Raw genomic sequence first — 57,671 nt, forward strand, 5'->3', positions numbered from 1 at the left:
GTGCCGGCATGATCCTGAAGGCCGCCGGCGACAAGATCACCAACCTGACCACGGCCGCGTCCGTGTGGTTCGCAGCCGCGGTCGGCATGTCCATCGGCATGGGCTGGTACATCGTCGCCGCGATCGCCACCATCTACGCCGTCCTGGTACCGCGTATCCCGCACGTCAAGACGTGGGTGAAGGAGACGCCGGACGAATGATCGCGGGGCCTGAAACCGCGCCCGCCATGTGCCGTCCGGCGTGGCGCGGAGCCGGGAAACGACAGGTCCGCATGGACATGCCTCTAGACCTGTCCTTGGGTCATGAGGCGTTCAGTCGCCGTAGATGCTCCAGCCCTCGTCGCAGATCTCGATCTCGATGATGTTGAAGGTGCGCAAGCACTCGAAGCGAGCGACCAGGTCGGTCATCGCGGTGCAGGCGGCGAGCTCGGCGTCGTCTGGCGCCTCGCCGTGGACGGCGTCGGTGACGATGTAGTCGAGGTCCATCTCGCCCCAATTGCGACGGATGAGGGTACCGTCGTCGCGGATGACGATGTAGCCCTGCTCGTCGTACTGTGAACTATTGAATTTGTAGGACCAGCGGATCACGCCCGGCTTCTTGGTCGTGAGAGCGTCGAAGGCGCAGGTGAGGGCGTCGGGATTCTTGACCTCGGTGCCCTGGTTGCCCGCGATGTCGTCGACGAGGATCGTCGGGCACAGGTCGTCGCCGCAGGTGGCGGTCGGCGAGGGCGAGGTCATGTCGCCGCCGACGTCGTCGGGGATGCAGGAGCACCTCTCGGGACCGGGCGTGGACTCGGTGTCGGACTTGGACTCGGGGCTGCAGGCGAGGAGCGAGGGCATCACGAGGGCCGACAGGAGGGCATAAACCAAACGCATGGCGGCATACTAACCGATTCGCGGGCGCGGAGGTCGCCGCGGCGAGCTGGCGGCGCCGCACGGCCCCAGCGACGAGGGCGGACCCGCAGGCCACCGCGAGCGTCCTGCCGCGAGTCGCGGGGTCGGCGTCGATGTCGGCTGCCCTCGGGGACAGATCGCAAGCGCAGGCCGCCGCGCGCTGCAGACCTCGCCGCGCGCGCACCTCTGTGAGCAACAGGGCGGCAGACGGCAGCGGAAGCGCGGGCCTGCTTCACCGGCGTCGCCGTCGCCGCGCCAACACCAGCAGCAGCACCGTCGAGACCAGCAGTGGCCCGCTCGGCCCGGAATCGTGCGCGACGCAGCCGCAGCCTTCGTCGCAGATCGACTCGCCCCACACCGACGACTCCTTCTCGAGCTCCGCGGCGCACTTCTCGATGTCCGGCGCGAGCATGCCGCGGATCGCGGCCTCCTTCGAGAGCGCCGGCACCTCCGAGCTGCAGCTGACCTGGAATTCCTGATTCGAGTCGAGCACCAGGCCGGTGTGGTAGTCGCCGGTCTGCCTGACGAGCACGGAGTCGCCGGCCGAGAGCGTCCCGCCGCCATAGATGCTGTCGGCAGTGATCGTGTCCCCCACCTTCGATTCCGTCATGCCATGGACGGCGTCGACCCGGATCTCGAGCGCGGAGCCCGTCGTCCCCTGGACGACGACGCCCTCCAACACGGCTTGATCACCAAAGTTGTTGAGCTCGTTGCAGAAGCAGTCCTCGGCCCGCGTGACGAAGCAGTAGGACGGCTGGATCCGCCCGGCCTCCGCGGCCGTGAGCCCGAACGCGTCGAGCCACGCCAGCAGCGCCGCGTCGCTCGCGAGCTCGCGGATCCGCGCGAAGTTGCGGCGTGCCGCCACCTCGGCCACCAGCGCCGCGTGCCCGGTCGACTCGATCAGCCGCGCCATCGCGCAGCGCGTGCCGTGCGGATCGATGAAGATCGGGATACGCTCGCGCGACACCTCGTTGCGCGGGAACCTGCCCGCGCGGGCATAGCGCGCGAGCTCCTCGATCAGCCGCTCACGCGCCGCTCGCTGCGAGGCGCCGAGGTGCGTGACGTCGCGGCTGCGCAGCTCGAGCAGGACCTCGCGGAAGTGGGCTTGCAGGCGCACCTGCTCGCGCGCGAGGCGATCGACGAATCGCAGGGCACCGCCGACGCCATGATGACGAGCGCGCGGAGTACGACGCGGACGTCGTGAGCGCGAGCGAGGGCCGTGGGACTGGATGGAGTTTTCAAGGTAAGCGCTGAGCATGGATCGATTCTACGACCTTTTGCGCGCCGCACCGGCCCGCGCTCGCACCGCTCGCTGCATCGGCGAATCCTCGCCCGGCTCGATTGGACGCGTTCGCCGGGCTCGAGGTCCCGAAGCCACGACGGCCCATTGCCGATATCGACGTCCTGAACCCCACCCGCGAGGTGACTTGCGACCAGCTACGGACCGGCGCGCACGAGGGCGAGTTGGTCGGTGGCGTTGCCGGCGAGGAGCTCGACCTTGCCGTCGCCGTCGAGGTCGCCGGCGGCGAGCGCCCGCGGCGAGAGCTGCGAGTCGACGAAGTAGCTCTGTGTGCACTCGAGCCAGCACATCGTCGAGTCGGTGAACTGAACCGAGAAGCCGGAGGAGGTCGGCTCGAACGAGACCAGGTCCTTGCAGCCGTCGCCGTCGACGTCGCCGGCCGCGGCCGGGCGCGCGCCGGCCTCGACGATTCGCTCGACGCGCCCGCCGGACATCCAGGCGGTGACGATCTCGACGTTCTGGGAGATCCGGTGGCCGATGAACTCGTCCGTCAGGTCGCCCTCGAAGTCGGCGGACATCAATGCAGCCTGCTCGGTGGTGCCGGCGGCGTCGAGGGTGAGGAGCTCGTTGTAGACGCCGCCTTCGAATCGGTGGACGACGACGTCGGAGCCGAAGCCGGTGCTCGCGGCGAGATCGAGGGCGCCGTCCTTGTCCGTGTCGCCGAGCGCGGCGGCGAAGAACGGGCCGAAGAGGCCGACCTGCTCGGGGCCGAAGCCGCCGAGGCCGTCGCCGAAGCGGACGACGAGCTTGCCGCCGTCGCCGCTGTGCGCGGCGAGATCGACGGCGCCGTCGCCGTCGACGTCGCCGGCCCACAGGGCGAGCGGCTGGAGACCGAGCTGGCCGGGGACGGGGGCCGCGAACACGGCGTCCTGTCCGAACAGCAAGGCGAGCTCGCCGACCACGAAGAGGCGCAGGACGGCGAGGTCGAGCTCGCCGTCGCCGTCGAAGTCGGCGGCCGCGAGCTGCACGGGCTCGTCGCCGGCGAGGCCGGTCGGGAAGACGCCACCGGGGGCCAGGCCGCCTTGACCGTCGCCCAGCAAGATCTCGACCTCGCCGGGGCGGGCGACGGCGACGTCGAGGTCGTCGTCGCCGTCGAGGTCGGCGACGACGAGGGCGTCCACCGGGCCGGCGAGGTCGACGAAGCTGAGCTCGAGGGGCTGACGGTCGCAGGTCGGGATGACGTCGACCTCCTGGCAGACGAGGTCGAAGTCCTCCTCACAGACCGAGCCGTAGGCGCAGTCCTCGTCCGAGCTGCACTCGTTCTCGTGGTAGCAGCTGCCGTCGGGGAAACAGTAGCCGCCGTCGCCGCAGTAATAGCAGGGGCCGCAGTCGCCGGGGCTGCACCCCGGCGGATCGGGCGGATCGGTCGGGTCGATCGGGCCGGTCGTGTCGGTCGTCGGCTCACCCGTGGGGTCGCCCGGCTCGCCGGTCGTGGGGTCCCCCGGCGAGAGCGAGTCGCCCGTGGAGGGCGAGCCGTCCGTCGCGGGCGAGTCACTGGTCGAAGTCGAAGAAGAGCCGCCGGTCGTGTCGCTCGGGGTACCCGGCCCGCAAGCGACCCCGGCGGTAAGGATGACGGCCAGAGGGCCGCGCAAGTGAATGTTCATGGGGGCATCGTCGCACATTCCGGCAGCTCGCAGTCGCGTCGGAGCCGCTCGATTCTCATCGCGGGCTGCGGACCTCGAGCCGGAGCCCGCGACGGTCGAAGCGCGTCGACCACCCATCGGCCAACTCGACTCGAGGCGGCTCGCGTGGCCCAAGCAGCTCGAACCGCGGCCACCCCTGCCCGCGCACGATCGAGCCGCGACCGCTCCGAATCGTCCGTGTCGCGCCATTGGCCGGCTGGTGGCCGTGACGGCCACCGCTGGCCACCGCGAGCCCAGAGGCCCTCCGCGGGCGCCCGGAGACCGATCTCGCGGTGCGTCGCACAGGCCGACCTCGACAGCGCCGCGAGAGTCTGCGAAGGTCCGCGCATGATCAGGGCGTGGGCCGGAGCGCTGGCTGTGAAGATCGTCGCTGCCGATCGAGTGACCAGGACGGGCTGTGAGCCGTAACCTGCGGATGAAGGAGATCTGGTACAGCGGTGGTGCGCCATTCGGCGGCGACGGAACGTACGGCGAGTATCCGCTGGCCAAGCTGCCGCGGATTGCGGTTCCGCTGCGCGGCACGTTCGCGTGGCTGCCCCCCAGTGCGGACGGCGGCCTCGCGTACGCCGATCGGCGCGAGTACGAGCCCGTCGCGACGACAGAAGGCCTGTCGCCCGAGCAGGCCCTCCTGCAAGCGATCTTCGGGCCGCCGCCGGAGCCGGCGCCCCCGCGGCCCGGGTGGGAGCCGCTGACCCAACTGGCCGTCGACGCATCTGCCGTGGGCCTCGCCGTCCCGCCGGAGATGATTGCGTTCCTGTCTCGGCCGGAGCTCTTCGAACGCGTGCCGACGTGCACCGCCTGCTATCTTGAGCTCTCGCGCCGGCTGCTCCCCGCCCCCGTACGCGATCGCCGTCTGATCAGGTTTCTCAACGATCAGCAGTGCAGCGTGCTGTGGTACGTGATGCTCGCGCCTGATGGCGGTCACAGCATCGTCGCGGCGTATCCCAGGTGGAAGAACCGCCGGCGCGAGGTGACCGCAGAGCTCGACGATGAGATCACTCCGACGGGGTTCGTGCGGTGTGCGTCGAGCTTCGAGGAGTTCATCTATCGGTTCTGGATCGAGAACTCGATCTGGTACGCCGAGCATCGCAATCCGTCACGACCTCCGACACCCGAGCAAGCGGCGTACGCGGAGCACGCACGCGGGACCCTGGTAGGATGAGCTCCGGCTGGATCGCCGGCGCCCCATGCTCCTCGTCGCCGCCGGACTCCGGCGTCCGCTATGGACGGAGCGCGCTCCCGGCTTGGTTCTCGAGCGTCTTCATCGCGTTGATGTAGGGAGTCGCGCCGTAGCTGATGCGCGCCACGCCCAGCCCGGCCCAACGCCCGTTCGAAGACATGCCGTCCTGCATGATGTTCACGGGCAGGCTGACGCTGTCACAGATTCTGGCGATCGACGGCTCGTCCAGCAGCCCTGGGACGAAGAAACCCGACGCTCCCGCGGCTGCGTAGGCCTTCCCACGATCCAGCGCTTCGCCGATCGATTTGGCCGGGTCGCCGCCCCTGCCGAGAAACAGATCCGTCCGCGCGTTGATGAACAGCGGAACGCCCTTCTGATCGGCGACACGACGAAGGACGGCGATACGGCGGACCTGCCGATCGATGCCGTACATCCCTGTTTCTCCTGCCACCCGGTCCTCGAAGTTCACGCCCACGATGCCGAGGTCGAGCAAGCGACCGATGTTCTCGGCCAGGGTGTCGTCCTCTCCTTTGTCATGGGGCGACGCCGGCTGATGCATGTATCCGCTCTCGAAATCCACCGACACCGGGACATCGACGGTCGCGACGATGCGCTCGACGATCTGTTCGACGAGCTTCAGAGGCATGGCCTCGCCGTCGCGGTACCCATGCGCCTCCGCCATGGACCAACTGCTGGTCGCAATCGCCTTCGCTCCCGCTCGCCAGATCGCCCTCGCGCTGCCCGCGTCCCACGCGTTGAAGAGCAGCAGCGGGTCGCCCTTGGTGTGAATTTCAGCGAATTGCTTGGCCTTGTTTACCTGGGTCATGATCATTTCCTTCCTTGGGTTGATACGAATCGAGAAGTTGCTCGACGATCCCGCGTGCAGCCACCGCCGCAGCAGGGTCGCAATCCATCGCTACAGCGACAGCCGCGCCGTCGTAGATGAGGCAGAGCCGGCGGCTCAAATCCTCGGCGTTCTGGAGCCCGCCTTCTTCCGCAAGGCGCGTGAAGAGCTCGCGTCGCCACAGCCGGAAGGCAGAGGAGACCTCCTGCGCAGCGCTCGGCTCCTCCCCCCCTTCGGCGCAGGCGCGAATAAAGGCGCATCCATGGTAGCTGCCGGCTTCCGCCACGCGGTCGGCGAATTCATCGAAGGCGGCGACGATTCGCTCGCGCGCGCCTCGCGACTGCGAGATTCGCTCCTCGATGCGATGCTTCAGCCACTGTGATCGATCTTCGAGGTACGCGCGGACGAGCTCGTCCTTGCTCTTGAAGTTGCCGTACAACGATGCTTTCGCCACGCCAGCGTGCGCCAGGATGCGGTCGATGCCGACCACGTGAATGCCCTCTCGATAAAAGAGCTCGTCCGCCGCCCGCAGCAGCCTCTCGCGCACCGTCCCGGTCTGCTTTTCCCTGCCCACGACGCCAGCGTACGGACAGGTCTGTCTGCCGTCAAGGAAAAAACAGACAGGTCTGTACAGGATGCGGTCGTGACCTTCTCGGCGGTCCCATCCGTGTGGTCGGCCGCTGCGCTGCGAGGGCCGTGAAGGGGGGTGTTCGTCGCCTTCCTGGCCCGCGACACCGTTCTGGTCATCGCCCCGAGCGCTCACCGCGCCCGAGGTCGGTGCGGGCAGCGCACCAGGGCGACGACGACTCGGCGCCGAAGCCGGAGTGATCCATCGTTGACCGCTCGCGCACTGGAGATCGCCGGCGAGCCGGGCCGCGACTGGTTCCCGGATTAAGCAAACCATGATGTGATCATTGACGATTTAACCGTCTGGGCCCGACACCGCTGTAACCGACCTCGAACGAATGCGCGTTCGTCGTTCGTCCGGGCCCGCTCGCGCTGTTGACATTGCTCGCGCTGCGGCGACGCTCCGACGTTCTATCGGCACGGGTCGAATGAGGCCCTGGGCGAGCCATCGACGGCCGTCGTGCCCGCCCAGCCTGGCGCGCGGTGGTCCTCCCGCCAAGGCCGGCAGCGACCATGTCCTGCACCATTCGCCGGCGACATCGAGATGGGCGCGCTCGTCATCGGCCGCATCGACTGCGCCCGACCCGCGGAGGTGGTATCCTGGGCGGATGTTCGCGTCGCCGAGCCCGAACCTCTTGGTGCTCCTCGTCGAACTCCTGCTCGGCGCCCCGCTCGTCGCCGAAGGCCGAACCACCTGCGCGCGCGAGGCCGGGGCCACGCGTTGTTGGGGTGAGCACGAGTTCCTGTACGGGGCCGGCGTCACGGATGTCCCCGACCTCCGCAAGTGGGCCCTGAAGGGACATCATCGCTGCGCCCTCGCGCAGGGGTCCGGGCTGCGCTGCGATACCCCCGGTGACCCCGCGGGTCTGCGCGTCGACAACCCCGACGAGCGTCCGCTCCAGGATTTCGCGCTCACGTCGGAGGGCGGATGCATGCTGGGCGTCCTTGGGCTCGTGACCTGCTGGCGCTGGGGTCACGGGGACAGCGCAGAGTTGACGGGATCGCCGCAGGTCGTCCCCGACGCCCGACAGATCGTCGTCGGCGGCGAGCCCTCGTTCGCAAGCCCGTGTGTCCTCACCCGCGCTGGTGCCGTCGTCTGCTGGACACCGCAGTGCCCCTTCGCGCCGCACGTCGTGATGCAGGACGTCGCCGCGCTGGCGGGCGACCACCACCTGTGCGCGGCCCGGCGCGACGGTTCCGTCACCTGCTGGCGCGCGCCGGAGTCCTGCAGCGACGTGGAAGCCGAGTCGCGCGTCGAGGACATCGAGGACGCCGCCTCGGTCGCCGTGGGTCAGGGACTCGCCTGCGCGCTGCGGAGCCGCGGCGGGGTCACCTGCTGGTCGATGGATGAGAAGGGTCGCCCGGGGCGACCGCGATCGATCCCGGGAACGACGCACGCCACCAGCGTGGCCGTCGGCGAAGGCCACGCTTGCATCCGCGACGTCGACGGCCAGGTCTGGTGTTGGGGCGACAACTCGGACGGTCAACTCGGGCAGTACGATGTCCTCGACGAGCTCGCGGAACCGACAGTGATCCCGGAGATCGACGATGCCGTGGCGCTGGCCGGGAACCTCACCAGTACTTGTGCGCTGCTGGCGGGGGGACGGATCGCGTGTTGGGGTCGGGACGACGATTCATCCGAGGGGCAGTGGCACGCGACGCCCTCCGTCCGTGCCGATCTACCACTCGCGCTCCGCCTGTTTCCGTTCGGCAAGCGCAGCATGTGTGCCGAGCTCCGAGAGGGCGAGATTCGCTGTTGGGGCGAGCAGCCCGGGGCGGACATCCGGCGCCCGAACACGGCGATCACGGAGATCCTCGGCAACCCGATGCGCCCGCTGGCTTGTATTCGCTCGCTGGATCGCGCCGCCACGTGTACATTCGCGGTCGACCCGGGAGGCTTCGACCCCGCGTCGGTTCGGCTGCCGCGGACGGATCTGGCGGCGGTGGAGGCCCAGGGGGCGATCGTTTACGGGGTGACCCGCCCGGGGTACTGGCAAATCCGGGAGAATTGGGGCTCCGGACAGCGGGATTGGTTCTCCGCGTCCTTCCTGGTCACTGGGCTCGCCGCGAGCTACCACCAGGTGTGCGCGGTCGACATCCGAGGGGCCGTCGTCTGCGCGGATGGACGCGATGGCCACGCCCTGGCGCCTGCCAGATCGATGGATCTCGTCGATGTCGTCGAGCTGAGCGCCGGCGCTGAACATATCTGTGCGCTCGACAGCCACGGACGGGTCCATTGTTGGGGCGATAATTCGTGGTTCCAGCTCGGTCAGGGGACCGAAGAGCGTGGCAGTGCGGCGCCGCTACGCGTTCCGGGCGTGGAGAATGTCGTCCAGCTGTCCACCGCCGTGGCCCGGACGTGCGCGCTCCTCGGAGGCGGAGCCGTGACCTGCTGGGGGAACAACCTTTACGGCAGCTCGGGCGTGGGGAACGGTGCATCCTCGCCCGACCCCCTGCCCGTCCGACCTCCACTCGCGGCGATTCATGGGACGGAAAACTCGGCCGTTTCTCGCCGAGTACATCGTTGAAGTGGACCGGCATGCCCTCGATCCGGCTGGCGATATCACGATTCACGATTGTAATTGAGCACCAGACTCCCGCTGCATTCCGGCGGCCGGTCTCGTAAACTTCGACGAGCAGCCCGGCGAAGTCGCCGAACGAGTCACGACATATCGCGTCGGCGGCTCTCGGCCCGCACTACGCTCACCGCCGGGGCTCGGCCGGCGCGCCTGCGCTGGCGAGGAGCGCGAAGCCGTCGTCGCGCTCGACTCCGCGCCCGCTCCCCGGTTGCCATCCACTCGCCATCGCCGCCCGGATCAGCCGCACCGCGAGGGCGGGTCGATTGAGGTTATAGGCGACGCCGCCGACGAGGAGGCTGCCGTCGTGCCCGCCCCAGCCCTGGCCGGCGGTGGTGCTCCCGCCCTGACCGTCGACGAAGCAGACCCGCAACGCGCCGCGGCGATCGTCGTCCCGCCAGGTCGAGAAGCGCTCGACGCAGTGGCGAACGCCGTCGACCTCCAGATGCCCGTGCGAGCGCGTCCAACAGAAGCTCGCGCCATCGATCACGAGTCGCCGTGGTACACCCACCCGGGCGAGGGTAGCCGCGTGCGGCGCCGCCGGTCAACAATCGGGCCGGACGCGTGCTCGCGGTCCGCGAGACGCCGGCCGACCTTCTCGCCCGGTCTTCGCCCGGGGCAGGTCGGCACCGGCTCGGGGTGGCGAGCTGGTCGGCGATCCTTCGGCGCGACGGGCTGCTTGAAGAGACAGGTTCCTGGGCGTGATGCCGCTCGTCGCTCGAACTTGCCCGCTCTCTACCCCTCCGCTCGTCTCGGCCGCCCGGCGAAGTTCGAGGGCCGCGCCGCTCAGAAGACGTACTGCAGCGGCGGGCCCCAGCCGAGCAGCTGGATATCGACCGGCGACGGGCCGAAGCTCTGCGTCGGCGTCAGGTCGAGCGTGCGCTCCTCGGTGAGGAACGCCTCGCAGACGTCGCCGTGGGCGTCGTGGTGGACGGCGAGCTTGATGAAGGAGGTGTCGAGGACGATCCCCTCGAAGCACAGCGTGAATTCGTGGGGCAGGCAACCGCCGCCGTAGCCGACCTCGAGCACGAGCAGGTCGCCCTCGACCTCGGCCGAGTTGATGTCGAACGAATCGCCCTCCCCGAGGTCGGCGCAGTTCGGCAAGACGTCGCCGCCGCCGGTGGTCGAGGTGCCGTCGTCGGTCGTCGTGCCGACGGTGTCCGGATCCATGACGGTCGTCGTGCCGTCGGGGCTCGTCGTGCTCGTCTCGCCGGTGGTCGTCAGCGTCGTCTCGAAGGTCGTCTCGGACCCGCTCGTCGGGGCGCAGCGGTCGCACTGCCACTGACCGGCGGCGGAGCACACGCAGTTCAAGCAGTCGCCTTCGCCGGACTTGGAGTCGCCGGGCGTGCACTCCTGCACGTCGGTCGAGGTGGCGCCCGTCGAGCCGGTGCCGGTGCCGGTCGAGCCGGCGTCCGTCGAGTGCGTGCCGGTGGCGGTCGAGCCGGTGTCGTCGCCGCCGGATTTCGGGCCGCACGCGAGGGTGACGAGGGCGGCGAGGACCGCCGCGGGGAGCTGTCGCAGGGGAAAAGCCAGGTGCATGCGCGAAGTATAGCCCGCCGGGGCGAGCCTGCCCGGCGCGGCGTCGGGCGTTCGCCATCGCGTGGCTCGTGCCTGCGCGGGCTCGTCGCGCCGGCGAGCTGTCCCATCGGACAGCTGCAGCGAGGTCGAGAACGCGGCGCGAGGCGCTCCGCCCGGCGGCGGGTTGGCTCCCGCGCGGCGATCCGGCTACGATGGATACCGCGCGCGCGCTCGGCTCGCCGCATATCACCGCAGGAAGAGAGGAATCATTCATGTCACACCAAGAGACCGTTTCCATTGTCGGCTTGGGTCAGATGGGCGCCGCGCTGGCGCGCGCCTACATCGACGCCGGTCATCGGGTCACCGTATGGAACCGGAGTCCCGGCAAAGCGGAGCCGTTTCAGGGTCAGGCGAACGTGGCCGCGACGCCCGAGCAGGCGTGCAGCGCGAGCGACCTGACGATCATCTCGCTGTCCAACTACGAGGCGAGCGACCAGGTGTTCCGTACGCCCCTCGTGGCCGCGGCCGCGAGGGGCAGGACGCTGGTCCAGCTGACGAGCGGCACGCCCGGCGATGCCCGCAGCGGGGCGGCGTGGGCGTCGAGCCTCGGGATCGATTACCTGGATGGCTGCATCCTGGCCTACCCCAGCTACATCGGCGGTGAACAGACCGCCGTGTTCTATTCGGGCCCCAAGGACCTCTACGAGCGCCACCAGCCGACGCTGCGCGTCCTCGGCGGGGCCACGTCCCACGTCGGCGAGCCGATCGGGGCCGCGGCGGCGCTCGACTGCGCCCTCCTGGGGAGCTATTACGGCGCCACCCTGGCGTTCCTGCACGGGGCGGCGATCTGCGCGTCGGAGAAGTTCCCCCTCGACGCCTACTTCGAGAAGTTCCAGACGATCTTGCCGCTCACCTCGATCACCGCCGACATGTGCAAGAGAATGCTGTCGACCGGCGACTTCAAGGGCACCGATTGCACTCTCGACATTCACACCAACGCCATCGAGCACATCGTGCGTCTCAGCCGGGAGAACGACGTCGACCGGAGGCTCCCGGAGCTGGTCCTGTCCTACTTCAAGCGGGCGTTGCAGCTCGGTCACGGCGCCGATGAAATCGCCGCGGTGTTCAACGCCCTCCAGGACCCGGCCCGAGGCTGATCTGCGGCCGGAGCGTCGGGGCATTCGGCGCTCTTGAGCGCTGGATGCGCCCGCGGCGGCTCGGCGGTCGCGTCGTCGAGCCACACGACCTCCGCCGGCTGCCGCGACGCTGCTAAGGTGCTGCCCATGCGGATGCAAGCGACGCTGCTCAGGACGGTGCCGGAGCTCGAAGGGCAGTTGCCTCGGATCAGGACCCCCCGAGGACCCTGCCTCACGCTGAAGGACGGGACGCTCACCGTGTGGGACCAGGACCTGCGACCCCTCCGCCATGTGCCCACGCGCTTGCCCTCCGGGGCGCGACTGCTCGACGCGCGCGCCGATCTGAGCGCCCTGGTGGCCGCGGTCGACGGCGGGTTGCGCATCGTGGCCGACACCGCCCATCCGAACGCAGCCGCGATCGCGGTGGCGGCGGACTCTGCGACGTTCATCACGCCCAACCGCCTCGTCGTCACCTCGCCGGGTGCCCCCGCCGAGGGGCGCTCGTTCTCGGAGTTCCACCGCGTGCTGCTCATGGACCTGGAAGGGGTCGTGCTCGATGAGCACCAGGTCGAGGTCGACGCCGCTTCGGCGCACGCCCTCGCCCACCCGACAGATCCAGCGGTCCTTTGCGACTTCGTGATGGGGCAGGACGGCAACGTGCTCACAGTGATCCGCGCCGAGGATGACGCGCTGACGCTCCGTGAGGTGCTCCCCGCCGAGGAGTTCGTGAACCGGGGCTTCAGTCCAGACGGGACGCGGGTGCTGCTGCCGCCCTATCCGATGGACCCGAGGTGCGCGGTGATCGCGACGTGGCCGGAGCTCGTCCCCGTGGCGCGTCTCGACGTGCAGGCGGAACTGCCGGAGGTGGAGATCGGCATCGACCTGTGGGGCGGCTTCCTCGACGACGAGAGCGTGCTGCTCCTGGCGACGGAGCAGGGACCCATCGTGGCGACTGCCGACCTCCGCGACGCAGCATTGGTGCCAATGGTGGGCCTCGCCGAGGTGAACGACGGCGAGGGGTTCATGGAGATGGTCGCCCCGTTGAGCTCCGACCGGTTCGCCGGCGTCGTGTGGAAAAACGGGACCCGGCAGACGACAGTCTGGCGCCTGGAGCGGGTCTGACCGCAACTCGTCGCCGAGCCGGACGGGGACAGGACGCGTCGGTACGTTCATCCTGACCGATCCCGACGGGATCGCCGACATCCTGCGCAACGCCGACGGGTCGCTCGAGCTCGCGCCATTCGTGGCTGCCGGGTAGCCCGGGACGTCTTCGATCGAGGGGTCGGCCCTGGATGTGGTCGCGGGGGCTGCGGCGGGCGCGGTGCCGACACAGCCCTGGCACAGTGCCAGGCTGTGCCGACGCGGCGGATGCACGCTCGGCTAGCGACGCCGAAGCAGCGAATCACGGCAGGAGGCTCGAGCTCGCGGGCGACGGCCTCCCCGTGCATCGGCTACCCGCCCTGCCGCGCGCCGATCGGCGCCGGCCGCTCTGGCACGAGTGCTGCAACTTGCATGCGCCGAGATGCAGAACGCCAGGAGCGACCTTCGACGTTTCATGCCCGGCGCCCCGGCGCGTGAGGCCGTTCACGGTCGCGACCGAGAGCGCGGACAATTACTCGGATCCTGGACCGCACAAAACCTCTCGAGATCGACCGAACACCGATAATCGCCGGAGATATTTCGAGCACGAGCTCCGCTCCGCACGCGAGGGTCGATTCACAAAGGCCCGCATCCGGGAATCATCGCACTCGCATTGCATATACCGGGTCCACCCATGGTCGCGGACCCGACGATGTTTACCTCGAGCAACCCGTCGCGCGCCGGCTGTGCCCGCATTCGCGACCGAAGGAAGATTTACCGTGTCCCACGACGAATCACATCCAATCGCCCTCCCCGCTGCCGTCCTCGAGCTGTCCGTCGGCCTGCGGACCGACTTCCCGCGCGATCGCAGCATCGCCGAAATGTTCGAGGAGCAGGTGCGACGCGCCCCCGACGCGATCGCCGTGCGGTTCGAGGGCCGGGAGACGAGCTACCGCGAGCTCAACCGGCGGGCCAATCGCCTGGCGCGGCGGCTGCGGGCCGGCGGCGTCGGCGTGGACACCCCGGTCGGGATCCTGATCGACCAGTCGCCCGCGGTGGTCGTCGCGTTCATCGCGATCCTCAAGGCGGGCGGCGCCTATGTCCCACTCGATCCGCTGCACCCGGCGAGCCGGCTCGCGCGGATGATCGAGGACGCCCGGCCCACGGTGCTGCTCGGGAGCCGCGAGGCGGCCGCGCAATTCGGGTTCACCGGCGATTGCATCGAGTACCCCGGCGCGGAGGACGACCCGCCGACCGACGCCGGCGACGACGTCGACGTGAGCGGCGGCGCGGGTCCCGAGGACGTCGCCCACGTCCTCTTCACCTCCGGCTCGACCGGCCGGCCCAAGGGCGCATGCGTCCTGCACCGCGGCGTGCTGCGGCTGGTCGTCGACACCGACTGGATCCGGCTCGGGCCGGACGATCGCGTCGCGCAGGTCGCCAGCTTCTCGTTCGACATCCCCACCATCGAGGTCGTGCCGGAGCGCGAGCGTGCGCCGCGGAGGCCCACGGGTCGGCGGAAGCTGCCGGAGCACCTGCCGCGCGTCGACATCGAGGAGCTGCCGCCCGAGGTGCAGCAGGAGGGCCTCGCCGCGTTCAAGCGAATCGGCGAGGAGGTCAGCGAGGTCATCGAGCGTCGGCCCGAGTCGCTGGTCGTGGTCCGGCTCGTGCGGCCGAAGTTCGTGCGCATCGCCGAGGACATCGCGGACGCGTCGCCGGTGAAGATCGCCGAGCCGCCGGCAGGGGCATTCACGTGCCGGGCGGTTGGACGCCGGGTCCGCCGAGCGACTTCAGGAAGGTGATCAGGTCGGCGCGTTCTTCGGCGTCCTCGACGTAGAATGGATGCGGCTCCTCCGCGCCTCGCTCTGGATCGAACAGAACCTCGAGGGTCGGCACAGAGGCGTCGTGGAGGAAGAACGGTTTACGGGCGAGGTCGACCAGGAACACCGGTGGGATGCCGCGGAACGCGGAGCGGTCGCTGGCGTCGACGACCACCAGCTTGTCGTCGTAGATGCCCGGCGAATTGGCGAGCGGGACCAGCGGCGGCTTGCGCACGATGAGCTCCTTCGGCTGGTATCCCGGCCACAGCGCGTGCAGCTCGACCAGCAGGTACGGCAGCGGCTCCTGCGGGTCGAGGTTGTGGCAATCGGTGCAGTTCTCGGCGAGAAACACCTGCTTGCCGCGGGCGGCCTCCGCCGGATCGACCTTGGCCCCGGCGGGGATCGGCAGGTCGGCCAGATAGGCGTTCATATCGGCCAGCTTCTTCGCGTCGACGCGCCGCCCGGTCGGGCTGGTCGCGTGTCCGGGCGGCAGACCGTGCTCGGTCACTTGGACGAATGGGTACCCCGTGACGGCGGTCTCCTTCAAGATCGCCTCGTAGTTGTCGGCCAGCTCCTCGCCGTGCGGGCCGGCCCGCAGCGTCAAGAACTTCCGCCCCGGCGGGGTGACCAGCGAGGTCGGGTCGAGGTTCTGCGAGAACGAGGCGCTGCTTACGTCCTCGAGGCGCTCGAACTCGCCGGCCGAGCCGTACGGGTCCGCGAGGTCCTGGCGGAATAGCGGTGTGTTCTGCACCGAGTTGCCGACCCCGTCGTTGGTCTCGTCGAACGTGCCGCGCGGGTAATAGTCCTTGTTGCGCAGGTACGCGTCGACCTCCGCCTCGCTGCTGTCGCGGCGGATCCCCTTCGGGGCGCGCCCAATCGTCATTCCGCCGAGCTCGAGCTGCAGATTCGGGTAGAAGACCCGCGAGTTGAGACCCGTGGCGATGATCCCGCCAACGTCGAGCGACCAGGTCCCGAGGCCGTCGAGCCGCTTGCCGACCGCGCCGCGGTTGCCCGGCATCTGATAGACGGACCCGTCGACGACGGTGTGACAGATCGCGCAGCTGATGCCCATCTTGTCGCCCTTCTGCAGGTCGACCCGGCCGTCCCCGTCGACGTCCTTGGCCGCGAATCCGACCACCGCGTTGGCTTCGATCAGCGCGATCGTCACGTCGGGGTCGTGTAGCAGCGGCGCCAGTTCCTTCGACAGGTCGGTGCCGAATTGGCCCTCGAGGCCCTCTCGCAGTTTATTGTCGACCCTCTCGATATCAATATGCATACCGAGCTCGAGCAGCCCGAGCGGGGTGATCTGCTCGGCCATGATCCCCTGCGGCAGACGGAGGGCGTCGGTCCAGAACCCCTCGTTCCCGAAGGTCTCGAAGCGAAACACCTCCCGACCCGCGGTCGCGTCGCCGCGGGTGAACGGCCGCCGTAGTCCCTCGATTGCCGGTCGAGTCTGCTTCTCCGGGCCGTCGTTGCCCCACAGCCAGGCGCCGGCGGCGACGGACAGGGCGGCGATCCCGGTCATTCGTATGGTCATACTCGTTCGCATGGTCATGATCTCTCCTCCGTCGCTGCAAGGGCGGTCGACGCCGACATGGTGAGGGGGCGTTCCCACGCTGCCGCCGCCGACTCACTTCATGGCTCACAACGACACCTTGAATCGCCCGAGCGGAACTGCGCGGCGAGTGCGCGGCCCGCGTCCAACTCGTTGTGGATCGGCCAGCGCAGCGCACGACGAAAGCGATCGGGCCGAGGGCGCCCGCGGCTCATCCGCGTAATCGCCCGCGTGGCTCACCCTGGAGAGCGCGCTTCATGTCGTGCTCGAAGTCGTGCGCGTCGAGGCGGCGGGGGACCCGGCCGCGTCTCGGTTCGCATCCAGCCGCGGGTCCTCGCGGCTCGTGGACGTATGGACGTGGCGCCGAATGTCCCACGCGGGGCGGTATCCCTCTGCATGCAGCGAAGGAGGATCCCATGTCACGTCCACCGAGTCTGAAGACGCAACGCAAGTCGGGTGCGCCGCCCGCCGCGGTCCTCGAGCCGGCGGCTCGCGGATCGCTCGCGGCGCTACAGGCGGATGATGCCGTAGTCGTTGAGGAAGCTCGCCTCGGGGTCGGCCTGCGCGACGACGAACAGGTTCTCGCCGAGGCAATCATAAAACACGAAGCGCCCGTGCATCGGGTGCTGCACGCCCTGGACCTCGACGGTGGGCAGCGCCTCGACGCCCGCGCGGGACAGGAAGTCGTAGTCGAACGTGTGCACCTCGGTGTCCTCGACGACCGGATCTTCCGGCCACGCCCACGCCGTGGCGATCAGCGCGACCTGGCCCGCCGCCGCCGAGTGCGACAGGTGCTCGATCTGCTCGATCCCGTCGGAGAAGCTGCCGTTGTAGGTCATGTCCTTGGCCTTGTCGGTCGAGGCGAAGAACACGTTGCCGCAGCGGGTGAAGATCCGCTTGCCGTCCTCGGACAGCCACAGGTCGCCGCACATCGCATAGTCGCCGTGGTACGGCGAATCGTACAGGACGGTCGCGGTGCCGCCCTGGACGTCGTACTTCTCGATGTCCGAGGGCGACAGGCCGTTGTTCGCGCCGTACATGAAGTCGCCGTCCGGGTGCAGCTTGGCGACCGTGCCGGCGTAGATCGCCCAGTCGGCGCTCTGCGTCTGCGCCCCGCTCTCGACCTCGATCGTGTAGATCTGCTCCCACTGGTCCTGCCGCGGGAACGCGTAGATGTAGCCGTTGCCCGCCAGCACCACGTCGAGGACATCGGCCGTGACGGGGTGGGTGGCGAGCCGCGTACGCGTGACCAGGTCGACGTACGAGACCCATCCGTCGTGACCGACGGCCGCGAACATGCCGTCCGGCCCGACCGAGACGCTGCTCGCCGCCAGTGGCAGCTCGACGGCCTCCGCGTCGCCGGTCCACGGGTCGTAGAGGTGCAACGCCGGCGGATCGTGGCTCACCGCGACGATGCGGTCGAGCTGCTTGCTGTACTCCGCGTCCTTGATCGTGAAGTCCAGCATCGTCAGATTCTCGGACGTGAACTCCCGCGGCGTGCAGCCCGGGGGAGTGACGCCCCCGGTCGTCGTGTCGTCCGCGGTGGTCGTGTCGCCTGCGGTCGTCGTGTCGCCGGCGGTCGTCGTGTCGCCTGCGGTCGTCGTGCCCGGCTCGGTCGCCGAGGCGGTCATGTCCGCGTCGGACGTCGGGCCCGCTCCGCTATCGGTCGTCGTCGGGGTGGGCCCGGTCGGATCGGCGTCGCTGTCGCCGGCCGAGGTTCCGTCAGTCAGCGTGGCCTCGCCGGTCCCGCTGGAACCAGCCGGCGGGTCGCCGGCGGTCGCAGTCGTCTCGTCGGGCGAGGACGGGCATCCGGCGACGAGCGCCACCACTGCGGCCAGGGCGGTCGGACGCGGCATTCGCCGGGTTTCGCACAGTCGAAGGGAAAAAAACGCGTGTGGCTGATAGGTGTGCATGGGGGCGTCGGACGCTGTCGGTCCGCACCGCTACGTGGCGGCGCGAGGCCCCGCGGATCCACCCTCGCAGAGAAAATTCGCCGCGCTCGCGTCATGGAGTATGGCCGCGCAGCCAGGCCTCGACCTCGGGGATGACCTGCTGCCCGGCGCTGCCGGCGGCGCGGTACTCCGCGAGGGCCCGTGTCGCGAGCGCGTGCGCCCGGCTGCGATCGCGGCCGGCAGGCGGAGGCGCGTCCCACAAGGCCTCGGCCAGCGCGAAGTGAGCGTCCGCGACGACGTCCGGCGCCTCGTCGCCGCGCTCGCGCAGGGCCACCGCCCGCTCGAGCGGCGCGATCGCGGCGGCGGGCCGCCCGCGCTCGACGTCGACGCGGCCGAGGCCGACCAGCGGGTACGTCACCATCGGATGCTCGGGGCCCAGGACCTTCTCGATCGTCGCGAGCGCTCGCTCGTACCGCGGGACCGCCTCGTCATAGGCCCGCAGACCACGGTGCGCGTCGGCGATGTTGTGGATCAGCTGGGCGACGACCTTGTGGTCCGGGCCGTACGTCTTCTCGGCGATCGCCAGAGCGCGCTCGTAGTCGGCGATCGCGCCGCGGTGGTCGCCCTGCTCGTCGCGCGTGAGGCCGATGTTGAGCAGGGTGGAGGCGACGTCGGGGCTGTCGGCGCCGAACTTGGCCTCGTAGATCGCCAGGGCCTGACCGAGCAGCGCGAGGGCCTGCTCGAGCTCTCCGCGATCGCGGTGGACGTTGCCCGTGTTGTGCAGGGAGTCCGCGACGGCCGTGTGATCGGGGCCGAGCGCCTTCTTGCGGATCTCGAGCACGCGCAGGTTGGTCGCCAGCGCCTCGTCGTACCGCCCCAGCTTGCGGTACGTGCTGGCGATGTTGCCGAGCGAGACGGCCACGCGGGCGTCCTCGGGCCCGTACGCGCGCTCCCAGATCCGCTGCGCCTCCTCGAGGATCGCCAGCGCCTTCTCGTGGTCGCCCTGCTCGCCGTGGACGTTGGCGAGGTTGTTGAGCGACGCGGCCACGTCGGGGTGATCCGGCGTCAGCGTCCCGCGGCGGATCGCCAGCGCCTCCTCGTGCAGCGCCAGCGCCTCGCGCAGGTTGCCGAGGACGCGCTGGACGTTCCCCAGGCTGGTGAGCGACAGCGCGACCGTCGGGTGGTCCGGGCCGAGCTCGGCCCGGCGGATCGCCAGCGCCTCCTCGTGCAGCGGACGGGCGGCGGCGGCGTCGCTGGCCGCCTGGTGCGTCGCCGCCAGGTTGTTGAGCAGGTGCGCCTCGCGCAGCGTGCCCTCCTGCTGCAGCGTCCGCAGCAGCCGGCGCGCCGCGTGCGACCACACGAGCGCCTCGGCGCGCCGGGCCAGCGGGTCGCCGAGCGTGTAGACGAGCTGGGTCGCGACGTCGACCGCGATCTCGTCGGAGCCGATCAGCCCGGACTCCTCGTACGCGCGGGTCAAGGTCTCCGCGGCCAGCTCGAGCTTGCCGGCGCGCGAGGCGGCCACGCCGGTGAGCGCGCGCGCCTCGACGGTCAGCGGCAAGTACCCGAGCTCCTGCGCCGCGACGAGCACCTCCTCCGCGCGCGCCAGCCCCTCGCGCGACTTCCCGGCGGCGAGCATCGTCATCACCTGGCGCAGGTCGCGGCGGCGGTCCTGGACCGCCGCGCGGAGCTCCTGCTCCTCGGGCAGCGGCGGGCGGCGGGCGAGCACTGCCGCGTCGGTGCACGGCCCGAGCTGCGCCAGGCTGGCGGCCGCGGAGACCGCCCGCTGGGCCGTGACCGCGTCCGCGGCGGTCAGCACCTCGAGCAGGCCCGCCAGCTCGTCGCGCCGCTCCTCGAGGCAAGCGGTCGACAGCGCGTGCTGCTCGGGCGACCAGCTGCCCTCGACGTTCGCCGCCCGGCACAGCCGCGCCCGGATGTCGCGCCATTCGTGCGTCCAGCGATCGATCCACGGGATCGCCTTCTCGTACGAGGCCGCGGCATAGGCGAGACCGGTGGCGGCGAGGGAGTCGCGCAGCCGGAGCTTCGTCTCGTCGTTCCACACCGCGGAGATTTCGTCGCCGGTGAGCTCGCACGCCGCGATCTGCTGCGCGGTCGCTCGATGCTGCAAGGCGAGGCCGCCGACGACCGCGGCCGACGCGACGCCGAGGCCGACCAAAACGTTGCGGACCCGCGCCCGCGTCCTGCCGCGCCGCAACGCCTCGAGCAGCGCGTCCATCCCGGGGAACCGCCGCGCCGGATCGACTTGCAAGCCGCGCTGCAGGATCTGCCCGAGCCAGCCCGGGACGCGCCGGCTCCGCGGCGAGGGACGGCGCCGGCCCGTCAGGACGTTCGCGGCCAGCGTCAGCAGGTTCTCGCCGTGGTACGGGCGCTCTCCGTACAACAGCTCCCACGCCATCACGCTCCACCCGTACTGGTCCGCGGCCGGCGTGGCCTCCTCGCCGCGCCACTGCTCCGGCGACATATAAGCCGGCGTGCCCTGGATGGTGCCCGCCTGGGTCAGCCGCGCCGCCAGGGCGGCGAACTCCGGCTGCACGCGGGCGTCGTGCGCGAGCGTCCGGTCGAGCGCCGAATCGGTCGTGCCGGACGTCGCGGCGAACTCCTCCTCGGCCACCGCCAGGGTCCGGCCGTGGGCCAGGCCGAAGTCCATCACGCGGACCCGCTCGTCGCGGTCGATCATCACGTTCTCGGGCTTGAGGTCGCGATGGACCAGGCCGACCGCGTGCGCCGCCGCGACGCCGCGGGCCACGTCGGTCAGGACGCGCAGGAGCTCGGGCCAGCGGCGCGGACGCTTCCTCGCCCACTCGCCGAGCGTCTGGCCCGGGACGAACTCCATGGCGATCCACACCTGGTCGTCGTGGGTGCCGACGTCGTGGACCGCCACCACGTTCGGGTGCGACAGCCGGGCGAGCGCCTGGGCCTCCCGGAGCAGTCGGGCCCGTCCGCCGTCGACGCCGCTGCGGCTCGGCAGGACCAGCTTGAGCGCGATCTTGCGGTCGAGCTCCGGATCGTAGGCCGCGTAAACGACCCCCATCCCGCCGGCCCCGAGCTTGTCGAGCAGGACATGGCGGTCGACCACGACGCCGCGGGCGAGCCCCGCGGACCGATCGGACGACGGCGTCGTCGGTCCGGTCGCGTCGTCCACCGCCGGCCCGGAGACGTCGCCGAACAACCTGGCCCGGACCTCGGCCTCCATCTCGCGTCCGGTGGGGTCCTGCGGCGCTGCCGGCCACTCGGCGAGGAAGCGGGGATCGGAGGGATCGTCGGGGGTGGCTGGCATGAAGGTCTTCGGGGCGTGTCCGGAATGGAGCGATCCGCGGGGTCCCTGCACGGATCGTCGCGCGGGTGCGCAGGCGTCAGTCGGCAGGGTCGTCCTGGCCGGCCTGGGCGGTGATCCAGGCGTGGATTCCCTGCTGCCAGGCGCTCATGGACATGGTCGTGGCGGCCAGCAATTCAGGCGAGTCCGCCAGCGCGGCCAGGGTCTTCTCGAGCGCCGCGCGACCGCGCTGGAGGCGGCTGCGCACGGTCCCCTGCGGGATGCGGAGGATCTCGGCGATCTGGTTGCACGGGACGCCCTCCCAGTAATTCAATTCGATGATGACTTGATACTCCATCGGGATCCGGCGGATCGCCTTCATCAACAGGCGCTGCTCGTCGCCGAGGGTGAGGAGATACTCGGGGTCCGGCTCGATCGAGGCCAGCGCGGTCCCCTGCTCGCCCGTGAGGTCGAGCGCCAGCGCGGGGCGGGCCCGCCGGAAGAACCCGGTCATCGTGTGGAACGCGATGCCGAGGATGTAGCCGCGCACCGTGCCCGCGATCTCCGGGTCGTTCTTCGCGTGGACGCACGCGAGGAACGTCTGCTGCACGAGGTCGGGGATGTCGTGCTTGCTCTGGACGTTGCGGCGAAACAGATTGGTGACTGGCGTCTTGTAGCGATCGTAGAGCTCGGCGCCCATCTGCGTGTCACCGTGCCGCCAGCCGAGCAGGAGGTCGAGGTCGGTGTGGGCCGAGCGGATGGGCATGACGCGAGGTCAAACTCGCAGAGCGGCCCTGATGCTGTCAAGAACAGGCCAGGCCCCGTGGGCCTGCACGACGCTCCGGACGACCGAAGGACGACGAGCCAGACCATCGACAGCACGGCGCCGAGCAGCCACGGGTCGTCGCGGATGCTGATGAACAGCGGAACTTTGCCGCCGTGCGCGGTATGGGGGCGACCAGCGCGGCGAGGTCGACGAGCGGCAGGATCGGAGCGAGCAGGACATCGACACGGCGAGTTTGCCGTGATCGAGCGGCGCCCCGTCGCGCGTCGAGTGATGCCCGGCGGCGCAGCGGCGCCGACGATCGAGCTGCCGTTCGTGGACGCGCGGTGCTCAGGTGGTCGTCGCGACCATCGCCGCGATCGAGGCAGTCTGGCGGGCCGTGACGATCGTCTGCATGTCGAGCAGCAGCTTGGCGTCGGCCAGCGCGCCGAGCTCGCCGGAGGCGCCGACGAGGCGGACGAACGCGAGGCTGGCACCGAGGCTGAGGGCGTCGCGCTCGCCCAGCCACTTGAGGCGGGCGCGCAGGCCGGCCTCGAGCTCCCGCACTGTGGCGACGATGTTCGCAGCCGACTGGGCGACGAAGCTGAGGATCGCCACCTCGTCGTACTCGCTGGTCCCGATCTTCGCGCCGGCGGCGCGGAACGCCGCGAGCAGCCCGCTGAAGCGCTCGACGATCACCGGCGCCTCGACGCCGCCGAGGTACAGGATGTGGGCGGCCATCTGCAGCGGGTCGCCGCGCGACAGGCCGGCCTGCTCGTGCAAGGCCTTGTAGATCGCGTCGGTGCCGGTGCCGATCGCCGCGGGCTCCTCCGAGCAACCGGCCAGCATGGCACAGGCCGGGAAGTCCTCGGGTCCGGTCAGCCACCAGTGGTGGGCCTTCATCGCGCCGTAGATGCCGTGGAAGCGCTCGACGTGCTCCGGCTCGATCCTGCCGAACAGGCGGCGCAGGACCAGCACCGCGAGGACCTCGTAGACGCCGCCGCGGCGCAGCCCGTCGGCGCGAAACATCCCGCGCACGCGCTCGAGATCGTCGATGAATGCGTCGGGGTTGTCGTCGGCCTTGACCAGCTGGGCCGCGATGACCAGGCGGACCGACTCGTCGACGCCGGAGAACCACCCGAGCCGCTCGCCGAGCACCGCGCAGGCCGTGCGGGTGGACGCGGCGATCCGCTTGGCGTCGCCCGGGGTCACGACCAGGGTGATCGCGGCGAGGCGGATCGCCGCCTTGTCCTGCATCCACCCGCGGCCGGCGTCGAGCGCAGTCAACAGCTCGTCAAAGCGCGCCAGCGGGTCGGCGGGCACCACGAAGCCGGGGTCACCTTCGAGGCTGCGAAACGGCATTGGTAGATCCTACTTTCCTTTCCGCATGTAGCGGAGAAGTTGGGCAAGACCCCCTTTCAAACCGTGCGTGCGGATTTCCCGCACACGGCTTACGGGTGGTCTCTCGGGCCGTCGCATTACGCGGCCTCCGGGTACTGCACGGTCCCACGCAGTCGGTGGAGCCCGTGGTTGTGGAAGAAGTCGCTTGTCCAACCTTCGACGTCGTTGGCTCGCAGGTGTCGGCCTTTGCGCCGCACCATGAAGTGCGTGAGCCGGCGCCATACGTACGTGTCGATCTGGTTGAACTTCGCCGCGGCGTTCCCGGTGCGGAAGTAGTTGCCCCAGCCGCGCAGCACCGGGTTGATGTCGCGGACGATCACCCGCACATCCTTGACCCCGTTGCGGCTGCTGCCGGTCAGCTCCTTCACGCGCTGCCGCACCCGCGTCATGCTGCGCTGTGAGGGCCAGCGCTGGAGGAAGTACACCCTTCGGCCTTCCTTCTCCCAGATCGGCCCGGACATGCGCTTGCGCAGGTGGCAGCCGAGGAAGTCGAAGCCTTGCCGTCCCCGGCTCAGCTCGACCCGCCTCGTCTTCTCGGGATGCAGATCCAACTTGAGCCGTCGCAGGATCTCGCGGACCCTGGCCTCGGCCGCCTCGCACGCCTTCGCGGTCCTGCAGAGGATCACGAAGTCATCGCAGTAGCGCACGAGCTCGCCCAGGTGGGCGTGTCGTCGCTGCCACAGCTTGTCGAGGACTGCGAGGTAGATGTTGGACAGCAGCGGTGAGATCACGCCGCCCTGGGGTGTCCCCGAGAGCATCGCCGTCACCTCGCCATCTTCCATCACACCGGCTTCGAGCCACTGCCGTACCAGCTTGAGGACCCGTCTGTCCGAGATCCGCATCTCGACGAGCTTCATCAGCCGCTCGTGATCGATGCTGCCGAAGTAGTCGCGGATGTCGGCATCGAGCACGTGGTTTCCACCTCGTGCTCCCAGCACCCGCAGTCGCTCGAGCGCCTGCGTCGCGCTGCGCTTGGGCCGAAAGCCGTACGAGCACGGAAGAAAATCCGCCTCGAAGATCGGTTCCAGCACCAGCTTCGCCGCCATCTGCACCACTCGGTCCCGGACTGTCGGGATCCCCAGCGGCCGCTTCTTCCCGTCCGCCTTCGGGATGTACCGCCGCATGACCGCGCTCGGTCGGTACGTCCCCGCCTCGAGCTCTGCACCGATCTCTTCGAGAAAGCGATCGACGCCGAGCTCTTCCACCTCGGACAGCGTCTGGGCATCGACCCCCGCTGCCCCCCTGTTCTTCTTCACCCGCCTCCATGCTTCCCTCAGGACGTCACGCCTGGAGATGCGGTCGTACAGCGCATGGAAACGTCTTCCCGGATGCCGCTTGGCTGCGGCCCACAGTCGGCGTCGAAGTTCTCGCACTTTGTCACGCGGCCTACGCCGCATGGGGTTGTTGGGACCTGTCCTGCAGGCCATGCCCTCGCGCTTACCTTCTTCTCCGACACGACCACCCCAGGGGCCCTTCCCTCCGGCGGCGTTGTTCTGCGCCACCATCATCGGTACTACGACCCCCTCGGACTCCCGCTGCACAGCGCTCGACTTCGCCTTCGGCTTATACGAGTCGCTTCGCCCCGACATGGGCCGTGCAGACGGGCCTCTCCTGTTCCGCATCGCTCCTTGAACGCGTGCTGCGCCCCCTACCCCGGGAGGACCCGCCGCGCTTTCTACTCCGGATGTCTGCGCGGTGGACGTGGCCTTCGCCGTGGCATGAGCGGCTCGGCTCCCCCATTGTTTCTCTGTCGAGGCTGCAGGCTTCACTTCATGTTGCGGCCCGCGTTCTTGCTCCCTCCGTAGAGGCACTTGACGCCCCGCTCGGGCCACGACGATCTCTCGCCGTACCTGGGGCCTGCTACCGGGCGCTCCGGCGCCTACCCGGACGGGACTCTCACCCGCTGGAACGGTGCAGCATGACGCGGCCGAGCCGCCCCCTTCGGGGTCCTTCTCGTCCGCGTCTTCAGGACGCACCATGCGGCCAAGGGTACCCCCGTCCGGCGCGCCGCGGCCGGCCTTCGAGCCGTTCGCGTCGTGCGACCGGGCACACCCGTGATTGCCGGCGGCCGTCCCCGCGCCCGATTCGGCCCATGCGCCCCGCCCGCTGTCGCCGCGACCTCGTCGCGGGGGCACCCGCGCGCTGCCTCTGCACAGTTGCTTCGCCGACATGTGCGCGCACCTCGAGGGCGTGAGGGGCGCTGCTTCTGCCCACCTCGTCGCTCACTGGCACTGCTCGGGATATTTGGCGCAGATATCCTCCATGCTCTCCTCATAGGGAGGGTAGCGGTGATCGTTGCAACCGCATACCCGCTGGCAGCACAGATCGCCGATGTTTATGAATATGGTGCAGCTGACGCCGGTCGCGCAGCCGGGGATGTCGGGACAATCCTCGTCCGTCGCGCAGGTCTGGGTGCAGCGCGAATTCGCCTCGACGAAGGCGGACGGCACGGTGCAGAGGCCGTGCTGTTCACACACCGAGCCCTCCGTCTGTGCGGCGCACTCGGCGTCCTCCTCGCATTGGGGCGCCGGCACATCATGGACGAGCAGGCATATCCCGCCCTCGCACAGCGGCTGCAGGCTGAGCGCGGTGAACACAATATCCGCGCCGAGCCCGACCAGCTCGCAGGAGGAGCCGTAGGGGGTGAGCGCAGGGTCCATCGAGGTGCTCGAGACCCCCCCGTCCGTGGTGACGCTCATGCCCGGATCGAGGCTCGTCGGCTCCGAATCACCGAGGGTGTCGACACTCATGCCGCTGCCGCCAGTCGTGAGGGTCGCGCCGACGTACTCCGGCGCCAGCGGGCAGGCAGTCCCGGCCAGTACGACGGCGAGGAGCAGCGAGCGGATGATGACGCGTGACATCGCGGGTTCGCAGGGGTGGAGGCGCATGATGGCGCTGGATCTCCGGATCTTGGCGGATCCGTCGGCAAAATTGCACAGCCCCGCTGGAAGCCGGTGCCCGCCGTGTTACTGCCCGGCGAACAAAGGGTTCGGAGGGATGCTGTCGAGCATTTGCGTGCAAGGGACCCGCTGTCGACCGCTTGTCCGAAGGCCGCCTCGCCCGCGCCGCCCCTTCCCACGCGGATCGGCGGCGAGGGTGACGCCTCCGCAGTGAGGGGCCAGCGCGCGAGGGGCGAGGTCGGCGCTGAATCACCGACCCTCTCGCGCGAGAGTCGAGACGGCGTCACTGGCTCGCCGAAGTGGGGCTCACCGCCGACGGGTCGGCCGCGCCGCCGGGACGGTGGCCCGAGTCGAAGTGCTTCGGCGCCACGTCGCAGCGCACCGGCAGCGCCGTCAGGCCGCGCAGGATCTGGTTCGGTTTCCACCGCAGGGATCCGCGCGGCGCCGCGAGCCGCAGGCCCGGCATGTCGCGCAGGAGCACGCGGAACGCGATCTGTCCCTCCAGCCGGGTCAGCGGCGCACCCAGGCAATAGTGCGGGCCGCCGCCGAACGCCAGGTGGCGGTTGGGCTCACGGTCGAGCTTCAGCTGCTCCGGGCCCGCGAACATGTCCGGGTCGTGATTCGCGGACGCGAGCGAGGCGAACACGCGTTGGCCGCGCGGAATCGTGTGACCGGAGTAGGTCACCGGCGCAGTCGTATACCGCTCGGTGCCGAGCTCGACCGGGCTCGTGAATCGCAGCAGTTCATCGACCGCCGAGGGCATCAGCGCCGGCTCTCGCGCGAGGCGCTCCATGGCCTCCGGCTGGTCGAACAGGGCCAGCGTCCCGCTGGCGATCAAGTTCACCGTCGTCTCGTGCCCGGCGATCAGCAGGAGCATCACCATGGACAGCAGCTCGTCGTCGCTGAGCTGGCTGCCCGACTCCTCCGCGCGGATCAGCGCCGCGACGAGGTCTTCCCCGCCCTCGCTCCGCCGCCGCTTCACGAGGCCACGGACGTAGCGCAGCAGCATCCACAGCATCGGGATGGACAGGAGCATGTCGGTCGTCGTGACCATGCGGAGCAGGCGGTTCGTCCACCGGCGGAAGCGCTGGCGTTCATCGGCCGGGACGCCGAGCATCTCGCTTATCACAGTGATGGGCAGCGGCGCCGCGAAGTCCTCGAGCAGATCGATCGACCCGCGCGCCCGCGCCTGCCCCGCGAGGTCGGTAGCGATGGCCTCGATCCGCGCGCGCAGATCTTCGACGCGGCGCGGAGTGAACGCCTGGTGCACCAGCGACCGCAGCCGCCCGTGATCCGGCGGATCTTGATCGAGCATGGTCTTCGAGAGCGGGCGCAGGAAGCCCGGCATCCACGGGACAGTCCGCTTGCGCTCCGCGTCCGTGAGCGCGGTGAAGGGGTTCTTGGCCAGGCGCGGCTCCTTGAGCGCCGCCGACACGTCCGTGTAGCGGGTGATGAGCCACGCCGGCTTCTTGTCGCCCGCCGTGAACCGCACGACCGGCGCCTCGGCCCGCAGCCGGACGTAGAGGGAAAACGGGTTCGCCTTGTGCTCCGCTGTCGCCAGCGTGGGGATGTCGATCATGATCGCCTGCCTTTCCTCGTCTTCGTCGTTGTTCGCGCCGCGGCGGCCGGACTCGCCTCGACGCGGGCCAGCGCGATGAGCTCGTCGCGGAGCGCACGCTTCTGCTTCGCCGTCAGCGCCGCGATCCCGACGGCCTCGGACAACCAGAAGCCGTCGAGGGCGGCCTGGATCAGCATGGCCCGCCCCTCGGGGACGCCTTCGGCGACGTCGCGCGCGACGGTCTGGGCGTTGAGCTCGCGGGCGAGGCGCCTGACCGCGGGTTGCGACTGCACGGCCTCGACGAAGGCGAGCAGCAGCGCCTGGGGCGCCTCGGCCTCCTGCCGCTTCGAGTCGAAGGACAGGACGATCTGCGCGCGCAGCCTGGCGCCGCGCGGCTGCGGATCCTTCGCCGCCAGCTCCGCGACGAGGCCGTCCATGCGGCGCACCAGCCGGTCGAGGAGCGCCAGGATGAGGTCGTTCTTCGTCTTGAAGTGATGGAAAAAGCCGCCCTTGCTGAGCCCGACCTCGGTGATCACCGCGTCGACGCTCAGGCGGCTCATGCCTCGCTCGAGGATGAGCCGCTGAGCGGCGTCCAGGATCCGCTCGCGCGCGCTCTCGTAGGTCCGTGCCGCCACGGGCCATACTATACCGACTGGTCGGTCGGTATGCCAACGCTCGCGTGAAAACGGCGGTCCCGGCCGGCTGGCCGGGGCGCAGCGCTCGCTCTCCGGTCCGAACCTCCGCGGCCGGCCCGCCCCGGCTGACGCTATCGACCTCGGGTCAGAGCCTCGACCTCGGCGGCCGGGGCGCGCTGGCCGAGCAGATCGAAGCAGTCGTCGTCCGGACGATCGGCGCGGATGAACTCGACCGCGCCGACGAACGGCGACGCCTCCCCGACAGAAGCAGCAGACCGGTCATGACTTCGGATGCGCCGTTGGAGCGTCTTTCTCGACAAGCACACCTCGACGTTCGACGTTCAGGCTCTCGAGCGGCGGTCGCGCTTGACGAACGGCTCGAGCGCGAGCGCGAACTCGTCCGCGAGTTCCGTGTATCCGTGCACCTCGTCCGGGCCGATATGGCGGTAGTACCACCAAAGCACCCATTCCGCGTCGTCTGCAGGCTGCTCCTCGATACTACGGGCCTCGGCGCGAATCTCACGTCGCGTGCTCCGCTCGGACCATCGATCGATCTCCAGACACTGCAAGATCTGTCGGGCCGACTCCAGCGACAGATGCGACAGGCCATCCCGGAACACGTCATGTCTCCGCAGGGTTCGAAGGCCCTCGACCCGGAACTGCGGCGTCCTGAAGCGCCCCAGCCACGACAGGACCTCCCGCAGGTCCTTCGACCGCCTCATGTCCTCGATCGTGCTCCGAAAGAGCGACGAATCCCGGGACCGATTCACGGCCGACCAGAGGATCCAACTCCCGAAGACCACCACGAGGCCGATCAGGGCGATCAGCCCGCCCGCGTTCAGGAACCCGGACCGCTCGAGCGCGGGCAAGATGAACGCCAACAAGATGAATTCCCCCAGCAACACGACCCCGAGCCACTGGGCTTGCTTGGACCAGTGCCACCACAGCAGAATCGCGAGCGGCGCGAACGGGCGCTGCCACCCCTTGACGAAGAGGCCGCGCAGGTTGCCCCACATGGCGAACCCCGGCCAGAGCGCAAGATAGCCGGTCACGACGAGCACAGGCACGGCGATCTCGTGAGGAATAGCGCCCCTCGCTATCCGGCTGACGTCGAACGCAAAGGCCAGGCTGAACAGTCCGGCGAAGCGCATCGACGTGATCGCCATGCACTTGAGCGAGCTGCGAAGCGCCCACCCCAGCAGCGATGACAGCGTCAGAAACACGAACAACGCATGAGGAAGCCAGGTGCGAGCCTCAAGCCCGGCGAGGACGGACATGCCCCCCAGGAGGGTCAGGAAGGCGACCTGCAGGACGGCATCCGTGACCGGCAGCGCCCGCAGCGCACGCGCCGTGCCGATCCAGCGGTCAGGATCGGGGAGCCTGCCGAGTTTCAACTCGATCCCGAACCGCTCCTCTCTCAGCTTCCCATTCTCGGTCATCTCCTCGAGCATGTCGCGGATGCTCGTGCGCAGCTTCGGCGTCGCGGTGCGCAGCCGGTGGACCTGAAGGAAGGCCGCGTCCTGCAGCATGCGGCTGCCGGAGAGCAGGGCAAAATCGATGTACTCCACGAGCTCGACCTCCGGAGCCGTACCTGCGACCTCGAGCGCCCACTTCTGGTCGAGAATGTTGCCGCGCTCGAGCGCCCGCCGCACCAGCCAGGCGATGTCGTCCACCAGGGCGTCCGGAAGTTTACCCCCGTAGGCGAAGCCCACCTGCAGCACCTCGAGCACATGCAGCGCCTTGGGCGGCCACACGAACCCGAGCTCCTCCTCCGGGCTCTCCGACGCAGCACACCTGTACTCGCGAACCAGCTCCGCGGCCGTGTCCACGAGCGGCTTCACCGACGCTCCGGACAAATTCTGGAACATGGCTACACACGCTTCCCGCCAGCGATAATCCTTGAGCAGCAACCGCGGCGAGACGAGCCCGGGGTTGTGCACGAGATGTGACGATACGAAGAATTCTTGCAGGCGCCGGTGATGCGCGAAGCGGACGGTGCTCCTGGCCGGTTCGTCCTCACAGCGCTCGATGGCGAGCAGGTGCGCCATCTCCAGCGCGTCGAGGAGCGAATCTTCGAGCGTGTACTTGCCGTTGCTGACACGATCGATGAGCGCGCCGCGGGTCGGGCGCAGGCCGAGCTCCGGATCCCTCGCCATCGCCAGCGCGATGAATTCGGCGGCCGCACGCAGCTCGTCGACCGTCCTGCCGAATTTCTGCGCGATCCGGTATCGATCGCGCTCGAGCCTCCGCTCGACGAACGCGGCGAAGAGCTGGTGCGCGCCCTGCGGAACGGCGCGCGTCTCGTTGGCATGGCTACAAAGCAGCGTCAGCATCAGCGGGTTGCTGCACAGCTCCTGGAACTCGCGCGAGCTGATCTGCAGATGACCCACGATCTGGCGCGCGAGGGCGGGATCCTCCACGTGTCGACGGATGAACTCGACGCGCTTACCGTCGGAGAGCGGTCTGATCAAGAAGTGCGCCCACCCCGGGCGGTTCGGCCCGCGGAACCGTCGTGACGCGACCACGACACGGCACGCGCTCATCGTAAAGGCGAAGTCCTGGATCGCCCGCGCGTAACTGTCGACGATCCTGTCTTCCTCCGTGCTCCCGAGTACGTCCTTGAGCTCGTCGAAGGAGTCGAACAAAAACAGCAGCCGCCCCTCGCGGCACCAGGCGTGAAAGTCGGACGCGATGAACGCTTCGATGTCGGGATGTCGGACGCGACGCAGCTCCTGGTGGACGAACGACTCGATCAACTCCCGGTCGATCGCCCCGCCGGGATTGCGCAGGCGCTGAAGGTCGAGGTAGAGCGGGACGACGGTCGCGCCGCCCGAGCTCATCTTCTCGAGCCACCTCCGCGCCAGATGGCGCAGCGATACGCTCTTCCCGGCGCCGGGATCGCCTTCGAGGTGAATGAGCTTGTGCTTACAATGGAGCAGCGCCGCCGACAGCGACTTCTCGAGCCGGCGGTCAGGAAGCGTCGACGAAGACCACCGGCGCTTCGCCTCGACCTCGACTTCGACCTCGGCCTCGAGTTCGGTGTAGTACTGCTCCCGCCAACCCGTCTCGCTGCTGTGGTTCGCCAGATTGACGAACGTTTGCGCGAGCAAGACCTGGCGTCGAGACAGCCCCGTCGCCCCGGCGAGCCGCCGAGCCGCGAGCAGGTTCCACAGCTCTGCGACGCGATTCAGCAGCGCGAGGCCGACCACGACGACGCCGATGATGACGAGGAGCCAGGGGGGCACTCCATGCGCCCGAAGTAGATCGAGACCTTCGCTTCCGTCGCCGAGCACGTCCTGAGGGTAACAGGTTTGATCGACGCGGGCGAGGCGCACGCGAGGCGTCAGCTCGAGGAGGATGTACGGCCGGCCGATCCTGCGGGGCAAGAGCACCGACGATACCGTCAAGCCGCGGCCTGGAAGGCGGCCCGACCTCCATTGCGTGCGTTCGGGACGCGCCGCCACAGCGCCGAGAGAAGACGCAGGGCATTGGCGTGACCAGGCGGCCCAAGGCAGCGAGCCGGACGTTCGCTCGGGCTCGGGTCCACGGCGAGAACTTGAGCTCGCCCTCGGAGTTTGACGCCGCGGTCTTGGCGTGGTCACGATGTAGCGGCCGAAGGGACGGGCTTCGCCCCGCTCGTCCATGGCTATCGCCGGACTGCATTCGTCCGACAGGCTCGAATGGGCCGAGGCCTCATGGCGGGCGAGCTCCGCCACCCATCGCTCCTGGGCCCACCGGTGGCAGCGCTCTCGCCATTCATCCCGGGGCCCTCTCGTCAATCCCGGCCGGCGCGCGCGGCCCGTCGTGATTCGCCAGCCAATCACCGACGCGCGCCGCGTCGGCGTCGCCCACGGGCGTCGCGAGCGAGCGAAAGCCCGCCTCGGCGCGAGCGGCCAGGCGCAGCGCCTCGTCCTGGCTCTGGCCGGCGTCCCACAGCGCGCGCGCCAGCAGGAAGCGCACCCTTGCGAGGAGCGACGGCAGCACCTGGTGCTTCTCGAGCAACGCCTGCGCCCGCTCGAGCGGAGGTATCGCCGCCGCCGCGTCGCCGCGGACGACGTGCGCTTCACCGAGGCCCGCGAGCGCGAACGCGTTGTCGATGAAGTCGGGGCCCTGGGCCTTCTCTCGCAGGGCGAGCGCCCGCGCGTAGTGCTCCAGCGCCGCCTCGACCTCGCCCCGGCGCAGGGACACGTCGCCGAAGCCCTCCAGCGAAGTGCCGACCCCCTCGTGCTCCGGGCCGAACACTTCCTCGTAGATCGCGCGCGCGGTGCGATAGGCGGCGAGCGCCGCGTCCAGGTCCCCGAGTTCGCGCTCGGCGTTCCCGATCGCCAGCTGAGCGTCGGCGACCAGCGGGCGCGCGCCCTCGGTGGCCTCGAAGCTGCGGAGCGCTCGCCTCGCCACGTCGAACGACTCTCGCACCCTCCCCAGCTTGCGCAGCGCTCCGCTCATCGCCAGCAGGATCACCGCCACCTGCGGATGGTCCTTGCCGCGCGCGGCCTCCACGATGGCCAGGGCCTCGGCGAACACGGCCTCGGCCTCGACCGCTCGATCCTCCAGCATGGATTGATTGCCGGTCCGCACGAGGAGCCCGCCGTAGGCGGGATGCTTGGCGCCGAACAGCCGCCGCGACAGCTCCGTCGCGCGACGCAGGTGCTCGCGGGCCGCCTCGGCGTCGCCCTGCGCGCTGGCTGCCATGGCGACGAGCTCGAGCGATTGCACCGTGTGGCGGTGCTCCGCCCCGAACGCCTGCTCCCGGACCGCCAGCGAGGCCGCGTACTCGGCCCGCGCCGCGGCGAAATCACCAGAGTTGTAGAGCAGGCTGCCGAAGTTCGCGCGCAGCGCTCCTTCGAGCTCCGGATCGGCGCCCCACCGCTCGAGGGCGGCCCGCGCATGAAAGGCCCACTCGCGGCCGGCCTCCGCCTGGAACAGCTGCGAACCGACCACGAACACCAGCGCGATGGCGGCGCGCGCGACGGTCCGATCGTGCCGCCCCGCCTGGGCCACCGCGTACGCCTCGCGCAGCGAGGACTCTGCCGCCTTCGGATCGACGGCCTCCAGCTGAATGGCGCCCAGAGTCTCGAGCGCCTCCGCCTCGGTCGGCGGGTGTCCGAGCGCCCGGGCCCGCAGGACCGCCCGCCTGGCCTCGGCGAGCCCTTCTTCGTGCCGCCCGAGCGACGCCAGGAATTTCGCCCGCGCCAGCACCGTCTCGATGTCGCGCGCCTCGGCGGCCTGATCGCGGCCTTCGGGGGCACGTACGGGCCTTCGCAGCGCCTCGAGGTTCGCACAGGCGGCGATGCTCGTGAGCCTGAAGGCCGCGTCGACCGCCTTCGTGACCCCGTCGGCGTCCACGTCGCCGAGCAGGCCCGTCAATGCTCGGACCTCCGTCAGTCGGCGATCGAGGCAGAGCATCCGCAGTGACAGCAATTCGTCCGACTGCTCGCCACGGACGCGCGTCGCCTCGCACGCGTCCGTGTGCATCGCCGACCATTCGCGCCCGTACGCGTCGAGCGTGCGCGCGACGGTGTCCCACATGTCCTCGGCGTGCGCCAGGCCGGTGGCCAGGAACCTGTGGCGAATCGTCGCTCGCGCATCGTCGCCCCAGACCTGGGCGAATTTCGCCGCGCTCCCCTGACAGAGCGCCGCCGAAGCGCCGCCGAAGTGCGCCGCTGCGAATATCGACAGTCCGAGGACGCCCGCCCCGAGCCCCACGACGGCCCGCCTCGCCCAGGTCTGCCGCGGATCTTGCGACAGCGCGGCGAGCAGGGCATCCATCGCCGGGAAGCGCGCCTCCGGGGCCAGGCGGAGGCCGCGCTCCAACACCCGCCGGACGAATGCAGGGACCGCCGGGCCGCCTTCCACGGGCGGGAGCTTGCCTCTCTGCGCCTCGGCGCGGAGGACCTCGCGGGTATTGATCGTATACGGTCGCCGCTGGTACAGCGCCGCGAAGAGCGCGACGCAGAAGCTGAATTGATCGGCCCTCGCATCGACCTCGCTGCGCTCGAACTGCTCCGGCGCCATGTAGGCCGGGGTCCCGAGGAACGCCCCCGCCTGCGTGATCTCGTCGAACGGCTCGACGACGTCCGCGGAGCTCGAGACGTCCGCCTCCGTCCCCGACGCGCTCGAACGGACGAGGCCGAAGTCGGCCACGCAGACCCGCCCGTCTCGGCCGACGAGCACGTTGGCGGGCTTGAAGTCGCGGTGGATGAGCCCCTCCGCGTGGGCCGCCGCCAGCCCCTGGCCCACCTTCTTGAAGAGCTCCACGATGGCGCGCCACGAGTGCTCGCGCTGCGCGAGCCAGGCGCCGAGAGTGACCCCCTCGATCAGCTCCATGGCGATGAAGACGCTGGGGCCGAAGGTTCCGACGTCGTACACCGCGACCACGTTGGGATGGGACAGACGCGCCAGCGCCTGCGCCTCGCGCAACAACCTGCCGCGCAGCTCGGGCGAGCGGGCCAGCGCCGCGCTGCGCAGGAGCTTCAGCGCGACCTTGCGGTTCAGCTCCGGATCGTACGCCGCATAGACGACGCCCGTGCCGCCGACCCCCAGCGTCTCGAGCACGACATAGCGCCCGACGAGGGCGCCCCGTCTCAACAATTGGTGCGACTCGCCGTCGCCGACGGGGGACGTGACGGACCCCGAAGCGGATTGCGAGGAGTTCCTGGCGAGCGCGGACAGCAACCTCCGGCACGCGCCGCACGAGGCCGCGTGCGCCTCGACGCGGGCGCTCTCCTCCCGGGAGAGCATCCCCGCCACGAACTCGGTGATGGTGTTCTCCTCGGGACAGACCATCGGCGGCCAGAGATAGGACGCCAGGGCAGGCGTGTCCACCGGCCCCGGGCTTGCTCGTCGCGACCTGCGCGCTCGCTGCTCAGGTCCGGTCGATGGCGCCATTCACGCTGAGCTGGCTCTGGGCGAACTCGAGGAGGCGCTCGAGCTCGTCGCCCCACAGCTTGTGATGGCTCATCAACGACCGCCGCACCTGCGCGAGCAACACGCCGCGGATCCGGGCGAGGTTGCGGCTGATGGTCGAGGGCGCCACGTCGTACAGACGCCCGAGCTCGACCACGCCGACGCCGTCGAGGTGATACTGCAGCAGGAGCATGCGATCGCGCGCCGGTAGCCCCGCAATCGCCCCGTTCAGCGCGGCTTGCACGATCTTGCGGGCGTCCTGCTTGAGCTGCGCCAGCTCCGGGGTGTGCCCCGGATCGACGCTGAGGGCGTCGAGCAGGTCATCGTCCGTGGGCTCCTCCCGGGCCGGACGCGCGCCGTCGATCACGACCCTCGCGGCGACCGTCCGCACCCAGCGGCCGAGCTCGCCGCGCCCGCCGTAGCGGACGATCCGGGGCGGCGTGTCGCCGTGGGCCAGGAACAGCTTCTGGCGGACGAGCTGCTTCTCGTCGTCGGAGGTGCGTCGGTCCCGGGCGATGAATTCGGCGTCGAAGGCGGCGATCGCCGGCGCCGAGCCGCCTGCGCACGCGCACGCGAGGAACAGCTCCGCGAGCCGCAGCTGCGCCAGGGCTGCCTCGACCGGCTCGGTGCCCGCGGGCAGGCGCGCGGCGATCCAGGCCGCGTAAGCCTCCGGATCGGCGGTGACGCCGGGCCAGCGGCGCGTCGCGTCGTCGATCGCCCCGGCGAGGAGCCGCTCGACGGCCTCCACGTCGTGGCTCCGCTCACCGCCGAGCAGCGACAGCAGGCGCGTGGAGAGGCGCATGGGCGGATTTTAAACCCTCACGGGTCGAGGCGTTGCGACGAACCGCGAGCCTCCGGCGCGACAAAATCCGTCAGGGCATCCCGGATGAACCCGCTGCGGACGTCCTGGGGCCCAGCCGGAGCGTCCTCCTTCGCGGCTGCCGACGCGAGCTCGAAAAAAACCCGCAAAACGTCGAGTCGGCCCCCGTCTCCTTGTCGGACCGGGCGCCTGCAGCCCGGAGAAGCGCTCATGTCCCTATCCTCATTCCGAACGCCGGCTCGTCATGACTTTCTCCTTTGCGCTGTGCTGATCGCAGCCGCCGCTTGCGGCGATGACTCACAAATCACCAGTGCGGCCGGGTCCACGACCACGGAGTCCACCACGGAGGCCGGGAGCACCGCCCAGGACACCTCGGGCGTCGATCCGACCGAGGCGACCGCAGGGACCGAATCGACGACGACCGCGGACACCGCCGTGCCGACCTCGACCTCGACCTCGACCTCGACGACGGATCCCGGCACCGACACCACTGCGGAGGGCACCTCGACGGACCCCGGCGCGACTGCGACGAGCACGAGCACGGGCGACACGACGACGGAGGACAGCACGAGCTCGTCCACGGGCGGCGAGACCGGGGTGGACCCCTGCGGGCCCGACGCCGAGGGGCCGCTGCTCAATTGCTATGTCGGCTGTCCCGACGAGCTGTTCGCGGTCCCGCCCTACGTCGAGGAGTTCGACGATCCTGCCCAGTACGACGCCCACTGGAAGGGGACCTGGGCCGCGCCGACGGTCGCCGGCGGCTCGCTGAACTTCGGCCCGCACCCGATGACGATGGATTGGTGGGACAACTACAGCCCGACCTGGTCGAAGGAAGAGTACGGGGACACCCTGCTGTGCGCGCGCCTGCGTCTGACGCCGCCGACGGTCGCCATCCCCGACGAGGACATGTTCGAGATCACGATGCGGCTGCCGGAGGACGCCGCGTTCGAGACCGGCGCGATGTCGCTGGGGCTCCTGACCGCGGAATCGCAGCTGGTGTTTCGCACCCGCATCGACGAGGCACAGTGGCAGGACCACGCCGACGCCCCCTTCCCGCTCGACCGCGGCGCCGAGAATACGATCGACGTGCTCATCTACGCCCAGGGGGACAAGTACGTCGCGGAGCTGCGCAACACCGCGTACCCCGACGAGATCACCGTGCTGCCGGCGACCGCACAATTCAGCCCGACCGGCCTGGTGAACCTCCTCGGCTGGCGCGACAGCGCGGCCGTCCACGTCGATCGCCTGGTGCTCGGCGGACCCGCCGCCGAGGTGTACGACCGGCTCGCCGCCGAATTGCCGTGAGGACGCGCGACCGCCGGAGGACGAATCACCCGCGCCGCTGTCTCAATCCGCGAGCCGCAGCGGCACGTCTTCGACGCGATAGCGCGAAGAGAACAGGTGGCCCCGGCGCTCGCGCAGCAGCATCGGCCGGGTGAGCGCATGATCGCCGCGCAGCGGGACCTCGACCCGGTAGATCACGGTGGTGGTGCTGTCCGCGGCGAGGTCCCGGACCTCGTGACCGGCGACCGTGGCCCGCTCGGGGAGTAGGCCGACCTCGCGGCCGCCCGCGAGCACCAGGCGTAGATCCATCGGGATCGATACCAGGCCATCGGAGCGGCTGGTGATCTCGACGGTGAGGCGACACGCGCCGCTCGGCTCGAGCTCGCAGCGGTAGTCGGTGGCGGCGAGCTCCAGCTCCCCGAGGCGGCCGGATCGGGTGCGCCGGGCCCATCGCTCGACCTCGGGCGCCGCGGCTCGCTCGAAGCAGAGCTGGGCCGCGAGCAAGCGGTTCGTCCGCTCGCGCACCTCCGGCGCGTCCCAGCCGCGCAGCGACGCCGCCCGCTCCAGCGCCGCGCGCAGGTCCGTCATGCCGCTCCCCGCCAGGCCGAAGTCCCAGTCGCCGGGCGCGAGCTGCGGCGCCCACCGCTGCAATCGCGCGTCGAGCCGCATCAGCGTCTCGACGTAGGCCCACTGCACCGCGTCCGCGTCGAGGTGTTCGCAGCGGACATCGACGGTGCCGCGCCACATGGCCCCGCTGGTGCCAGTGAGCGGGCCCCCCGAACCGTACGGCAGGCCGAAGGTGATCAGCGGATCGTCGGTGAACGAGCTGCCGCCCCAGTGCACGTCGCGGTCGACCACGGCCATGCGCAGCACGTCCCCGGGCGCGAACGCGGTGACCCCGTCGAGCACGAACATCTGCGGCACGCTGTCCGGCCCGTGCACCCGCTGCGGCGGCGTCTTGCCGACGACCTCGTACACCGTCGTGAGCTCGACCTGGGTCAGCGGATCGGCGGCGAACAAGCCGCGCCGACGCGTGCGGTCGTAGGTCAGCCGGCACAGCAGCGGGGTGCTCGCGCGGCCGCCAGCGGGCCACAGCTCCTCGTAGCGGAACCCCGGATCGAACGGATAAACGCGCGACTGGTCGACCACCCACGGGGGCGCGGCCGCATGGTTGAGCGCGGCCCGGCCGCGCAGGTCGCCCGCGGCAGGCGGGCCGGCGTAACCGAGCGCCGCGGCCGGGTCGGCCTCGGCGGAACGATCGCAGGTCCGGTGGGCAGCCTCGAAGCGCGCCGCGGCGCAGCCGGAGGCGAGCGCCGCGAGCAGGCACAGCGCGGCCGCGGGTACGCACGGACCGATCGAGGAGACCCCCGGTCGCCTGTCTCGAGCTCGCCAGTGACCTCGTCGGTGCCGGGTTCGGATTGTGGTGACCATGCAGCCAGGGGCATTTCTAGGCGAATTGCGCCGGGGACGGCAAGTCCGTCCGCGCCGTCAAAACCGGATCAGCAGCCCGTTGCCCGTCGCCGCGATCCGGGTGGCCGCGGCTTGACGACGCAGCCCGTAGTGGGCCGCGACGATCCCGACCACTGCGAACGGCAACGCCACGACGAAGCCGATCAAGCTGCCCGTCTTCGCGTGCGCGGCCGCCTCGTCCCGCTCGGCCCGGGTCGGGAACATCCGCTTGCCCGACTCGATCGCCTCGCCGCGGCCGATGTAGAAGAAGCCGACGCCGAGCCCCACCAGGGCGGCCACGCCCGCCGCCCCGGCGACCGCGAAGTAACGACCGCTGGATTGACGCAGCTCGCCGCGCCACGCCTCCTCGCGCGCCTTGTCGGCCTCGTCGAGCTGGACCAGCCGGGCGTCGCTGGCGGCGACGCCCAGCTTCGCGCGTTCGAGGTCGGCCTCGGCCGCGTCCACGGCCTGCGCCGCGGCGGTCGCATCGCCGCGCAGCTTCGCCAGCGCGGCCTCGTCGGCCGCCGTCGAGCTGTCCTTTCGGCCAGGTGTCGCCAATGCGCCCGACTGCACCGGGACCCACGGATCGGCGAGGCCCTCGTCGCGCAGCGCGGCCGCGACGGCGTCCTGGGCCGCCTTGCGCGGCAGGTCGCGCAGCGCCGTCTCGTGGTGCTTGCGGCGGAGCTTCAAGGCCGCCTTGCGGCACGGCTCGAGCCCCGCGATCGCGGCGTCGCGCGCCGGCTCGGACACGTACTCGGCGAGCTGGCGCCGCAGCGCGATCAGGCGCTCGACCTCGAGGGTGCAGCCGGACGCGCCCGCGCGGGCCTCGGCGATCGCCTGCGCGTAGCGCTCGCCGTCCCGCTGCTGCGCCACCGCGTCGGCGTCGGCTTTGCCCTCCGCGGCCCGCAACGCCGCCGCCGCCGCGTCCTCGGCCTCCCTGGCCTTTCGGACAGCCTCTCCGGCCTCCGCCTCGGCGGCCCGGATCGCGCGGCCGGTCGCCTCCTCCTCCGCGTGCGCCGACAGGTCCTTGCCGGGCATCGCCGGCGGGGCGAGGCGACACGCCCCGACCACCAGCGCCACCGCCACCGAGCTCGCTGCGATCGAGTGACGTCGGGGAGGCCTTCGCAACGGCCGGAGTATCACCGACTCGAGAGCGCCCCTCAAGCCTCGTGCCCCGCCACCTGCGGACTCGCGCCGATCCCGCCCCCCTCCGCTGACGTCCAGGCGCCTCGGCCGCTGGCGGCGCTCGAGCGGCCGCGATGGGTGATGGCGAAGCACCCGCGATGGACCGGGCCGGAAACCGCCGAGAGGGCGTCGCGCTCGCGGTGAACGCGGGCCCCGACCGGCGTCGACGGGACCACGCCGACTCACAGGCGCGCCAGTCGGCCGCCGTCCACGACGACCGCGGTCCCCTGCACGAACGCGGCCTCCGGCGCGGCCAGGAACGCGATGGCGGCCGCGACGTCCTCGGGCTTTCCGACCTCGGAGCGATCGATCCGCTCCACCCCGGACTTCACGTTGGGGTTCTCCCACAGCATCGGCGTATCGATCGCCCCGGGCAGCACCGCGTTGACGCGGATCCCTCTCGGCTTGCCCTCGATCGCGGCGCTGCGGGTCAGCGACACCAGGGCTGCCTTGGCCGCCGCGTACGGGGCCACGTGCGGCTCGGTCTCACGGGCCTGGATGCTCGAGACGTTGACGATCGCCGCGCCGGCGCGCATGTGCAAGAGGCCCTGGCGGATGAACAGGAACGCCCCCATCAAGTCGACGCCGAGGACCCGCGTCCAGTCGGCGCTCGTGAGGTCGATGAACGGCTCGAAGGTCATCAGGCCGGCGTTGTTGACGATCACGTCGACGGCGCCGAAGCGCTCGAGGGTCTTCCCCACGCAAGCCTCGACCTGCTCGGCCCGGCTCACGTCGCAGGCGATGCCGAGCGCCTCCGGGGCGCCGGCGGCGACGAGCGACGCTGCGGCGGACTCGGCGGCCTCGCGGCGCAAGTCGGCGAGCACCAGCCTCGCCCCCTCGGCGGCGAGGCGTCGGGCGGCGGCGAGGCCGATGCCGCCCGCGCCGCCGGTCACGATCGCGGTCTTGCCGGCGAAACGTCGGCTCGAGAGGGGTGCTTCGGCTGGGTTCTGCATGGTCGACTCCCGGCTCACGATTGGTCGTTCGACGGCGCCTTCTGGTAGCGGCGCTCGCGGTTGCGCGCGCCGGCGGCGAGCTGCCGCGTCGCCGAGTCGCCGTGCTCGCTCGGCGGCTGCACGGGCAGGCCGAGGACGACGCTCTGCGTCGGCAGGACCTCGCGCCACTCGGTGATCAGCTGCCGGTAGACCTCGGCGACCGCGTGGGGCTCGCGGTCGAGGTCGTAGAGGCCGAGCGGATTGACGCGCCCGTTGTCCTCGCGCAGCGCGGTGTCCCAGTCGACCTGGTCGATCAGCGAATACCAGGTGAAGCCGACGATCGGCAGCCCGTCGTTGCGCACGCGCAGGACGTTGGCCCACTCCTTCCGCAGCCACCGAACCGCCTCGTTCTTGCCCGGGCCCTCCATCAGGTTGGTCTCGGTGTGCATGATCGGCAGCCGGTAGCGCTCGTAGTACTGATTGGTGATCACCGCGTAGCCGAAGATCTCGCCGGACGCCTCGGTGGTCCCGTCCGGATGCACGAGGTGCTCGTTGGTCGAATAATAGTCGTTGCCCATGACGCAGTGGTGCTTGAGCCGGCCCTCGAGGAAGAAGTGGTACTCGTCGCGCGTCAAGCCGTTGTCGAGCAGGTACTCGTACATCGTCGAATTGACGCGGTGCCCGTAGTTCAGATCGAGCGACAGGAACCGCACCGAGTTGAGCGTCTCGGCCCGGCGGATCGCGGCCGGGTTCTGCGCGTGGTAGTACTCGCTGGACTCGCTCTGGATGAAGATCGCGTCCGGCCGCAACTCGAGGATCCGGCCCATCGCCAGCACGTTGGCCTTGACGATGTGCTTGAGCGCCGTCACGAACGACCGCTCCGTCGTGAGCTGCTCGTTCCACCAGCCGTACTTGGCCGAGAACAGCGCGCAGATGTACATCTCGTTGATCGGCGTGTAGAGCTGGACCCACGAAAAACGCTCGGCGAAGGCGCGGGCGTAGTCGGCGAACAGCGCCGGGAAGTCGGGGTTCTGGAAGTCGCCGAGCCAGTCGGGCACGCCGAAGTGGCAGAGGTCGGCGATCGGGACGATGTCTCGCCGGCGGAGCTCGGCGAACGTCTCGTCGGCGAAGCCCCAGTCGTACTTGTCGGGCCCGATCCAGGTCCTGTGAATCGGCGGGCCGTACCGCAGGTAGCGGATCTCGCACTCCTCCACGAGGTCGAAGTCTCGGCGCCACTGGTCGTAATGGCGGCACTTCTCCATCTCGTCGACCCGCCGGCCGCCGACGCGCGGGCAGCTGTTCTCGATGCCTGTGGCGAACATGAAGTAGATCATCGCGCCGAGTCGCTCGCCGTCCTTGACCGGGATCGGGGCGCTCGCAACACCCGAGCGCGCTCGACTGCACGCAGGAGAGCCGAAGGTGAACGCAGGAGGAGCGTCTGCCAGGCTCGGCCTTTCGCGGCCGCGAGTCCGCTGCCGGCGCCCGCGAGATGTCGGGTGCGGTCTGGAGCGCGACCGAGGGAAGGGCCGGCAGTCCCCGACTCACGCGCGGACGAACCGCCACCGCGGACGCCCGTCGAGGACTCGCTGGCGGCCACGGCCAGCGCCCACAACAACGGCGACGGCACCTTCGGTCCGAGCGCCGCGTACGCGACGAATTTCGACCGGGCCCTCGCCGCCCGCGACATGAACGGCGACGGCAAGGCCGAGGTCGTGTACCGCGGCAAGGCTGTTCTACGTCTCGAGCGCCTGTCCCTGAGACCATGCGGAAAAGCGGCGCCGCGGCAGAGCAGCATGCCGGTCATCCGTCGCCGGCCTGGTGGCGGACGAGGCGGGTGTAGGCGCCGTTGCGGGCGAGCAGCTCGCGGTGCGTGCCGCTCTCGACGACCCGGCCGGCGTCGAGGACGAAGATCCGGTCGGCCTTGCGGATCGTGCTGAGTCGATGGGCGATGACGAAGCAGGTCCGCGACCGCATGAGGACCTCGAGGGCCCGCTGGACCACCGCCTCGTTCTCGGCGTCGAGAGAGCTCGTCGCCTCGTCGAGGATCAGGATCCGCGGGTCCTTGAGGATCGCCCGGGCGATCGAGATCCGCTGGCGCTGGCCGCCCGAGAGGTTGACGCCGCGCTCGCCGAGCCTGGTGTCGTAGCCGTCGCTGAGGTCGGTGATGAACTCGTGGGCGGAGGCCGCCCGCGCGGCCGCCTCGACCTCTTCATCGGTCGCGCCCGGGCGGCCGTAGGCGATGTTCTCGCGGGCCGTGCCGGTGAAGATGAACGAATCCTGCTGGACGATGCCGATCGCGGCGCGCAGCGCGGTCAGCGAGTAGTCGCGGACGTCGATCCCGTCGATCAACACCCGCCCGGCGGTGACGTCGTAGAGGCGCGGCAGCAGCGACACCAGCGTCGACTTGCCGGCGCCGGAGGGGCCGACGACGGCGATCAGCTCGCCGGGGCGGGCCTCGAGCGTGACGTGGTCGAGCACGCAGGGGGCGTCGCCGGCGTCGCTCGTGGTCTGGACCTCGCGGTCGTCGTCGAGGCGCACGCGCGTCTCGTCGCTGTCCTGGCTGTAGCGGAAGCTGACGGCCTCGAAGCGGACGTGGCCGCGCCGCGGCGCGACCGCGTTCGGCCGCGGCGACTCGACCACGCTCGGCTGGACCTCGAGCACGCGGAACACGCGGCGCATCGCCGAGACGCTGGTCTGATAGACGATGTTGAGCTCGGCGAAGCGGCGGACCGGGCCGAACATGATGAGCACGTAGCCGAGGAAGCGGGTCATGGTGCCCGCGGTCATCTCGCCGTGGAGCGCGAGCCAGCCGCCGTAGCCGACGACGAGGGTCGTGCCGATGTCGACGAGGAGCTCGCCGAACGAGGCGACGAGGTGGCCCTCGTGGCTCTGCGCGACCACGAAGCCGTGGTGGCGCGCGACCTCGTCGGCGAAGCGCTCGGCCTCCCGCTGCTCGGCGGTGTAGGTCTTGACGAGCGCCTGGCCCGAGAGCTGCTCGACGAGGTTGCCGGAGATCCGGGTCAGCTGGCCGTGCATGCGCTCGCTGGCCCGCTGGACCCGCGGGTTCATCACCGCGAACACGAGGCCGTACAGCGGGAACAGGACCAGGCACGCGAGCGTCAGCTTCCAGCTGATCGAGAGCAGCAGCGCGACCGCGATCGCCAGCTGCACCGCGTCGAGGACGGCGACGATGAGGCCCATGTAGATCAGCGAGGCCGCCTCGTGGACGTCGTGGACCACCCGGGCGAGGATCGCGCCAGTGCGCTCGCGGGTGAAGAACAGGAGGCTGAGCTTCTGTAAGTGGTCGAACAGCTCGCGGCGGATGTCGGCGACGATCCCGTGGCCGAGGCGGATGTTGAAGTGGCCCCGGCCGTAGACGACGATCGCGTGACCGACGGCGGTCAGCGCGGCGAAACCGGTCAGGCGGAGCAGCGCCGCCACCCGCGCCTCGAGCGGGAAGCCCGGGTCGCGCGGCGCGACGATCACGTCGACGGCCGAGCCGATGATCCACGGGTACACGAACGACAAGGCGAAGCCGAGCACGCCGAAACAGACCGTCCATGTGGCGTACTTTCGGTGCGGCCCGACGTATCCGAGCAGCCTGAGCAACGGCGAACGGGCCGCGTTCGCCGCCTGGGCAACGGCCCCGGGCGCGCGCGCGTGGCGATGCGGCCGGGTGCCCGCCGTGAGGAGATTCGCCCTGTCGGCCCCGTGCGGCGAGCCTCGCGGCACACCGCCGCCGCCTGCGCTCGGCCAACTCGTCGCCTGCGAATGCGCCGGCACCGAGACGCGCCATGTGCTTCGTCGCGTCATGATGCGGGTGTTGCAGCGCGTGAGCCTGCTGCACCAGGCGTGTCGCCGTCGCAACACAGGAGATCGCCAGGGGGAGCCCCTGTCGGGATGCGACCTCCTCCGCGATTCGTAGCATCTGGGTGCAGGCCTGCAAGCGAACGCCCCAACGACCCAGGTCGCGGCAGGCGCGAACCCAGGCGGAGCGCGGCTGCCGTCGACCACGCGACCGACGAGCGCTCCCATCCGTCCGCCGCGGCGCCGGCCGGTCGCATGGCGAAGCACCTCGGATTCACCTGCTGGCAGGGTCGACTCGAAATGCGCAGGGCCGAGGCCGTCGTCCTTTAGAGATCGATGCGCAATTCGTGGGCCCGAGCGCCTCGTCTCCGCGCTCGCACGCCGGCACTCGAACTCGAAAATACCCCTGATCGGAGAGGGCGAGCGCCACGCGGGAGGCCGCCGCCTGCGCCCCGGATCGGGCTGAGCGGGGCCCGTGCCCGCCTTCGAGACGTGTTCCTGGACCGCCTTGCGCCGCCTCGCACCACTCTCATGAACCTTGCCCATGCACAATCGGTGGATCATCACCTTCACGCTCGCGCTCGGCTCTTCGGGGGTCCTGATCGGTTGTCCGGACGAGGACGGCAAGAAGACCACGACCTCGGAAGGCACCGGCACGACCGGCACTGGCACCACCGCGACGACGGAGACGCCGGGCACGACGACCAACATGAACACGACCGCCGGTACCGAAACCGGCGGCGCCACCACGGGAGGCACCGCGACCACGGGGGGCACCGCGACCACGGGGGGCACCGCGACCACGGGGGGCACCGCGACCACGGGAGGCACCGCTACCACCGGAGAAACCGCGACCGCGGGCACCACCGGCGGAACGACTGCCACCACCGGTGGCTTCGGACCCAAGTCGCCGACGAGGTGATGGCGACCCGGCCTCAGCCAAGAATCGCCGCGCCGTTTCGGCCCGCCGGGACCGCATGGGAACCACCTGCCGCCGCGGCGAGCTCGCCAGGCCGCTCGGCTGTCCCCGCGCCCCTGCCCGCCCTCGCCCAGCCGACCGGCGAGGCGGGCGAGTGACCGCATTCGCCGGGCGAGCGCCCGCCGCGGTCGCCCGGCACTGCGCCCATCGAGCCGGACAGGCCCGACGAGCCGATTCGACCGGACCGACGCAAAATAATAGTACATGTCTCTTCAGTCATGTCCTATCCATGTCGGAGTTCCCCTGAAAGAGCGTATGAAAGGGCATGCCAACATGTTCAGGTCGAGCATTGCCGCCGTCACCGCCGGCATCAGCCTCGGCGGCCTCCCGCTGGCCCCGAATCAAGCCGCCGCGAGCCCCTACCTCGTCGATCTCGCCGCTCGAAGCGACCCGCCCGCCGGCGACGAGTCCACGCATACGCACGAGGTGCTCGAAGCCCTGCCGACCCCGCCCGCGCCCAGGATCGCCATCGACACGCCGGCCGTCCAGGTCCCCGTCGCCGCCGCTCCGCACCCCATAAGTCCCGCCAGCACGGCCTTTTTCGTCGGCGCGCCCCGATCCGTGCCCCGTCCGCCGGACCTGGCGCCCGCACCCGCAGGCGGCCTCGGTCTCATGATCACCGGCTTCTCGATGTTCACAGTGAGCTACCTGCTCACCGCCTGGGCCGGCTCGATCGTCCAGGACGGCCAGAGCGCATGCGACGGCACGCGCGAGCAGTGCCGCGAGATCGGCAAGGCGCTGAGGATCCCCTTCGCCGGCCCGATCATGGCCGCGCGGGAGCTCGACGGCACCCAGGAGATCCTGGGCCTCGTCCTCGTCTCCGGCGCCCAGATCGCCACGTTCACCATGGGCCTCGTCGGCGCCGTCCGCCAATTGCGTTACAAGCGGTGGGAGCGCAACCTCGGCGGGATCCCGCTCGGCGAGTCCGGCCTCGCGGTCCAGCCCATGCCTCGCCGCGACGGCGGCGGCCTCGGTCTCAACTACCGCTTTTAGAAAAGGCGATCCGTCGAGTGCGAGGCCTGTCCAGGCTCCCTGCGTACGCAGGCCGCGGCAGCTCGGCAATCACGAGACTTTCGCCCGTCTCCCCGAGACTGCGATCAATCGCGCACCCCGGCCGAGCTCATCCGTGGGCTCGGCCGGGCCCGTGCTCTCAATATATAGTCCAGCCCGGTCGATCGACGCACTGCCGTTCATCGTACCGAGCGGGCCCTCGCGATACCCTCGCGTGCAGTGTTCCCCGGACGCATGGTCCTCTCCCTCTCGCTCGCGCTGACCGCCTGCCAGACCGTCGGGCCCCAGTCCATGAAGTACGGCCGCGGGCAATACAACCAGACCGTACAGCGCACCGACGCCGAGCAGTTGCTGCTCAACCTGGTCCGCCTCCGCTACCGCGATCCGCCGCTGTTCCTCGAGGTGACCAGCATCGCCACCAGCCTGTCGCTCGAGCTCGGCGCCGGGGTCTCGGGCAACGCCGGCAATCTCAATACCGTGACGCCGAGCGGCAGCGTACTCTACACCGAGCGGCCGACGATCACCTACGCCCCGCTGCACGGCAGCCGGTTCGGGCAGCTGTTCATGACGCCGCTCGAGCCGCGGGTCCTGCTGCTGCTCTACCACTCGGGCTGGGCGATCGACCGGATCCTCAAGGTGTTCGTCCAGCGCATCGGTTCGCTGCCGAACGCCCCGCGTGCCTCGGGGCCGACGCCGGACAACGCGCCGCAGTACGAGGATTTCTTCCGCGCCTGCGAGATCTTGCGGCAGCTGTGGCGCGACGGTCACCTCGAGTTCGGCGAGACCCGCCACAAGGATATCCCGGTCCTCGTCCTTCACATCGACCCGTCGCGCGCCGAGGACCCGCTGGTCGCCGAGCTGGCCCGCGTGCTCGGCCTGCCCGGGCCGACCACGACGCTGTTGTTCGGCGCGACGCTGCGCTCGAGCGACCCGTCGATGGTGCCGCTCGTGACCCGGTCGCTGCTCGCCGCCATGTATTACGCCTCGCAGGGCGTCGAGCCGCCCGAGCTGGACCTCCGCCGCGGCAAGGTCACGCGGACCCAGGAGGTCGACGGCGCGGACTTCGACTGGGCCCGAATCACCGGCAAGATCATGCGGATCCACCACGCCCCTCGCCGCCCCTCCGACGCGTTCGTGGCGGTGTCGTATCGCGGCCACTGGTGGTACATCGACGACACCGACCTCGACTCGAAGTCGACGTTCTCGTTCCTCAGTCAGACGGTCGAGCTGCTGTCGAACGACGTCAGGGCTGCCACCCCGGTGATGACGCTGCCGATCAGCGCCGGCTGATCAGCGCACGCGCGCAGCCGAGGCTCCGCTCGCCTCGACGTAGATCCGCGTGATGAACGGGAAGCGCTGCTTGATCTGCCGCTCGAGCTGCGCGATCTCCCGCCCCACCTCCAGCGCCGACGCCTCCGCGTCGAACTGCACGTCGACCGCCAGCAGCACGTCGTCGGGGCCGAAGTACATGCTGAGCGGACGCGACGACCAGCGCACCAGCGGCGCCGAGCCCACCATCACCTCGATCTCCCGCGTCGTCCTGGCGTCGAGCCCGGCGCCGATCAGGAGCCCCCGGCACTGGCGGATCAGCACCGTCGCCACCCCGGCGAGCAGCAGCCCGATCAGGATCGACGCCACCCCGTCGAGCACCGGCGCGTCGAGGGTGTGGCTGAGGTAGACGCCGGCGAACGCGATCACCAGCCCGGACACCGCGGCCATGTCCTCGGCGATCACCGTGTACGTCGTCGGGTCCTTGCTCGCGGCCACCTTGGCCCAGAACCCGCCGGCCCCGTGCTGCTTGAGGAACGCGTGGAAGGCCACCGCGAGGCTGGCGCTCTCGAACACCAGGGCCGAGCCGAGCACGACGTAGTTCCACAGAGGGTCGCGCAACGGCTCGGGATCGAGGACGTGGAGGATGCCCTCGTAGATGGAGACGCCGCCGCCTACCCCAAAGATCAGCACTGCGACGAGGAGGCTCCAGAAGTACAGCTCCTTGCCGTGGCCGAACGGGTGGACGGCGTCGGGCGGCAGCTCGCTGCGGCGCATGCCGATCAGCAGCAGCACTTGATCGCCGGAGTCGACTGCCGAGTGGATCCCCTCCGACAGCATCGCCGAGCTGCCGGTGATCGCCGCCGCGGTGAACTTGGTCGCAGTGATCGCCAGATTCCCGGCGAGCGCCCCGTAGACCGAGACCTTGGACCAATCGGCCATTCACCCGCCTGCTTAGCGCCCGCGCTCCGCCGCGCAACCTGGGCGCCCCGGCGCCGGCCGCGAGCGCGCGCGGCCGCGATCCCGCGCTAGACGGCCGCGCCGCGGGGCTCCCGCTCTCGTCCTGCGCGTCGCAGGCCGCGGTGACGCCGGCGACGGGGTCCCCATCGACCCATGGGCCTCGTCACCGTGTGAGCTCGCTCGGCGGAGGAAAGTCGCCCCTGCGGCGGGCGATGAGGCCGCTGTCGGGCTCGCCGCGGAGCATCGTGCATCGGAGTGACGACCAGAAACCCATGGAGCCGATGCCTCCGGTCGGCTCGCGTCGTGGCGTTCGACACCGCTACGATCCTATTCGAATAGACGACCTCGCCGTCCGGAATGCAGGGACCTCGCGCCTCGAGGCCGGGCATCTCTCGGCACGCGCGAGCCGCAGATCTCCCCGACAATCCTCACATTCAAGCTCGCCCTCCCTATCCCGAAGGGTGATTGCGACGACATCCGGGGATCGATGATGGATCGCCGAATGAACGGCGGCCGCCGGGCCGGGTGCGGCGATACCACCAGCGAATGGCATGGACATTGTTCCGCGCGCTGGCGATCGCCGGGCCGAGGATCGAGCCCGTCGGACCCTCACCTACAGCGGTTGGGCCGGATCGTGGTGCACAAAGCCATTCGCGGGGAGAGCTGAATATACATTGTCGTACGCGGCGACGGTGCCCGCTCGCGGACCTGCGCCGATAGCCTGAAAGGACCATGCGGATTTCGATACTCCGAGCCACTACAGTCCTCGCGCTGCTCGCCGTCACTGCTCCGAGCGAGACGCGAGCCGCCCCTGCCTTCACGGCCTTCGAGAGCGGCCAGGTGCGTCCGCTGGCGCTCTCGCCGGACCGCAAGCGGCTGTTCGCCGTCAATACCCCCGACAATCGCCTCGAGATCTACGCGGTGACCCCCGGCGGGCTGCACCACATCGAGTCGGTGCCGGTCGGCCTCGAGCCGGTCGCGGTCGCGGCCCGCAGCAACGATGAGGTGTGGGTCGTCAATCACCTCTCGGACAGCGTCAGCGTGGTCGACGTCAGCGGCCTGAACGCCGAGGTCGAGCGCACCTTGCTCGTCGGCGACGAGCCACGAGACATCGTATTCGCCGGGCCGGGCAAGTCCCGCGCCTTCATCACCACCGCCCATCGCGGCCAGAACACCGGGTTCGACCCGAAGAACACCACGCCGGGGGTCGGCCGCGCCGACGTGTGGGTATTCGCCGCCGACGACCTGGGCTCCGCCCTCGGCGGGCAGCCGCTGTCGCGCATCAACCTCTTCAGCGACGTCCCGCGGGCCCTCGCGGCCTCGCCCGACGGGCGTACCGTCTATGCAGCGGCCTTCCTGTCCGGCAACCAGACCACCGTCGTCAGCCCGCACCAGATCACCAACGCCGGCGAGGCGGCCGGCGGGATCCCCGGGCCGAACGTCAACCACTCCGGCGTCCCCGAGCCCAACGTCGGCCTGATCGTCAAGTGGAACGGCCAGCACTGGGTCGACGAGCTCGGCCGGCCGTGGGACGACCACGTCAAGTTCGACCTGCCCGACAAGGACGTGTTCGTGATCGACGCCGTCGCCGGCGTGCCTCACCTCAAGCACGGCAGCGCCGGCTTCTTTACCGGCGTCGGCACGGTGCTGTTCAACATGATCGTCAACCCTTCCAACGGGAAGGTCTACGTCACCAACACCGAGGCTCGCAACGAGGTCCGCTTCGAGGGCCCCGGCGAATTCGCGGCGACCACGGTCCGCGGCCACCTCGTGGACACGCGGATCTCCGTGCTCGGCGGCGGCGTCGCCACGCCCCGGCAGCTCAACAAGCACATCGATTACGCCGACTGCTGCGCCGAGCGCCCGAACGAGGAGAACGAGCTCAGCGCCTCCCAGCCGAACGGCATGGCGATCACCGCCGACGGCTCGACGCTGTACGTGGCGGTGCTCGGCAACGACAAGGTCATCGTCTACGACACCGAGGCGCTCGAGGACGACAGCTTCTATCCGGACGCCGCCGATCAGATCCCCGTCAGCGGCGGCGGCCCGACCGGCGTCGTCCTCGACCAGCAGCGCGATCGCCTGTACGTGATGACCCGCTTCGACAACGGGATCTCGATCGTCGACACCGACACGCGCGAGGAGATCGGTCACCTCACGATGCACAACCCCGAGCCGCCCTCGCTCGTCCAGGGCCGGCGCTTCCTCTACGACGCGTCGTACACCTCGAGCCACGGCGACTCCGCCTGCGCCACCTGTCACATCTTCGGCGACAACGACTCGCTCGCCTGGGACCTCGGCGATCCCGACCTCGATGTCGTCGACCCGCCGAACATCCTCAAGATGACCCTCAACCCCGCCGAGGTCCCGTTCCACCCGATGAAGGGGCCGATGACGACCCAGAGCCTGCGCGGCATGGCCAACCATGGCGCGATGCACTGGCGCGGCGATCGCAACGGCGAGGGTCAGGGCCCGAACGTCCAGCCCGACGGCGGCGCGTACTCCGAGCGCGCCGCCTTCGACGCCTTCAACCCCGCCTTCGAGGGCCTGCTCGGCCGCGACGAGCCGCTGACCGCGGCGGAGATGGGGGCCTTCACCGACTTCGTCCTGCAGGTCACCTATCCGCCGAACCCGCACCGCGCGCTCGACAACAGCCTGAACGCGCGCCAGCAGGCCGGCCACGACTTCTTCACCACCCGGCTGACCTTCGCCTTCGACTTCCGCTGCGTCGACTGCCATGTCCTCGACCCCGACGGCAACGCCCAGTACGGCGTCGAGTGGCCCGGCTTCTTCGGCAGCGACGGCCAGCTCGTCGGCGGCGAGTTCTCGCAGACCTTCAAGGTCCCCCACCTGCGCAACATGTACACCAAGATCGGCATGTTCGGGATGGCCCACGATCCGCAGATCCACGACACCACGTTCGTCGGCTACGACCCGTCGCACCAGGGCGATCAGGTCCGCGGCTTCGGCATCACCCACGACGGCACGGTCGACTCGGTGCAGCGCTTCATGGGGGCCTTCAGCGCCGGCCCGCTCAACGGCCCCGACGGCTTCCACCTGCGCCAGGAGCAGCTCGACGTCGCCGAGTTCCTGTTCGCGTTCGACACCAACCTGAGGCCCGTCGTCGGCCAGCAGATCACCCTGCGGGCCCACAACAGCGCCGTGGCGGGGCCGCGCATCGATCTGCTCGAGGCGCGCGCGGACGCGGGCGACTGCGAGCTCATCGCCAAGGCCAGCGTCCTCGGCCTCGAGTTCGGCGCGGTGTACCTCGGCAACGGCAAGTTCACCACCGCGCTCACGGCCGTGGGCACCCAGACGGACGCGCAGCTGCGCCTGCTCGCGACCGTGCTGCACAACCCGATCACGTACACGTGCGTGCCCCCCGGCTCGGGCTTCCGCCTCGGCGTCGATCGCGACGGCGACGGCCACCGCGACGGTGACGAGCTGCTCCACGGCAGCGATCCAGCCGACCCGACCGACACTCCGTGACGCACGGGCCGGCTCGCGCGCGCGGGCCGGCCTGCGCGCTACGCCCTCCTGGTGCTCTGCAGATGCAGCCCGTCACGCCGGGTGTGCGTGCCTCAGGGGTCCCAATAGAAGACCGCAGGCCCGTGCGTCGCGGTGTTGCCGTGGAAGTCCTCCACGATCACGGTCCAGCGGAGCGCCACGTAGCCGAGGGTCCATCCGGAGTTACAGCTCGCATAGTCGCTGAGCCGCACGTAGGGGCCGTCCCACAGCCCGTTCGACACGGTGGAGCCCACGCCGCCGGTCTGGGTCTTCACCAGCGGGACGGACAGCCCGCTCGTGTTGGACACGATCTTGTCGCCGTCCTCCCACGCCTCGCACGACTTCGAGTACTCGGAGTTGATCGTCAGCTTCTTGACGCCGCCGCCGTCGGTGCCCGCGCCGATGAGGACATAGTACTCGGTCGGGTCGTCGACCTCGAACGAGAGCGGATCGTTGGTGCCGAAGCTGATCTCCTCGTACACCTCCGAGCGCCACACCGAGGCATAGGCGGTCGGCGCCGTGGTGTCGACCGCCGGCACGGTCACGTCCGAGAAGTAGTCACACCCGACCGCCGCGACCAATACGAGCAGCGCCGCGCGCCCGCGACGATGGATCCCAAACAAACCATTGTTCATGAAGCCTCCGAGGACCCATGAGGTCCTGGATAGGGGTGAATGCCCGGCCCCCGGCGCGCACGGGCGCGGAGAGCCTGCTCTCCCATAGTCACCGTCGAGGCCGCTTCAATTGGGGGAGCCGAAGAAAATCGCGTCATGGCTCCGGACCCCCCAGGTAACCATGCCCGTCATCAAGGAGCTGCCCCCTGGTGCCTGCGGAGCGCGCGATCGAGGCGCTCGGCGCGAGGTGTTCGCGGAGGTGCCCTCGCGCGTCGTCTACACCGCCGCCGCGCTCGGTCTCTCCCTCCGACCGATCGTCCGCTCGCTGTGCGAATGGGGCCGCCGCCGCGCTTCCGAGCTCACCGGCCTCGACGAGCCGCCGCGCGCCGATCGTCGGCGCCGGACCGCGTTAGTCCGAGCATTCGAGCGGTCTACGCAAGGACACCGCGCCGTTCGATCCTTTCATGCACGCGCTCGACGGCCTGCGCCTCGGCTCATTCCCGAAGCAGCGAGAGCTGCGTACCGTGGGGCGTGACCAGGGTACGCGGCCAGCTTTGCCGCGTCTGCGCGTCGTACTGGACGCCGAGGTAAACGCCCGGCGTCACCTGATCGACGAGCTCGGGGCCGAGCGACAGGCTCGCCTCGACGAGGTCGGTCGTCGCTCCGCCGCTGCCTCGGCCCGGGAGCCACACTGCGAGCCCGAGTCGGACCACGAAGCGCTGGCTCGTCTCCGTCGCGTAGGTGTCCACGATATCGACCGAGCGCACCCGGGCCCAGCACGGGCGCACATCCTTCCGAGCTCGTTCGTGCCGGTCCAGCTGCTCTCGCCGACGGGCCCGATAGCGAAACCAGTACACCACGAATGCCAGAGCGCCGGTGAGGGCGACCGCCCCTCCGAGCCCGCGTGCCCACGGCGCGTCCGCGGCGAGGACCACCGGCGCGCTCGAGATCGCCACGGTGCCTGCGATCCAGAGGATCAGGAACTCGGGCCCCTGGTAGTGGAACTCGGGCTCGGCGAGCGACGGGCTCGGCCACGGCGGCGGCTCGCCGTCGTGGAGCTGCGCCGGAAGGGGGCGGACGGAGGTCAAGCGATCCTGCACCACGACGCTCATCGAAGCCGCGTTATACCGCGAGGATACGCCGCAGTTCGAGCGCACTCGTCCACGAACCAACCGCGCGCCATGAGCGCGTGGATCGCGAATCTCTCGAATCCGCGAATGCATCGATCCGGCCGCGCGAGCCGGAGCGCCCGGTCGCTCCAGGCGCCGACGCGCGGCGCCGGGCCCCCGTCAGAGCGCTCGAGGCGTCATGGTAAACCGCGAGCATGAGCGAAAAACCGACGAACTCTGCCGCTCACCCCGGCTTCCCCTCGCAAGTGTTCGTGGAGGCCTATCAGGGCACTCCGCCGTGGGACGTCGGCGCGCCTCAGGCCGCCTTCGTCGCCCTGGCCGACGCCGGGCTCATCCGCGGCGACGTGCTCGACGTCGGCTGCGGGCCCGGCGACAACGCCCTGTTCATGGCCGAGCGCGGCCACGCCGCGTGGGGCGTCGACCTCGTGCCGGAGGCGATCGCGCGCGCGCAGGCCAAGGCGCAGGCGCGCGGGCTCGAGGTCCGCTTCCTCGTCCACGACGCCCTCAACCTCGCCGCGCTCGGCCGGCGGTTCGACACCCTGCTCGACTCCGGCCTGTTCCACGTGTTCGGCGACCGCGACCGCGTGCTCTACGTGCGCTCGCTGGCCGACGCGCTGGTCTCCGGCGGCCTGCTGCACATCCTCTGCTTCAGCGACGAGGAGGTCGGCGAACAGGGCCCGCGGCGGATCACCCAGGCCGAGCTGCGCGACGCCTTCCGCGACGGCTGGACAGTCCGGGAGATCCGTCCGGCCCGCTTCGCCAGCCACATGCACCCCGGCGGCGCGCGAGCCTGGTGCGCGACGATCGAGCGCACCGGCGCGTGACGGCGGAATGGGCCCTCGCGCCCGCGGTGGGGTCGCGCGGACGCAGGCGATTCCCCGCACACGACCGAACCACGGTTCCTGCGTGATCGCGGCGCTCGCTGCCGGCCCCTGACGACCTCCTGAGGGAATCTCGTGCACGAATGCGTCCCCGGCCCGCGAGTCGCGGCGAACCGCACGCTGCAAGCATTGCGACTGCGGTGATTCACGCTGGCCGCTCGCGCGGCCGGGTGTATGGTCCGGGCCGCATGCCGACCCGTTCGCTCGCCGTCACGCTCTGTACCCTCGCGCTCGGCCTCGCGTCGACCACCGCCCAGGCCTCCAACTACCCGCCGGACTACGACGTCTGCGGCGTCACCGAGACCCTCTACTCGGGGCCGTTCAAGGTCATCCGCGACTTCGTCGATCCGTGGGACGAGCACTACAAGCTCACGATCGTCTACGACGGCTACCTGCGCGACGAGTACGCCGACGACCAGATCAACTTCTACGTCTCGCTCAACGGCAACGACGAGATCCTCGAGGCCCTGCCCGGCGCCTACGACGACGCCTACGTCCTGCTCGACTCCGGCCCGCGCGCCTGTCACTGGTGCGGCAACGGCTGGAACCCGCCCGGCTCGTGCGACGGCGTCACCTTCGACCCGTACCAGAGCGGCAAGTGGCTGTGCAGCCAGCCCACCGCGGTCGAGGAGCACCTGTTCTTCTGGGCCTTCGACGACTTCGGCGGCCTCAACGCGTGGGACATCGAGCTCGCGGCCGAGGCCGGCGGCGAGTGGGACAGCAACTACGGCAACAACTTCGACGTGCGCTTCGAGCCGCGCTCCTGCTGGTGATCGACGCCATGCGACAGGGCCCGCAGCCGACGCGCGGATGCTCGGCTGCCGATCGCCTCGAGTCGCGACTGCCCTGATTCCCTGCTCGCGCCGACTGTAGTGATTGTCCGGCGACCCGCTCGCCGGCCATGGACAGAGCCCGACCCTGCAGACGTCGACCCCGGGCTCGGTCGACGTCCCCCCGGCCGACTCCCGTCGAGCGATCCTCTCTGCCTGTGCGAAGAGCCAGGTCATCGGCGGCGCGGACGCCCCGCCAGCGGCGACCGTTCCCTCCTCGAACCCCATTGCGGGTCAATGTCCGCAGTCGGCGCCGGCCGACCTCTGCGCCGATCATGACCTGAACAACGTCGGCGCGACAGAATACGCACCCGCTATGATTCGCACATGCGGGCGAATCGTGGGCGCTCTCCCGCTCCTCCGCGGATCCGCGCTCATGTCCTCACCCCCATAAAGTCGGGTTTACCCTCGGACCCTGCCTCTGCCATCCTCCGCGCGGACCCTCCTGATGACAGCCAGCGCGGACGCCGATCTCATCCTCTACAACGGGCGAATCACGACCATGGATCCGCAGGCCCCTGCGGCCTCGGCGGCGGCGATCCGCGACGGTCGATTCGTCGCCGTCGGGGACGACGCCGACGTCCTGCGACACGCCGGCGCCGGCGCCCGCAAGGTCGATCTGCGCGGCCGGCGGGCGATCCCAGGCCTCATCGATTCACACCTCCACCTCATCCGCGGCGGCCTCACCTACAACAGCGAATTGCGGTGGGACGGCGTCGCCTCGCTCGCCGAGGCGCTGAGGCGGCTGCGCGCGCAGGCCCGGATCACCCCGCCGCCGCAGTGGGTCCGCGTCGTCGGTGGTTGGTCGGAGTTCCAGTTCGCCGAGCGGCGCATGCCGACCCTCGACGAGCTCAACGCCGCCGCGCCCGACACTCCGGTGTTCGTGCTCCACCTCTACTCGCAGGCGCTGCTCAACCGCGCCGCGCTGCGGGCCGTCGGCTACACCCGCGATACGCCCGATCCGCCGGGCGGGGTGATCCAGCGCGACCGCCACGGCGAGCCGACCGGCCTGCTCGTCGCCAAACCGAACGCGTGGATCCTCTACGCCACTCTGGCCAAGGGCCCGCGGCTCGCGTCGGACGAGCAGCGCAACAGCACCCGTCACTTCATGCGCGAGCTCAACCGCCTCGGCATCACCGGGGCGATCGACGCCGGCGGCGGCTTCCAGCAGTACCCCGAGCACTACCGGATCATCGAGGAGCTCGCGGCCGCCAAACAGCTGACCGTGCGCCTGGCCTACAACCTGTTCACCCAGCGCCCCGGGCAGGAGCTCGACGACTTCGCCCAGTGGGCCGGCAGCGTCAGCCCCGGCCGCGGCGACGACTTCTACCGCCTCAACGGCGCCGGCGAGATGCTCGTCTACTCGGCCGCCGACTTCGAGGACTTCCTCGAGCCGCGGCCCGACCTGCCGCCGCACATGGAGGCGCAGCTCGGCCCCGTGGTCGAGCACCTGGTCGCCAACCGCTGGCCGTTCCGCCTGCACGCCACCTACGACGAATCGATCACGCGCATGCT

Annotated in this window: 42 protein-coding genes (2 of these 42 running past the window's edge); 15 read left to right on the forward strand and 27 right to left on the reverse strand. The window is 70.2% G+C overall.

Annotation, left to right across the window (positions count from 1 at the left end; genetic code table 11):
* On the forward strand, window positions 1–200 hold the 3' end of the coding sequence (locus O0S08_RS31005; RefSeq protein WP_269032966.1) for an MgtC/SapB family protein. It extends 235 nt beyond the left edge of the window; only the last 200 of its 435 coding nucleotides appear in the window; its start codon lies off the left edge, out of view; the stop codon is at window positions 198–200.
* 111 nt (window positions 201–311) lie between these two features.
* Here O0S08_RS31005 and O0S08_RS31010 read toward each other — a convergent pair whose 3' ends face one another.
* The 3 genes from O0S08_RS31010 to O0S08_RS31020 all read right to left on the reverse strand — a co-directional run bounded on the left by O0S08_RS31010 (window position 312) and on the right by O0S08_RS31020 (window position 3,797).
* Window positions 312–875, reverse strand: coding sequence for a hypothetical protein (locus O0S08_RS31010; RefSeq protein WP_269032967.1), 564 nt, complete (start codon window positions 873–875; stop codon window positions 312–314).
* Window positions 876–1,125: 250 nt separating this feature from the next.
* Window positions 1,126–2,010, reverse strand: a complete 885-nt coding sequence (locus O0S08_RS31015) for an MYXO-CTERM sorting domain-containing protein (RefSeq protein ID WP_269032968.1) — start codon at window positions 2,008–2,010, stop codon at window positions 1,126–1,128.
* A gap of 320 nt (window positions 2,011–2,330) precedes the next feature.
* Window positions 2,331–3,797 carry an FG-GAP repeat domain-containing protein gene (locus tag O0S08_RS31020; protein WP_269032969.1) on the reverse strand — a complete coding sequence of 489 codons (1,467 nt, stop codon included), beginning with the start codon at window positions 3,795–3,797 and terminating at the stop codon, window positions 2,331–2,333.
* Window positions 3,798–4,251: 454 nt separating this feature from the next.
* Between O0S08_RS31020 and O0S08_RS31025 the strand changes: the two genes are divergently transcribed.
* Window positions 4,252–4,998, forward strand: a complete 747-nt coding sequence (locus tag O0S08_RS31025) for a hypothetical protein (protein WP_269032970.1) — start codon at window positions 4,252–4,254, stop codon at window positions 4,996–4,998.
* Window positions 4,999–5,056: 58 nt separating this feature from the next.
* On the opposite strand, the gene O0S08_RS31030 is transcribed toward O0S08_RS31025, so the two are convergent.
* Window positions 5,057–5,842, reverse strand: coding sequence for an isocitrate lyase/PEP mutase family protein (locus O0S08_RS31030; RefSeq protein ID WP_269032971.1), 786 nt, complete (start codon window positions 5,840–5,842; stop codon window positions 5,057–5,059).
* The gene (locus O0S08_RS31035; RefSeq protein ID WP_269032972.1) at window positions 5,808–6,434 is read right to left on the reverse strand and encodes a TetR/AcrR family transcriptional regulator; all 627 of its coding nucleotides are present in this window, start codon (window positions 6,432–6,434) and stop codon (window positions 5,808–5,810) included. The genes O0S08_RS31030 and O0S08_RS31035 overlap by 35 nt, the downstream gene beginning before the upstream one ends.
* 661 nt (window positions 6,435–7,095) lie before the next feature.
* Between O0S08_RS31035 and O0S08_RS31040 the strand changes: the two genes are divergently transcribed.
* A complete protein-coding gene (locus tag O0S08_RS31040) occupies window positions 7,096–9,015 on the forward strand; it encodes an RCC1 domain-containing protein (protein WP_269032973.1) in 1,920 nt (639 codons plus the stop codon).
* Window positions 9,016–9,190: 175 nt separating this feature from the next.
* Here the strand turns inward: O0S08_RS31040 and O0S08_RS31045 are convergent, their stop codons facing one another.
* Window positions 9,191–9,553 (reverse strand): hypothetical protein, encoded by a 363-nt coding sequence (locus O0S08_RS31045; protein WP_269032974.1) that lies wholly within the window; start codon window positions 9,551–9,553, stop codon window positions 9,191–9,193.
* 296 nt (window positions 9,554–9,849) lie between these two features.
* On the reverse strand, window positions 9,850–10,602 hold the full coding sequence (locus tag O0S08_RS31050) for a hypothetical protein (protein ID WP_269032975.1): 753 nt from the start codon (window positions 10,600–10,602) through the stop codon (window positions 9,850–9,852).
* Window positions 10,603–10,853: 251 nt separating this feature from the next.
* On the opposite strand from O0S08_RS31050, the gene O0S08_RS31055 reads away from it, so the two are divergent.
* The 3 genes from O0S08_RS31055 (at window position 10,854) to O0S08_RS31065 (ending at window position 14,599) form a co-directional block, all read left to right on the forward strand.
* Window positions 10,854–11,738: an NAD(P)-dependent oxidoreductase gene (locus tag O0S08_RS31055; RefSeq protein WP_269032976.1), complete on the forward strand. Its 885-nt coding sequence runs from the start codon at window positions 10,854–10,856 to the stop codon at window positions 11,736–11,738.
* A 126-nt stretch (window positions 11,739–11,864) separates the two neighbouring features.
* The gene (locus O0S08_RS31060; protein WP_269032977.1) at window positions 11,865–12,839 is read left to right on the forward strand and encodes a hypothetical protein; all 975 of its coding nucleotides are present in this window, start codon (window positions 11,865–11,867) and stop codon (window positions 12,837–12,839) included.
* Window positions 12,840–13,576: 737 nt separating this feature from the next.
* The gene (locus O0S08_RS31065) at window positions 13,577–14,599 is read left to right on the forward strand and encodes an AMP-binding protein (RefSeq protein WP_269032978.1); all 1,023 of its coding nucleotides are present in this window, start codon (window positions 13,577–13,579) and stop codon (window positions 14,597–14,599) included.
* Here the strand turns inward: O0S08_RS31065 and O0S08_RS31070 are convergent.
* The 12 genes from O0S08_RS31070 to O0S08_RS31125 all read right to left on the reverse strand — a co-directional run bounded on the left by O0S08_RS31070 (window position 14,547) and on the right by O0S08_RS31125 (window position 36,300).
* The gene (locus tag O0S08_RS31070; protein ID WP_269032979.1) at window positions 14,547–16,142 is read right to left on the reverse strand and encodes a cytochrome c family protein; all 1,596 of its coding nucleotides are present in this window, start codon (window positions 16,140–16,142) and stop codon (window positions 14,547–14,549) included. The genes O0S08_RS31065 and O0S08_RS31070 overlap by 53 nt on opposite strands.
* A 539-nt stretch (window positions 16,143–16,681) precedes the next feature.
* Window positions 16,682–18,028: a TolB-like translocation protein gene (locus tag O0S08_RS31075; RefSeq protein WP_269032980.1), complete on the reverse strand. Its 1,347-nt coding sequence runs from the start codon at window positions 18,026–18,028 to the stop codon at window positions 16,682–16,684.
* 148 nt (window positions 18,029–18,176) lie between these two features.
* On the reverse strand, window positions 18,177–21,359 hold the full coding sequence (locus O0S08_RS31080) for a serine/threonine-protein kinase (protein ID WP_269032981.1): 3,183 nt from the start codon (window positions 21,357–21,359) through the stop codon (window positions 18,177–18,179).
* A gap of 76 nt (window positions 21,360–21,435) precedes the next feature.
* Window positions 21,436–22,101, reverse strand: coding sequence for an RNA polymerase sigma factor (locus O0S08_RS31085; protein ID WP_269032982.1), 666 nt, complete (start codon window positions 22,099–22,101; stop codon window positions 21,436–21,438).
* Window positions 22,102–22,449: 348 nt separating this feature from the next.
* Window positions 22,450–23,460, reverse strand: coding sequence for a DUF4003 family protein (locus O0S08_RS31090; RefSeq protein WP_269032983.1), 1,011 nt, complete (start codon window positions 23,458–23,460; stop codon window positions 22,450–22,452).
* Window positions 23,461–23,576: 116 nt separating this feature from the next.
* Window positions 23,577–24,926, reverse strand: coding sequence for a group II intron reverse transcriptase/maturase (ltrA, locus tag O0S08_RS51345; protein ID WP_503827484.1), 1,350 nt, complete (start codon window positions 24,924–24,926; stop codon window positions 23,577–23,579).
* A 795-nt stretch (window positions 24,927–25,721) separates the two neighbouring features.
* Entirely contained in the window at window positions 25,722–26,360 is a 639-nt protein-coding gene (locus O0S08_RS31100; RefSeq protein WP_269032984.1) for a hypothetical protein, read from the reverse strand.
* A gap of 322 nt (window positions 26,361–26,682) precedes the next feature.
* The gene (locus tag O0S08_RS31105) at window positions 26,683–27,978 is read right to left on the reverse strand and encodes a cytochrome P450 family protein (protein WP_269032985.1); all 1,296 of its coding nucleotides are present in this window, start codon (window positions 27,976–27,978) and stop codon (window positions 26,683–26,685) included.
* Window positions 27,975–28,592 (reverse strand): TetR/AcrR family transcriptional regulator, encoded by a 618-nt coding sequence (locus O0S08_RS31110; RefSeq protein WP_269032986.1) that lies wholly within the window; start codon window positions 28,590–28,592, stop codon window positions 27,975–27,977. The genes O0S08_RS31105 and O0S08_RS31110 overlap by 4 nt, the downstream gene beginning before the upstream one ends.
* Before the next feature lie 341 nt (window positions 28,593–28,933).
* The gene (locus O0S08_RS31115; protein WP_269032987.1) at window positions 28,934–31,978 is read right to left on the reverse strand and encodes an NACHT domain-containing protein; all 3,045 of its coding nucleotides are present in this window, start codon (window positions 31,976–31,978) and stop codon (window positions 28,934–28,936) included.
* A gap of 370 nt (window positions 31,979–32,348) precedes the next feature.
* Entirely contained in the window at window positions 32,349–35,378 is a 3,030-nt protein-coding gene (locus O0S08_RS31120) for a serine/threonine-protein kinase (protein ID WP_269032988.1), read from the reverse strand.
* A gap of 79 nt (window positions 35,379–35,457) precedes the next feature.
* Window positions 35,458–36,300 (reverse strand): hypothetical protein, encoded by an 843-nt coding sequence (locus O0S08_RS31125; RefSeq protein WP_269032989.1) that lies wholly within the window; start codon window positions 36,298–36,300, stop codon window positions 35,458–35,460.
* A 282-nt stretch (window positions 36,301–36,582) separates the two neighbouring features.
* Between O0S08_RS31125 and O0S08_RS31130 the strand changes: the two genes are divergently transcribed.
* Window positions 36,583–37,623 (forward strand): hypothetical protein, encoded by a 1,041-nt coding sequence (locus O0S08_RS31130; RefSeq protein WP_269032990.1) that lies wholly within the window; start codon window positions 36,583–36,585, stop codon window positions 37,621–37,623.
* Between the two features lie 42 nt (window positions 37,624–37,665).
* Here the strand turns inward: O0S08_RS31130 and O0S08_RS31135 are convergent, their stop codons facing one another.
* The 5 genes from O0S08_RS31135 to O0S08_RS31155 form a co-directional block, all read right to left on the reverse strand.
* A complete protein-coding gene (locus O0S08_RS31135) occupies window positions 37,666–39,033 on the reverse strand; it encodes a hypothetical protein (protein ID WP_269032991.1) in 1,368 nt (455 codons plus the stop codon).
* A gap of 57 nt (window positions 39,034–39,090) precedes the next feature.
* Window positions 39,091–40,179 (reverse strand): hypothetical protein, encoded by a 1,089-nt coding sequence (locus O0S08_RS31140; RefSeq protein ID WP_269032992.1) that lies wholly within the window; start codon window positions 40,177–40,179, stop codon window positions 39,091–39,093.
* A gap of 239 nt (window positions 40,180–40,418) precedes the next feature.
* Window positions 40,419–41,189, reverse strand: coding sequence for an SDR family NAD(P)-dependent oxidoreductase (locus O0S08_RS31145; protein WP_269032993.1), 771 nt, complete (start codon window positions 41,187–41,189; stop codon window positions 40,419–40,421).
* 14 nt (window positions 41,190–41,203) lie between these two features.
* Window positions 41,204–42,502 carry a family 1 glycosylhydrolase gene (locus tag O0S08_RS31150; protein ID WP_371879503.1) on the reverse strand — a complete coding sequence of 433 codons (1,299 nt, stop codon included), beginning with the start codon at window positions 42,500–42,502 and terminating at the stop codon, window positions 41,204–41,206.
* A 466-nt stretch (window positions 42,503–42,968) separates the two neighbouring features.
* Window positions 42,969–44,711, reverse strand: a complete 1,743-nt coding sequence (locus O0S08_RS31155; RefSeq protein WP_269032995.1) for an ABC transporter ATP-binding protein — start codon at window positions 44,709–44,711, stop codon at window positions 42,969–42,971.
* Between the two features lie 808 nt (window positions 44,712–45,519).
* On the opposite strand from O0S08_RS31155, the gene O0S08_RS31160 reads away from it, so the two are divergent.
* From O0S08_RS31160 to O0S08_RS31170, 3 genes are all read left to right on the forward strand, one after another.
* Complete coding sequence (locus O0S08_RS31160; RefSeq protein ID WP_269032996.1) at window positions 45,520–45,897, forward strand: hypothetical protein; 378 nt, start codon at window positions 45,520–45,522, stop codon at window positions 45,895–45,897.
* A gap of 330 nt (window positions 45,898–46,227) precedes the next feature.
* A complete protein-coding gene (locus tag O0S08_RS31165; RefSeq protein ID WP_269032997.1) occupies window positions 46,228–46,947 on the forward strand; it encodes a hypothetical protein in 720 nt (239 codons plus the stop codon).
* A gap of 252 nt (window positions 46,948–47,199) precedes the next feature.
* A complete protein-coding gene (locus O0S08_RS31170; RefSeq protein WP_269032998.1) occupies window positions 47,200–48,255 on the forward strand; it encodes a hypothetical protein in 1,056 nt (351 codons plus the stop codon).
* Here O0S08_RS31170 and O0S08_RS31175 read toward each other — a convergent pair whose 3' ends face one another.
* Window positions 48,256–49,176 (reverse strand): cation diffusion facilitator family transporter, encoded by a 921-nt coding sequence (locus tag O0S08_RS31175; RefSeq protein ID WP_269032999.1) that lies wholly within the window; start codon window positions 49,174–49,176, stop codon window positions 48,256–48,258.
* A gap of 750 nt (window positions 49,177–49,926) precedes the next feature.
* On the opposite strand from O0S08_RS31175, the gene O0S08_RS31180 reads away from it, so the two are divergent.
* Window positions 49,927–52,683, forward strand: a complete 2,757-nt coding sequence (locus tag O0S08_RS31180; protein WP_269033000.1) for a hypothetical protein — start codon at window positions 49,927–49,929, stop codon at window positions 52,681–52,683.
* A 92-nt stretch (window positions 52,684–52,775) separates the two neighbouring features.
* On the opposite strand, the gene O0S08_RS31185 is transcribed toward O0S08_RS31180, so the two are convergent.
* Window positions 52,776–53,336, reverse strand: coding sequence for a hypothetical protein (locus O0S08_RS31185; protein ID WP_269033001.1), 561 nt, complete (start codon window positions 53,334–53,336; stop codon window positions 52,776–52,778).
* A 160-nt stretch (window positions 53,337–53,496) separates the two neighbouring features.
* Here O0S08_RS31185 and O0S08_RS51350 point away from each other — a divergent pair, with 160 nt between their 5' ends.
* Window positions 53,497–53,850, forward strand: coding sequence for a winged helix-turn-helix transcriptional regulator (locus tag O0S08_RS51350; protein ID WP_371879504.1), 354 nt, complete (start codon window positions 53,497–53,499; stop codon window positions 53,848–53,850).
* Here the strand turns inward: O0S08_RS51350 and O0S08_RS31190 are convergent.
* Window positions 53,810–54,427, reverse strand: a complete 618-nt coding sequence (locus tag O0S08_RS31190; RefSeq protein WP_269033002.1) for a hypothetical protein — start codon at window positions 54,425–54,427, stop codon at window positions 53,810–53,812. The two genes, O0S08_RS51350 and O0S08_RS31190, sit on opposite strands and share 41 nt — an antisense overlap.
* A 212-nt stretch (window positions 54,428–54,639) precedes the next feature.
* On the opposite strand from O0S08_RS31190, the gene O0S08_RS31195 reads away from it, so the two are divergent.
* The 3 genes from O0S08_RS31195 to O0S08_RS31205 form a co-directional block, all read left to right on the forward strand.
* Window positions 54,640–55,269, forward strand: coding sequence for a class I SAM-dependent methyltransferase (locus O0S08_RS31195; protein ID WP_269033003.1), 630 nt, complete (start codon window positions 54,640–54,642; stop codon window positions 55,267–55,269).
* A gap of 245 nt (window positions 55,270–55,514) precedes the next feature.
* Window positions 55,515–56,099: a hypothetical protein gene (locus tag O0S08_RS31200; protein ID WP_269033004.1), complete on the forward strand. Its 585-nt coding sequence runs from the start codon at window positions 55,515–55,517 to the stop codon at window positions 56,097–56,099.
* 505 nt (window positions 56,100–56,604) lie between these two features.
* Window positions 56,605–57,671, forward strand: the 5' portion of a protein-coding gene (locus tag O0S08_RS31205) for an amidohydrolase (RefSeq protein ID WP_269033005.1). The gene runs 718 nt beyond the window's last position; 1,067 of the gene's 1,785 nt are visible here — the first part of the coding sequence; it begins with the start codon at window positions 56,605–56,607; the stop codon falls past the right edge of the window.

This window comes from Nannocystis punicea, assembly GCF_026965555.1.
GTDB lineage: Bacteria > Myxococcota_A > Polyangia > Nannocystales > Nannocystaceae > Nannocystis > Nannocystis punicea.

Bases quoted from the DNA above. Each gene is read 5' to 3' on its own strand.
- O0S08_RS31010 (WP_269032967.1), bottom strand. From the start codon at position 875: ATGCGTTTGGTTTATGCCCTCCTGTCGGCCCTCGTGATGCCCTCGCTC.
- O0S08_RS31020 (WP_269032969.1), bottom strand. From the start codon at position 3,797: ATGAACATTCACTTGCGCGGCCCTCTGGCCGTCATCCTTACCGCCGGG.
- O0S08_RS31025 (WP_269032970.1), top strand. From the start codon at position 4,252: ATGAAGGAGATCTGGTACAGCGGTGGTGCGCCATTCGGCGGCGACGGA.
- O0S08_RS31030 (WP_269032971.1), bottom strand. From the start codon at position 5,842: ATGACCCAGGTAAACAAGGCCAAGCAATTCGCTGAAATTCACACCAAG.
- O0S08_RS31040 (WP_269032973.1), top strand. From the start codon at position 7,096: ATGTTCGCGTCGCCGAGCCCGAACCTCTTGGTGCTCCTCGTCGAACTC.
- O0S08_RS31050 (WP_269032975.1), bottom strand. From the start codon at position 10,602: ATGCACCTGGCTTTTCCCCTGCGACAGCTCCCCGCGGCGGTCCTCGCC.
- O0S08_RS31055 (WP_269032976.1), top strand. From the start codon at position 10,854: ATGTCACACCAAGAGACCGTTTCCATTGTCGGCTTGGGTCAGATGGGC.
- O0S08_RS31060 (WP_269032977.1), top strand. From the start codon at position 11,865: ATGCGGATGCAAGCGACGCTGCTCAGGACGGTGCCGGAGCTCGAAGGG.
- O0S08_RS31070 (WP_269032979.1), bottom strand. From the start codon at position 16,142: ATGACCGGGATCGCCGCCCTGTCCGTCGCCGCCGGCGCCTGGCTGTGG.
- O0S08_RS31075 (WP_269032980.1), bottom strand. From the start codon at position 18,028: ATGCCGCGTCCGACCGCCCTGGCCGCAGTGGTGGCGCTCGTCGCCGGA.
- O0S08_RS31080 (WP_269032981.1), bottom strand. From the start codon at position 21,359: ATGCCAGCCACCCCCGACGATCCCTCCGATCCCCGCTTCCTCGCCGAG.
- O0S08_RS31085 (WP_269032982.1), bottom strand. From the start codon at position 22,101: ATGCCCATCCGCTCGGCCCACACCGACCTCGACCTCCTGCTCGGCTGG.
- O0S08_RS31090 (WP_269032983.1), bottom strand. From the start codon at position 23,460: ATGCCGTTTCGCAGCCTCGAAGGTGACCCCGGCTTCGTGGTGCCCGCC.
- ltrA (WP_503827484.1), bottom strand. From the start codon at position 24,926: ATGGCCTGCAGGACAGGTCCCAACAACCCCATGCGGCGTAGGCCGCGT.
- O0S08_RS31100 (WP_269032984.1), bottom strand. From the start codon at position 26,360: ATGTCACGCGTCATCATCCGCTCGCTGCTCCTCGCCGTCGTACTGGCC.
- O0S08_RS31105 (WP_269032985.1), bottom strand. From the start codon at position 27,978: ATGATCGACATCCCCACGCTGGCGACAGCGGAGCACAAGGCGAACCCG.
- O0S08_RS31120 (WP_269032988.1), bottom strand. From the start codon at position 35,378: ATGGTCTGTCCCGAGGAGAACACCATCACCGAGTTCGTGGCGGGGATG.
- O0S08_RS31125 (WP_269032989.1), bottom strand. From the start codon at position 36,300: ATGCGCCTCTCCACGCGCCTGCTGTCGCTGCTCGGCGGTGAGCGGAGC.
- O0S08_RS31135 (WP_269032991.1), bottom strand. From the start codon at position 39,033: ATGGTCACCACAATCCGAACCCGGCACCGACGAGGTCACTGGCGAGCT.
- O0S08_RS31145 (WP_269032993.1), bottom strand. From the start codon at position 41,189: ATGCAGAACCCAGCCGAAGCACCCCTCTCGAGCCGACGTTTCGCCGGC.
- O0S08_RS31150 (WP_371879503.1), bottom strand. From the start codon at position 42,502: ATGATCTACTTCATGTTCGCCACAGGCATCGAGAACAGCTGCCCGCGC.
- O0S08_RS31160 (WP_269032996.1), top strand. From the start codon at position 45,520: ATGCACAATCGGTGGATCATCACCTTCACGCTCGCGCTCGGCTCTTCG.
- O0S08_RS31165 (WP_269032997.1), top strand. From the start codon at position 46,228: ATGTTCAGGTCGAGCATTGCCGCCGTCACCGCCGGCATCAGCCTCGGC.
- O0S08_RS31170 (WP_269032998.1), top strand. From the start codon at position 47,200: ATGGTCCTCTCCCTCTCGCTCGCGCTGACCGCCTGCCAGACCGTCGGG.
- O0S08_RS31175 (WP_269032999.1), bottom strand. From the start codon at position 49,176: ATGGCCGATTGGTCCAAGGTCTCGGTCTACGGGGCGCTCGCCGGGAAT.
- O0S08_RS31180 (WP_269033000.1), top strand. From the start codon at position 49,927: ATGCGGATTTCGATACTCCGAGCCACTACAGTCCTCGCGCTGCTCGCC.
- O0S08_RS31185 (WP_269033001.1), bottom strand. From the start codon at position 53,336: ATGAACAATGGTTTGTTTGGGATCCATCGTCGCGGGCGCGCGGCGCTG.
- O0S08_RS51350 (WP_371879504.1), top strand. From the start codon at position 53,497: ATGCCCGTCATCAAGGAGCTGCCCCCTGGTGCCTGCGGAGCGCGCGAT.
- O0S08_RS31190 (WP_269033002.1), bottom strand. From the start codon at position 54,427: ATGAGCGTCGTGGTGCAGGATCGCTTGACCTCCGTCCGCCCCCTTCCG.
- O0S08_RS31195 (WP_269033003.1), top strand. From the start codon at position 54,640: ATGAGCGAAAAACCGACGAACTCTGCCGCTCACCCCGGCTTCCCCTCG.
- O0S08_RS31200 (WP_269033004.1), top strand. From the start codon at position 55,515: ATGCCGACCCGTTCGCTCGCCGTCACGCTCTGTACCCTCGCGCTCGGC.